The sequence below is a fragment of the Prosthecobacter debontii genome (genome assembly GCF_900167535.1).
GTDB classification, from domain to species: Bacteria; Verrucomicrobiota; Verrucomicrobiia; order Verrucomicrobiales; family Verrucomicrobiaceae; genus Prosthecobacter; species Prosthecobacter debontii.
The window spans coordinates 1-55580 of record NZ_FUYE01000024.1; the positions used below are offsets into that span (position 1 = coordinate 1).

Annotated in this window: 57 protein-coding genes; 23 read left to right on the forward strand and 34 right to left on the reverse strand. The window is 57.2% G+C overall.

Annotation, left to right across the window (positions count from 1 at the left end):
* Nucleotides 1-124 precede the first annotated feature (124 nt).
* Nucleotides 125-1300 carry a radical SAM/SPASM domain-containing protein gene (locus B5D61_RS23360; protein WP_078815841.1) on the reverse strand — a complete coding sequence of 392 codons (1176 nt, stop codon included), beginning with the start codon at nucleotides 1298-1300 and terminating at the stop codon, nucleotides 125-127.
* Between the two features lie 111 nt (nucleotides 1301-1411).
* Between B5D61_RS23360 and rarD the strand changes: the two genes are divergently transcribed.
* Nucleotides 1412-2287 carry an EamA family transporter RarD gene (rarD, locus tag B5D61_RS23365; protein WP_176159634.1) on the forward strand — a complete coding sequence of 292 codons (876 nt, stop codon included), beginning with the start codon at nucleotides 1412-1414 and terminating at the stop codon, nucleotides 2285-2287.
* A gap of 102 nt (nucleotides 2288-2389) precedes the next feature.
* Here rarD and B5D61_RS23370 read toward each other — a convergent pair whose 3' ends face one another.
* The gene (locus tag B5D61_RS23370) at nucleotides 2390-3154 is read right to left on the reverse strand and encodes a DUF3800 domain-containing protein (protein ID WP_078815843.1); all 765 of its coding nucleotides are present in this window, start codon (nucleotides 3152-3154) and stop codon (nucleotides 2390-2392) included.
* A gap of 53 nt (nucleotides 3155-3207) precedes the next feature.
* Nucleotides 3208-3654 (reverse strand): DUF2721 domain-containing protein, encoded by a 447-nt coding sequence (locus tag B5D61_RS23375; protein WP_078815844.1) that lies wholly within the window; start codon nucleotides 3652-3654, stop codon nucleotides 3208-3210.
* 115 nt (nucleotides 3655-3769) lie between these two features.
* On the opposite strand from B5D61_RS23375, the gene B5D61_RS23380 reads away from it, so the two are divergent.
* A complete protein-coding gene (locus tag B5D61_RS23380; protein WP_078815914.1) occupies nucleotides 3770-4528 on the forward strand; it encodes a glycerophosphodiester phosphodiesterase in 759 nt (252 codons plus the stop codon).
* A 12-nt stretch (nucleotides 4529-4540) separates the two neighbouring features.
* Here the strand turns inward: B5D61_RS23380 and B5D61_RS23385 are convergent, their stop codons facing one another.
* Nucleotides 4541-5686, reverse strand: a complete 1146-nt coding sequence (locus B5D61_RS23385) for a cysteine desulfurase family protein (protein ID WP_078815845.1) — start codon at nucleotides 5684-5686, stop codon at nucleotides 4541-4543.
* A gap of 115 nt (nucleotides 5687-5801) precedes the next feature.
* Between B5D61_RS23385 and B5D61_RS23390 the strand changes: the two genes are divergently transcribed.
* Together B5D61_RS23390 and B5D61_RS23395 are read left to right on the forward strand one after the other, a co-directional pair.
* Complete coding sequence (locus B5D61_RS23390) at nucleotides 5802-7244, forward strand: FAD-dependent oxidoreductase (RefSeq protein ID WP_078815916.1); 1443 nt, start codon at nucleotides 5802-5804, stop codon at nucleotides 7242-7244.
* 44 nt (nucleotides 7245-7288) lie between these two features.
* Nucleotides 7289-8734 carry an FAD-dependent oxidoreductase gene (locus tag B5D61_RS23395; protein WP_078815846.1) on the forward strand — a complete coding sequence of 482 codons (1446 nt, stop codon included), beginning with the start codon at nucleotides 7289-7291 and terminating at the stop codon, nucleotides 8732-8734.
* Between the two features lie 64 nt (nucleotides 8735-8798).
* Here B5D61_RS23395 and B5D61_RS23400 read toward each other — a convergent pair whose 3' ends face one another.
* From B5D61_RS23400 to B5D61_RS23410, 3 genes are all read right to left on the reverse strand, one after another.
* A complete protein-coding gene (locus B5D61_RS23400) occupies nucleotides 8799-9170 on the reverse strand; it encodes a VOC family protein (RefSeq protein ID WP_078815847.1) in 372 nt (123 codons plus the stop codon).
* 119 nt (nucleotides 9171-9289) lie between these two features.
* On the reverse strand, nucleotides 9290-10237 hold the full coding sequence (locus B5D61_RS23405; protein WP_139373458.1) for a helix-turn-helix transcriptional regulator: 948 nt from the start codon (nucleotides 10235-10237) through the stop codon (nucleotides 9290-9292).
* Nucleotides 10238-10442: 205 nt separating this feature from the next.
* Complete coding sequence (locus B5D61_RS23410) at nucleotides 10443-11780, reverse strand: DUF1552 domain-containing protein (protein ID WP_078815849.1); 1338 nt, start codon at nucleotides 11778-11780, stop codon at nucleotides 10443-10445.
* 160 nt (nucleotides 11781-11940) lie between these two features.
* Between B5D61_RS23410 and B5D61_RS23415 the strand changes: the two genes are divergently transcribed.
* Nucleotides 11941-14184: a heavy metal translocating P-type ATPase gene (locus tag B5D61_RS23415; RefSeq protein WP_078815850.1), complete on the forward strand. Its 2244-nt coding sequence runs from the start codon at nucleotides 11941-11943 to the stop codon at nucleotides 14182-14184.
* Nucleotides 14185-14209: 25 nt separating this feature from the next.
* Here the strand turns inward: B5D61_RS23415 and B5D61_RS23420 are convergent, their stop codons facing one another.
* Nucleotides 14210-15034 carry a metallophosphoesterase family protein gene (locus B5D61_RS23420; protein ID WP_078815851.1) on the reverse strand — a complete coding sequence of 275 codons (825 nt, stop codon included), beginning with the start codon at nucleotides 15032-15034 and terminating at the stop codon, nucleotides 14210-14212.
* Between the two features lie 4 nt (nucleotides 15035-15038).
* On the reverse strand, nucleotides 15039-15977 hold the full coding sequence (locus B5D61_RS23425) for a diacylglycerol/lipid kinase family protein (RefSeq protein ID WP_078815852.1): 939 nt from the start codon (nucleotides 15975-15977) through the stop codon (nucleotides 15039-15041).
* A 100-nt stretch (nucleotides 15978-16077) separates the two neighbouring features.
* On the opposite strand from B5D61_RS23425, the gene B5D61_RS23430 reads away from it, so the two are divergent.
* Complete coding sequence (locus B5D61_RS23430) at nucleotides 16078-16323, forward strand: type II toxin-antitoxin system HicB family antitoxin (RefSeq protein ID WP_139373459.1); 246 nt, start codon at nucleotides 16078-16080, stop codon at nucleotides 16321-16323.
* Here B5D61_RS23430 and B5D61_RS27115 read toward each other — a convergent pair.
* From B5D61_RS27115 to B5D61_RS23445, 3 genes are all read right to left on the reverse strand, one after another.
* On the reverse strand, nucleotides 16313-16531 hold the full coding sequence (locus B5D61_RS27115) for a type II toxin-antitoxin system HicA family toxin (RefSeq protein ID WP_078815854.1): 219 nt from the start codon (nucleotides 16529-16531) through the stop codon (nucleotides 16313-16315). The two genes, B5D61_RS23430 and B5D61_RS27115, sit on opposite strands and share 11 nt — an antisense overlap.
* A 115-nt stretch (nucleotides 16532-16646) precedes the next feature.
* Nucleotides 16647-17588 (reverse strand): quinolinate synthase NadA, encoded by a 942-nt coding sequence (gene nadA, locus B5D61_RS23440; RefSeq protein WP_078815918.1) that lies wholly within the window; start codon nucleotides 17586-17588, stop codon nucleotides 16647-16649.
* A gap of 75 nt (nucleotides 17589-17663) precedes the next feature.
* Nucleotides 17664-19802, reverse strand: coding sequence for a PEP-CTERM sorting domain-containing protein (locus B5D61_RS23445; RefSeq protein WP_078815855.1), 2139 nt, complete (start codon nucleotides 19800-19802; stop codon nucleotides 17664-17666).
* A 321-nt stretch (nucleotides 19803-20123) separates the two neighbouring features.
* Between B5D61_RS23445 and B5D61_RS23450 the strand changes: the two genes are divergently transcribed.
* Together B5D61_RS23450 and B5D61_RS23455 are read left to right on the forward strand one after the other, a co-directional pair.
* Nucleotides 20124-20441, forward strand: a complete 318-nt coding sequence (locus tag B5D61_RS23450; RefSeq protein ID WP_078815856.1) for a hypothetical protein — start codon at nucleotides 20124-20126, stop codon at nucleotides 20439-20441.
* Between the two features lie 12 nt (nucleotides 20442-20453).
* Complete coding sequence (locus B5D61_RS23455; RefSeq protein ID WP_078815857.1) at nucleotides 20454-20903, forward strand: hypothetical protein; 450 nt, start codon at nucleotides 20454-20456, stop codon at nucleotides 20901-20903.
* A gap of 74 nt (nucleotides 20904-20977) precedes the next feature.
* Here the strand turns inward: B5D61_RS23455 and B5D61_RS23460 are convergent, their stop codons facing one another.
* The 9 genes from B5D61_RS23460 to B5D61_RS23500 all read right to left on the reverse strand — a co-directional run bounded on the left by B5D61_RS23460 (nucleotide 20978) and on the right by B5D61_RS23500 (nucleotide 33081).
* Nucleotides 20978-23500, reverse strand: a complete 2523-nt coding sequence (locus B5D61_RS23460; protein ID WP_176159636.1) for an MFS transporter — start codon at nucleotides 23498-23500, stop codon at nucleotides 20978-20980.
* A 137-nt stretch (nucleotides 23501-23637) separates the two neighbouring features.
* A complete protein-coding gene (locus B5D61_RS23465) occupies nucleotides 23638-24315 on the reverse strand; it encodes an SGNH/GDSL hydrolase family protein (RefSeq protein WP_078815859.1) in 678 nt (225 codons plus the stop codon).
* Between the two features lie 90 nt (nucleotides 24316-24405).
* The gene (locus B5D61_RS23470; RefSeq protein ID WP_078815860.1) at nucleotides 24406-27039 is read right to left on the reverse strand and encodes a right-handed parallel beta-helix repeat-containing protein; all 2634 of its coding nucleotides are present in this window, start codon (nucleotides 27037-27039) and stop codon (nucleotides 24406-24408) included.
* A 42-nt stretch (nucleotides 27040-27081) separates the two neighbouring features.
* Entirely contained in the window at nucleotides 27082-28344 is a 1263-nt protein-coding gene (locus tag B5D61_RS23475) for an outer membrane protein assembly factor BamB family protein (RefSeq protein WP_078815919.1), read from the reverse strand.
* 49 nt (nucleotides 28345-28393) lie between these two features.
* Nucleotides 28394-29149 (reverse strand): alpha/beta fold hydrolase, encoded by a 756-nt coding sequence (locus B5D61_RS25925; protein ID WP_342753399.1) that lies wholly within the window; start codon nucleotides 29147-29149, stop codon nucleotides 28394-28396.
* On the reverse strand, nucleotides 29082-29843 hold the full coding sequence (locus B5D61_RS23485; RefSeq protein ID WP_078815862.1) for an ABC transporter permease: 762 nt from the start codon (nucleotides 29841-29843) through the stop codon (nucleotides 29082-29084). Before B5D61_RS23485 ends, B5D61_RS25925 begins: the two co-directional genes overlap by 68 nt.
* The gene (locus B5D61_RS23490) at nucleotides 29840-30634 is read right to left on the reverse strand and encodes an ABC transporter ATP-binding protein (RefSeq protein WP_078815863.1); all 795 of its coding nucleotides are present in this window, start codon (nucleotides 30632-30634) and stop codon (nucleotides 29840-29842) included. The genes B5D61_RS23485 and B5D61_RS23490 overlap by 4 nt, the downstream gene beginning before the upstream one ends.
* Before the next feature lie 9 nt (nucleotides 30635-30643).
* Complete coding sequence (locus B5D61_RS23495) at nucleotides 30644-31612, reverse strand: ABC transporter substrate-binding protein (protein ID WP_078815864.1); 969 nt, start codon at nucleotides 31610-31612, stop codon at nucleotides 30644-30646.
* A 38-nt stretch (nucleotides 31613-31650) separates the two neighbouring features.
* Nucleotides 31651-33081 (reverse strand): alginate export family protein, encoded by a 1431-nt coding sequence (locus tag B5D61_RS23500; protein ID WP_078815865.1) that lies wholly within the window; start codon nucleotides 33079-33081, stop codon nucleotides 31651-31653.
* 161 nt (nucleotides 33082-33242) lie between these two features.
* Between B5D61_RS23500 and miaB the strand changes: the two genes are divergently transcribed.
* Nucleotides 33243-34598 (forward strand): tRNA (N6-isopentenyl adenosine(37)-C2)-methylthiotransferase MiaB, encoded by a 1356-nt coding sequence (gene miaB / locus B5D61_RS23505; RefSeq protein WP_078815920.1) that lies wholly within the window; start codon nucleotides 33243-33245, stop codon nucleotides 34596-34598.
* Nucleotides 34599-34625: 27 nt separating this feature from the next.
* Here miaB and B5D61_RS27250 read toward each other — a convergent pair whose 3' ends face one another.
* From B5D61_RS27250 to B5D61_RS23560, 11 genes are all read right to left on the reverse strand, one after another.
* Nucleotides 34626-34967 (reverse strand): DUF4339 domain-containing protein, encoded by a 342-nt coding sequence (locus tag B5D61_RS27250; protein WP_078815866.1) that lies wholly within the window; start codon nucleotides 34965-34967, stop codon nucleotides 34626-34628.
* 71 nt (nucleotides 34968-35038) lie between these two features.
* Nucleotides 35039-35422 carry a VOC family protein gene (locus B5D61_RS23515; RefSeq protein ID WP_078815867.1) on the reverse strand — a complete coding sequence of 128 codons (384 nt, stop codon included), beginning with the start codon at nucleotides 35420-35422 and terminating at the stop codon, nucleotides 35039-35041.
* Nucleotides 35423-35836: 414 nt separating this feature from the next.
* Complete coding sequence (locus B5D61_RS23520) at nucleotides 35837-36385, reverse strand: GNAT family N-acetyltransferase (protein WP_176159637.1); 549 nt, start codon at nucleotides 36383-36385, stop codon at nucleotides 35837-35839.
* 112 nt (nucleotides 36386-36497) lie between these two features.
* Nucleotides 36498-37688, reverse strand: a complete 1191-nt coding sequence (gene sucC / locus B5D61_RS23525) for an ADP-forming succinate--CoA ligase subunit beta (RefSeq protein ID WP_078815869.1) — start codon at nucleotides 37686-37688, stop codon at nucleotides 36498-36500.
* Nucleotides 37689-37900: 212 nt separating this feature from the next.
* The gene (locus tag B5D61_RS23530; protein ID WP_078815870.1) at nucleotides 37901-39772 is read right to left on the reverse strand and encodes a YidC/Oxa1 family insertase periplasmic-domain containing protein; all 1872 of its coding nucleotides are present in this window, start codon (nucleotides 39770-39772) and stop codon (nucleotides 37901-37903) included.
* A 54-nt stretch (nucleotides 39773-39826) separates the two neighbouring features.
* Entirely contained in the window at nucleotides 39827-40174 is a 348-nt protein-coding gene (yidD, locus tag B5D61_RS23535) for a membrane protein insertion efficiency factor YidD (protein ID WP_078815871.1), read from the reverse strand.
* A complete protein-coding gene (gene rnpA / locus B5D61_RS23540; RefSeq protein ID WP_078815872.1) occupies nucleotides 40171-40536 on the reverse strand; it encodes a ribonuclease P protein component in 366 nt (121 codons plus the stop codon). The genes yidD and rnpA overlap by 4 nt, the downstream gene beginning before the upstream one ends.
* Before the next feature lie 19 nt (nucleotides 40537-40555).
* A complete protein-coding gene (gene rpmH / locus B5D61_RS23545) occupies nucleotides 40556-40738 on the reverse strand; it encodes a 50S ribosomal protein L34 (RefSeq protein WP_078815873.1) in 183 nt (60 codons plus the stop codon).
* A 146-nt stretch (nucleotides 40739-40884) separates the two neighbouring features.
* Nucleotides 40885-41295 (reverse strand): BamJ family beta-barrel-assembly machinery protein, encoded by a 411-nt coding sequence (gene bamJ / locus B5D61_RS23550; protein ID WP_425440081.1) that lies wholly within the window; start codon nucleotides 41293-41295, stop codon nucleotides 40885-40887.
* Nucleotides 41296-41359: 64 nt separating this feature from the next.
* Complete coding sequence (gene cdd / locus B5D61_RS23555) at nucleotides 41360-41743, reverse strand: cytidine deaminase (RefSeq protein WP_078815875.1); 384 nt, start codon at nucleotides 41741-41743, stop codon at nucleotides 41360-41362.
* A 100-nt stretch (nucleotides 41744-41843) separates the two neighbouring features.
* Nucleotides 41844-42518, reverse strand: a complete 675-nt coding sequence (locus B5D61_RS23560; protein ID WP_078815876.1) for a 3-keto-disaccharide hydrolase — start codon at nucleotides 42516-42518, stop codon at nucleotides 41844-41846.
* Between the two features lie 183 nt (nucleotides 42519-42701).
* Between B5D61_RS23560 and B5D61_RS23565 the strand changes: the two genes are divergently transcribed.
* From B5D61_RS23565 to B5D61_RS23600, 8 genes are all read left to right on the forward strand, one after another.
* Nucleotides 42702-42938, forward strand: coding sequence for a hypothetical protein (locus tag B5D61_RS23565; protein WP_139373463.1), 237 nt, complete (start codon nucleotides 42702-42704; stop codon nucleotides 42936-42938).
* A 15-nt stretch (nucleotides 42939-42953) separates the two neighbouring features.
* Nucleotides 42954-43160, forward strand: a complete 207-nt coding sequence (locus B5D61_RS23570; RefSeq protein ID WP_078815878.1) for a hypothetical protein — start codon at nucleotides 42954-42956, stop codon at nucleotides 43158-43160.
* Nucleotides 43161-43323: 163 nt separating this feature from the next.
* Nucleotides 43324-44028: a polysaccharide biosynthesis/export family protein gene (locus tag B5D61_RS23575; protein ID WP_078815879.1), complete on the forward strand. Its 705-nt coding sequence runs from the start codon at nucleotides 43324-43326 to the stop codon at nucleotides 44026-44028.
* 4 nt (nucleotides 44029-44032) lie between these two features.
* Nucleotides 44033-44512, forward strand: a complete 480-nt coding sequence (locus tag B5D61_RS23580; protein ID WP_078815880.1) for a DoxX family protein — start codon at nucleotides 44033-44035, stop codon at nucleotides 44510-44512.
* 18 nt (nucleotides 44513-44530) lie between these two features.
* A complete protein-coding gene (gene ruvC / locus B5D61_RS23585; RefSeq protein WP_078815881.1) occupies nucleotides 44531-45067 on the forward strand; it encodes a crossover junction endodeoxyribonuclease RuvC in 537 nt (178 codons plus the stop codon).
* Nucleotides 45068-45192: 125 nt separating this feature from the next.
* Nucleotides 45193-46242, forward strand: coding sequence for an N-acetyl-gamma-glutamyl-phosphate reductase (argC, locus tag B5D61_RS23590; protein ID WP_078815882.1), 1050 nt, complete (start codon nucleotides 45193-45195; stop codon nucleotides 46240-46242).
* A complete protein-coding gene (gene argJ / locus B5D61_RS23595; protein ID WP_078815883.1) occupies nucleotides 46239-47525 on the forward strand; it encodes a bifunctional glutamate N-acetyltransferase/amino-acid acetyltransferase ArgJ in 1287 nt (428 codons plus the stop codon). Before argC ends, argJ begins: the two co-directional genes overlap by 4 nt.
* Nucleotides 47526-47700: 175 nt before the next feature.
* The gene (locus B5D61_RS23600; RefSeq protein WP_078815884.1) at nucleotides 47701-48090 is read left to right on the forward strand and encodes a hypothetical protein; all 390 of its coding nucleotides are present in this window, start codon (nucleotides 47701-47703) and stop codon (nucleotides 48088-48090) included.
* A 158-nt stretch (nucleotides 48091-48248) separates the two neighbouring features.
* Here B5D61_RS23600 and B5D61_RS23605 read toward each other — a convergent pair whose 3' ends face one another.
* Nucleotides 48249-49349, reverse strand: coding sequence for a type IV pilus twitching motility protein PilT (locus B5D61_RS23605; RefSeq protein WP_078815885.1), 1101 nt, complete (start codon nucleotides 49347-49349; stop codon nucleotides 48249-48251).
* Nucleotides 49350-49425: 76 nt separating this feature from the next.
* Entirely contained in the window at nucleotides 49426-50478 is a 1053-nt protein-coding gene (locus B5D61_RS23610; RefSeq protein WP_078815886.1) for a type IV pilus twitching motility protein PilT, read from the reverse strand.
* Between the two features lie 164 nt (nucleotides 50479-50642).
* Here B5D61_RS23610 and B5D61_RS23615 point away from each other — a divergent pair, with 164 nt between their 5' ends.
* The 6 genes from B5D61_RS23615 to B5D61_RS27255 all read left to right on the forward strand — a co-directional run bounded on the left by B5D61_RS23615 (nucleotide 50643) and on the right by B5D61_RS27255 (nucleotide 55470).
* Complete coding sequence (locus tag B5D61_RS23615) at nucleotides 50643-51326, forward strand: TetR/AcrR family transcriptional regulator (RefSeq protein ID WP_078815887.1); 684 nt, start codon at nucleotides 50643-50645, stop codon at nucleotides 51324-51326.
* A 73-nt stretch (nucleotides 51327-51399) separates the two neighbouring features.
* The gene (locus tag B5D61_RS23620; RefSeq protein ID WP_078815888.1) at nucleotides 51400-51819 is read left to right on the forward strand and encodes a YciI family protein; all 420 of its coding nucleotides are present in this window, start codon (nucleotides 51400-51402) and stop codon (nucleotides 51817-51819) included.
* A gap of 6 nt (nucleotides 51820-51825) precedes the next feature.
* Nucleotides 51826-53130, forward strand: a complete 1305-nt coding sequence (locus B5D61_RS23625) for an RNA polymerase sigma factor (protein WP_078815889.1) — start codon at nucleotides 51826-51828, stop codon at nucleotides 53128-53130.
* A 62-nt stretch (nucleotides 53131-53192) separates the two neighbouring features.
* Nucleotides 53193-53732: an SRPBCC family protein gene (locus tag B5D61_RS23630; RefSeq protein ID WP_078815890.1), complete on the forward strand. Its 540-nt coding sequence runs from the start codon at nucleotides 53193-53195 to the stop codon at nucleotides 53730-53732.
* 83 nt (nucleotides 53733-53815) lie between these two features.
* Nucleotides 53816-54259, forward strand: a complete 444-nt coding sequence (locus B5D61_RS23635) for a VOC family protein (RefSeq protein ID WP_078815891.1) — start codon at nucleotides 53816-53818, stop codon at nucleotides 54257-54259.
* A gap of 239 nt (nucleotides 54260-54498) precedes the next feature.
* A complete protein-coding gene (locus B5D61_RS27255) occupies nucleotides 54499-55470 on the forward strand; it encodes an SRPBCC domain-containing protein (protein ID WP_176159638.1) in 972 nt (323 codons plus the stop codon).
* The last annotated feature ends 110 nt before the right edge of the window (nucleotides 55471-55580 follow it).

Here is a 55580-nt window from a genome sequence, read left to right on the forward strand (position 1 = left end):
GTCTGAACTTCGTTCGGCCATCTCTCGTGTCAGCGAGAGCGGTGTCGTCGAGGCAAGGCTGCCCTTGCCTCTCTGCCACCGCACTCCGGGACGCTCCGCGACTGAAGAAGCCCGCCCCCTTCCGTCACGCCGCCTGAGCCAGAGTCTCCTCCTCACGCAGATAACAGGAGGGATCAGGGGCCCAAAAGTCACCGGTCATTTGCAGGGCGCGCACGCGGAAGCCGCCACCACAGACGTTCAGCCAACGGCAGTTGGCGCATTTGCCCGTGAGATGCTCTTTGCGATTTCGCAGGGCATTCAAGGCGGGGTGATGACGGTTCGTCCAGATCTCGCTGAAAGGACGATCTTTGACATTGCCCAAGGTTAGGCTGTGCCAGAATTGATCCGGGTGCACGAAGCCTTGGGTATCGATGTTGCTGATGCCTGTGCCGGAGCTATTGGCGCCGCCGCCGTTCCAGTAAAGCAGTTCCAGTGCACGGGCCGCGCGGTCAGGATCTTCTTTGAGCAGGCGCATGTAGAGGTAGGGACCATCCACGGGCTGATCCACCGTGAGAACCTCACGCGGTTTGCCACTCGCCGCCCAGAGAGCCGTGCGGTCGAGAATCTTATCGATCGCTCGTCGGGTGTCTTCATGGGGCACCTCGATGAGATCTGCGCCACGACCGCTATACACGAGGTGATAGAAGCACACGCGCTCGATGTCTTCCCGCTCGATAAAGTCGAGGATGTTATCCAGATCATCGATGTTATGCCGGGACAGCGTGAGGCGGAGTCCCACTTTCTGTCCCACAGCTTTGCAGAGGCGGAAGGCGTTCACGGCTTTCTCAAAAGCGCCTGTGCGACCCCGGAAGTGATCATGCGTCTCACCCATGCCATCCAGAGAGATGCCCACATAGGAGAAGCCGATGTCCTTGATGCGCTGAGCTTTCTCGGGGGTGATGAGCGTGCCGTTGGTGGAGAGCGTGAGACGCAGGCCTTGACTCGTGGCGTATTCCGCCAGTTCGAAGAAGCGCGGATGGATCATCGGTTCCCCACCAGAGAGGAGAAGAGCAGGCACCTTGAACTGGGCGAGATCATCGACCACGCCTTGGCACTGTTCCCAATTCAGCTCACCTGGATAGTGCTTGGAATCGGAGTCCTGATAGCAGTGCACACACTTCAGATTGCAGCGGCGGGTGATGTTCCAGACCACAATCGGGCGACGCTCAGCAGCGCTGGTGGGGGCACCATGACCCCGACCGTAACGCAGGTGATCCATCGGCTGGGCAACATCGCAGTAGAGGCGGGTGAGATTGATCATGCGAGGAGAAAACGCCATCTCTTGGGGCTTTGCCCAGCGTATCTTGGGCACTCTTGGGCTGCGGTTGTGCTGATGATGGACCCATGCTTTAAAGGAGCCTCCAACCTCTTCATGTCCCGCCCTTCCTCTTCCGCTGTCTTGAGCGCCATCCTGGCCTTTGGCACCTGGGGCATCGTGCCGGTGTATTGGAAATGGATCGGTCACGTGGGGGCAGACATCGCGGTGGCTCAACGCGTGGTGTGGACCCTAGCCATGACTCTCCCCCTCCTTCTGATGCGGGGCGAATGGCAGAGCTGGTGGCGTGAGTTGAGGCAAGGTCGGGTGATCCGAACGCATGCCTTGGCGGCAGGGCTGCTGGGCGTCAACTGGGGCACCTTTGTCTGGTCCGCACTGCATGGGCATCTGGTGGAGTGCAGCTTGGGCTACTTCCTGAATCCGCTCCTAAATGTGTTGATCGGCTGTGTGTTGCTGGGGGAAAAACTCAGCCGTTGGCAGAAGGTGAGCATCGCCCTGGCGGGCTGTGGCGTCGGCGTGCAAATGGTGGCGGCTGGGCGTCCTCCCTGGATCGCGCTGGTGCTAGCCTTCACGTTTGGCTTTTACGGTCTGGTGCGGCGGCGCTCGGTGCAGGGACCGCTGGCGGGGCTCGCCACCGAGTCCATCTTGGCCTTACCCCTGGCCCTGCTGTTTCTCGTCTGGACTCAGTTCCAGGGGCGGGATGTCTTCGGTGATGGCGGTGCCCGTGATGTGTCTCTGGTCATGGGGCTGGGCGTTGTCACCACGGTTCCTTTACTCGGCTTCGCCCATGCCGCCCGTCATTTACCCTTCAGTTTGTTAGGCTTACTTCAGTTCCTAGCTCCTACCGGACAGTTTCTGCTGGGCGTGCTGGCCTATGGCGAGCCCTTGAGCCCACTCTCCCTGATCGCCTTTGGATTTATCTGGAGCGCCATCGCGGTCTTTTGCACAGACTTGCTGAGAAAGGCGAACTGAAAAATAGTTGTCATTCTTTTCCCCTCATTTATACTAAATCTGCGACGAGCGTGGACGCCCCACAGGCGACCCGGACCCTTTGGGTTCCTCGCCGCTCCTTTTTTATCTGGGAAGCTTGCTTAGCCATTGAATGACGTCATGCCAAGCTTCTTGGCCTTTGTAAATCAGCGGCTCTAGCAATTCTATGCCTGTATCGTCGATCGATTTTGGAGGAAGACCGACAATACGTTCCTCTTTTTTCCTAGCTTGATAAGTGCAAAGGTCGGCAAGTTGCAGAAGGCAACTTTGCTGCGAGTCGATGAAAAAGCCTTTTTCGATGATCCGATCTAGTTTCAGTTCACTGGATTCAGCTCTCAAAAGTCTTTGAAACCGTTCAATGTCGCCAACGACTTCTCGGTTCTCATCAGAGATCAAAATTCCTAACTCTGACTCTCCTTGTTCTTTGAGCCATTTGTTAATGACCTGAGACAGCAGGGGAAAAGCTACCAAATGAGGATTGATCGTGACCCCCTTCCCAAAGGCCTCTTCCAGCCAACGCTGGTAACGTTTTTTGGTAATCGCTCGATAGATAAACTTTAACCCATGGGTATTTGCGATTCGCAGCCAATTGTCTCGCAGGGCAATCCTAGATGTGACAGACACCTCTTTAAAGTATCCTGAGCCTTGGCGTACATCGCCTGCATGAATCTCGAATTTCTCAGGCCTTGGTGAAGGTATATATTTGTCCAAAGCCGCTTCGAGGTCTGTTTCAACCAGTTGCCATTTACCTTCAGGCACTATTAAAGCTCCGAGCACAAAGACGGGCTGTTGGGGATCTGCAAGATTTTTCCCAGTATTGCCACTCTCATCGAGATAAATCAGATTCATCTTTAAAGAAGATATATCTTACAGCAGTCATTTGCCGATGATTAAAATAGATTTTATTTCATCTCATGCACATGCTCGGGGATCTCTAACCACAGGGCCTTGAGGGAGAGATTGATATCGCGGATGAAAAGAACCAAGGAGGCGATGAGGCTGGCAAGACAAAGACTGAAAACGATGGCGATGGAAGTCGCCACGGGCAACAGCAGGAGCGAGCCGATGAAGAGATCAATGATAAGCACCGCAGCCAGCAGCACACTGATGCCTGAGAGGGCAATGGCGGCCCGCATGATGCGCGCTCGGCGGGCTAAGATCTGCAACTCCTGAGTGAGGCGAAGATCACGCGGCTCACCCGCTCTCAGCTCACGAGCAAGGTGACGTGAGCGATCAATGATCCGACCGAAACGATTGGTCATGCTCAGCAGCAGCAGGCCAATGCCTGAGATGAGAATGACGGGGCCAATGGAAAGCTGCAAGGTGGGGATGAGATCAGGGAGGGTCATGGGGAGCGTGACAGATAAGTTTCCTGCAGAAACTTACGTCCAGAAAGCAATCATCGCTCCGAAGCGTAGTGTCGAATTCATGAAGTTGTCTTTTTTCTCACTTGCCGTTCTTGCCATGTCTCTCAGTGCTCAAGCCGTGGAAATCGTGGCCCATCGGGGTTTTTCCTCTCGTGCGCCAGAAAACACGGTGGCGTCCTTCAATCTGGCCTGGGAACAAGGCGCAGATGCCTGCGAGCTGGACCTCTATCTGACCGCCGATGGCGAGATCGCTGTGCTGCATGATGCCGATACGAAGCGCACCACCAAGGTCTCTAAGATCGTCAAAGACAGCACCATGGCCGACCTGCAAACGCTGGATGCAGGCAGCTTCAAATCCAAAGCCTATGCCGGTGAAAAAATCCCAACGCTGAAGGAGGCCCTAGCCACCATGCCCATCGGCAAAAAGCGATTCCTGCTGGAGGTGAAATGTGGCCCTGAAGTGGTGCCCGTTTTGGCCAAGCAACTCGCGCTGTGGAAGCTACGCGCTCCTCAACTTTGCATCATTGCCTTCGATCGTCAGGTGGCCCAGGAGTGCAAGAAGGCCATGCCCTGGATCAAAGTGTATCGCCTCTCCTCCGAGAAGGAAAACAAGCAACCCGTGGACCTCACCCAACTCATTGCTGACACCAAGGCGGATGGCCTCGACGGTCTAGATCTGGGCCTGAAGTGGAAGTGGAGCGAGGCGATGGTGAAGGAGATCAAAGATGCCGGTCTTGAGCTGCATGTCTGGACCGTAAACCGCGCCGGTGATGCGCGCCGTCTCGCCGAACTGGGCGTGGATGGCATCACCACGGATGATCCCGTGATGGTGCGTGAGGCGATTGAGAAGAAGTAAACAGGCTTCACCTCACTGCGGTCGGCCACCGGCATCCAGCTCATGGCCGACTTCGATGAAGGCTTCTGTGAGCGCCTGCCAGTCCTCGGCGGAGGTGTCCCAGCCGCTGCTGATGCGCACGACCCGTTTCAGCTCTTCCCAGGACGCGCCGAGCGCCTGGACAATGACCGAGGAGCCTTCCTTACCTGAACTGCAGGCCGAGCCTGTGGAGATGGCAAAACCACGCCGGGTGAGGCGTGTGAGCCACTTCAGATTGTCATGCCGAGGCATCACCATGAGTGCGGTGTTCCAGAGTCGTGGAGCCTCTTCAGAGATGACGCGTAGGCCTGGAAAGGCGGCTTTCATCTGGAGCAGAAAAGCATCGCGAAAACCGGCCTGTTGCACACTGGCGCCGGGTTGTTGTTCCGACACCGCTTCCAGGGCAGCGACCATCGCCGCGATGGCGGGATAGTTCTCGGTGCCTGCCCGGCGATTGTTTTCCTGCGGCCCGCCATGTAGAAGCGGGAAGCTTTCCTCCTCATGCGCCATGACGAGGAACCCGACACCTTTCGGGCCGCCAAATTTATGAGCGCTGCCCGTGAGGTAAGCGCAGGTGCCCAGTTCTTCAGCCGCCAGTTTGCCCAGCCACTGGGTGGCATCGGTATGGAAGCTCACCCCGGCTTCACGACACACCCCTCGCAGAGCCTGCCAGGGCTGGAGAACCCCACTCTCATTGCTGGCGGTGATGACAGAGACTAAAGCGGGAGCCTCGCGTTGAACAATCGCGGCGAGTGCCTCGGGCTGAACCACCCCATGGGCATCCACCGGGATCTCGATCACCCGCCCACGTCCCAGCCAAGCACGCGCGGCTTCCCGCACACTCGGGTGCTCGATGGCGGAGATGGCCACGCAGGCATCCGGAGGTAAACAACGCGCAAGTCCTGAAAACAGGGTGTTATTCGCCTCACTGGCCCCCGAGGTGAAGAGCACTCGCTCCGGCTCCACACCGATGAGGTCCGCCAGTTGCTCCCGTGCGGCCTCCAGGGCCTGACTTGTCAGCCCCGCTTCGCGGTAAAGGCTGGAGGCATTGTGCCAATGATGCTCGCTCGCCTGAAGCCAGGCCTGACGCGCGGCTGGATGCAGAGGAGTGGTGGCGTTATGGTCGAAGTAAGCAGGCACAGGAAAGGAGGTGAAATGACGCTCGACACCTCACCGAGGTGAAGCACAAAATGCGACTCGATACCAAGAAGCGCAACAGATGGCCTTTCAACGGCGTTTTCCTCTGTTCTTCACCATGGCTCATGATCTGACTTCTCCCCCTGATGTGAAACGCCGTCATTTTCTCCGCACGGCCTTTTCTGGCGCGGCTCTCAGCCCGATCCTGGGTGCGGCCGCCGAGACTGGGAAACCCGGCCCGCAAACGGCAACGGGTGAGTATGTGGAGGCCGCCCGCAGTGTGCCTGTCATGGATGACGTGGACGTCATCGTCTGCGGTGCCGGTCCAGCCGGAGTCACCGCCGCGATTGTCGCCGCCCGTGCAGGAGCCCGCGTGCGCTTGTTTGAAGTCCATGGCTGCCTCGGTGGCGTGTGGACGGCGGGGCTGCTGAGTTATGTGCTGGATGCGAACAAGCCCGGCTTTAACCAAGAGCTGATGACGCGGCTGAAAGAGCGCTCCTCCCTCATTCAAAATGGCGCGGGAAATTACTTTTATGATCCCGAGGAGATGAAGCTGCTGCTGGAGGAAATGTGCCTGGAGGCGGGTGTGAAGATTCAGTTTTTCGCCCGTGTCGTCGCAGCGCATAGCGATGATCAAAAACGCCTGCACACCATCGTGACCGAATCGAAAAGCGGACGGCAAGCCTGGCGGGCTCGGGTGTTCATTGACTCCACAGGGGATGGCGATGTGGGCGCCCTGGCGGGCTGCTCCTGGGAAGTAGGCGAGAGCAAGGAGTGCCCCTGCCAACCCATGACGATGATGGCCATGGTCATCGCTCCCGAGGCGGATGCTCTGCGCCCTTTTGCCTCTCACTACCATAGCCAACCCGGTTGGCGTAAGGAGCCCGTGGAAAACCTGCGTCTGGAACTGGCCCGTGTCGGTTTGAAAGCCAGCTACGGCGTGCCCTCCCTGTTTCATGTGCGGGAGCGCCTCTTCAATCTCATGATTAACCATGAGTATGGCATCCTCGCCTATGATACGGACGCCGTCACGGAAGCCACGCTGCGTGCCAGAGCCGAGATCCATCGGGTCGTGCGTGGTCTGCGCTCGCTAGGAGGTGCCTGGGATGGCCTGCAACTCGTCGCCACCGCTGAGCAGATCGGCATTCGCGATGGTCGTCGCATTCGCGGACGTTACATGCTGACCAAGGAGGATTTGATCGAAGGTCGCAAGCAACCCGATGCGGTCACTCGCTCCACCTTCAACGTGGACATCCACGCCACCAGCAAGGTGATGAACGAAAAGCATGGCTATCACAATGCAGGCGTGAAGACCTTGCCCTATGACATCCCTCTGCGCGCGATGATCGCTAAAGATGTGGATGGCCTCATGATGGCGGGGCGTTGCATCAGCGGCGACTTTATCTCTCATGCCAGCTATCGTGTCACGGGCAATGCCGTGGGCATGGGCGAAGGTGCGGGCGTGGTGGCTGCCATTGCCGCCCAGACGAAGCGACTCCCTCAAGAAGTGCCCTGGGAAGAAGGATTGAGCCAACTCAAGAAGCTTAACCTGCGAGCCTAGCGCCTAACCCTTTTTACTTTCATTCCTCTAAACTAAATCCTTTTATGAATACCGATGTCTCTTCGACCGAACTGAAACGTCGCGCCTTCCTTCGCGCCGCCCTCTCGGGTGCAGTCATGCCAGCGGGGCTGACCTTAGCCGCCGATGACGCCGCGGCCCCCACAGCCGCCAAGCCAGGTGTGTTTCACGAGGCTGCTCAGGATCTGCCCCTGGTGGAAGATGCGGATGTCATCGTCTGTGGCGCAGGCCCTGCGGGAGTCACAGCGGCGATTACGGCCGCACGCGCCGGAGCTCGGGTGCGGCTGTTCGAGTGGCGTGGCTGCTTAGGCGGGGTGTGGACAGCGGGCTTGCTGGGTTACTTCCTGGACTTCAACAAACCTGGCTTTGCCAAAGAGCTGCGGGATAAGCTGGATGAGCGCGGCGCACGGGCCAACTCCACGAGCACGTCACGCTTTTGTTATGACCCGGAAGCGCTGAAGGTCTTGCTGGAGGATCTGTGTGTCGAAGCCGGAGTGAAGTTTCAGCTTCACACCCGAGTCGCCGCTGCTTTCAAAGAAGGCCAGAAGCTGACCACCATCGTCACGGAATCCAAAAGTGGTCGCCAAGCCTGGAGTGCCCCCGTTTTCATTGATACCACCGGTGATGGAGATCTCGGCGCTCAGGCCGGATGCTCCTTTGAAATCGGTGAGGCTAAGGAATGCCCCTGCCAGCCAATGTCGCTCAATGCCCTCCTCATGGTGAAGGATGTGGAGAAGCTGCGCGAATTCGTTCGCTTCGGGGTTCCTCTGCCGGGCGAGAATAAAGACAGCGAAAAGAAGAAGCGCATCAAGGACGCGCTGGTTCAAGCTGGGCACTTCCCTTCCTACGCTGGAGCCACGCTCTGGCATGTGCATGGCAATCTGGTCTTTGCCATGTTTAACCATGAGTATGGCATCAAACCTTGGGACGCGGCGGAGATCACCGCAGCCACTGTGCGTGCGCGCTCAGAAATGCAAAAGATGGTCGCCGGACTGCGTGGACTGGGTGGCCCCTGGGATGGAATTCAGATCGTGGCGACTGCGGAGCAGATCGGCGTGCGCGATGGCCGCCGCATCACGGGTCGTTACACCATGAACAAAGACGACCTCATCCAAGGAGCCCGCTACGATGATGGCGTCACCCGAGCCACCTTCGGTGTGGATATCCATGCCACCAGTGCCGATCACAATCGCACCGCGGCCATCCATGCCACCGACATCAAGGTCAAAGCCTACGACATCCCCCTGCGGGCCATGATCGCCAAAGATGTGGATGGTCTCATGATGGCTGGGCGCTGCATCAGTGGCGACTTCATCGCTCATGCCAGCTATCGTGTCACCGGCAATGCCGTCGGCATGGGCGAAGCAGCGGGTGTCGTGGCCGCCCTTGCCGCCACCTCCAAACGCCTTCCTCATGAGGTGGATTGGTCCGAAGGAGTCGCCAAACTCGCAGCCATGGGGCAGCGGGTCTAATGACACACAGATAAGTGATGCGGTCCTGAAACCGCATCACTTGCCCAGTTCGCTGCCGTTTAGGTTACACCATGCTGTGTAGGCCCACGGCATTGCCTTCGGTGTCCTCAATGATGCCAATGAAACCGTGAGGAGGGATGGCGAAGCGCTCGCGGATGATCTTGCCCCCTGCGGCAGTGACGCGGGAAAGCACGCCATCCAGATCTCCTTCGACATTCAGATAAACCAACGTGCCCGTCTGGCCGGGCTGGCAGCCTTCCATCTTGGTGAGAGCACCGCCGATGCCCTTCATGTTATCATAGGGGAAGATGGCCATTTCACAGCAATCCATGCCAGCATCCTGGAGCTTGTCCTGGAGGATGGTTTCATAAAAGCTGCGGGCGCGAGCCAGATCGGTGACGTAAATTTCAAACCAGTTGATAGCGTTCGTTTTCATGGTGGGTGTGGATTCAGTTTGGGGTCGTGCCTGTGTCTTGAACAGGACGTGGGAATCCTAGCCAACCCTGCTGACAACCCTATGTCAGGAGTGATTTCGGCCTGCTGAAAAAATGTGCATCAGGCCTCGTGACGGCTGGCGATGTGCAGGGCCATGTCCCGCATCTGCTGCCGTAGCTCCGGCGGATGCAGCACCTCGACATGTCTGCCAAAGCTCATCAGCCATCCTACCAGCCATTCCTGCGAATAAGCCAGCATCTCCATACGCACGCGGCCATCCGGCAGCACCTCTTCCTTGACGTCGGGACAAGACATCTCGCGCCGCACACGATCAAGGCTCTCAGGTGCAAAACAGACCGTTGTGGGTAGCACCGCATGCTCATTGAGTGAGCTTTCGAGGAAGGCTTTCACTGAGAAGTTCTCATGGCCCATGAAGCGCTCGGTGAGCACTTCCCAGCGCACCATGCGATCCAGACGAAAATCTCGAAACTCCTGACGCAATCGGCAGAAGGCGATGAGGTGCCATTCACGGGCGTAAAACATCATGCCCAGAGGCTCGATGATGCGGCTGGTGATCACGCCTTTACTACCTGCATTGTAGGCCATGGAAACACAGCGCCGATGCGCCACCGCCTGCTGGAGAGGCATGAGGGAGCGATGATTGTCCTCCTTGCTGCGTGGGTTGAGCCACACACCCACAGCATGCTTCAGGCGATTGAGTTGATCCTGACGTTCCTTGGGCAGCACCGCCCGGACCTTGAGTAAGGCGGAGCGTAATGCGCCACGCAGCGTGTCATCGGCAATCTGCTCGGTGACCTCACCACTCATGAACAATGCGGCAGCTTCCTGCTCAGTAAACATCACCGGCGGCATGTGATAACCCCGCATGAGGCTGTAACCCACCCCTGCCTCGGCCACGATGGGAACTCCGGCCTCACCCAAAGCCGCCAGATCTCGATACACCGTGCGCATGCTCATCTCAAAATGCGCGGCAATCTGCTCCGCCGTGATGACCCGATGACTCTGCAGCAGCAGAATCATGCCTGTGAGACGATCAATGCGGTTCATGGGAAAGAGGGAGTGCCAAGCTGGCAACAAGTCGCCATTCCTCAAGCAATGGATTCAATAAGTGACACCCTCAGTATATGACGGACCTTATTACATTACTTGAGATGACCTCATCACTTGCCAGCGATAGCGATGCCCCCGTCAAACAAAACAGCCTGCCAAACGCACGCTTGGCAGGCTGTTGGTTAGGCTAAAGGATAAGGAATTAAGCCAGATCGGAGAGCGGATTGTCGGCATCACCGAAGTGACTGGTCTTCACGCCCATACGGTCCATGAGAGCCAGGTGCAGACGGCAGAGCTTGCGGTTCTCGTCCTTGCTGTAATCGAAGTAACGGCCCCCACGCAGGGTGCCACCACCGCCACCGGCCAGCACCAGCGGAAGCTGGGTGGAGTCGTGGGCATTGCCGTCAAAGAGACTGGAGGTGAGGACGATCATGCTGTTATCCAGCAGGGAGCGTTCACCTTCGTTGGTGGCTTCCATTTTCTGGAGGGCTTCGGACCACACCTTGACCATGTATTCGTTGCCTTTTTGATAGGCGGCTAGGCGCTCGGCGTCGTTGGCATGGTGGGAGAGCTCGTGCTGACCGCCCTTGATGCCCAGGAAGCCGAAGTTCATGCCAGAAAGATCATTGGTCAGCATGTTGGTCACCACACGGGTCCGATCCATCTGGAAAGCCAGCACCATGATGTCCAGCATGAGTTTCACATGCTCCTCCTGCTGAGCCGGGATGCCTGAGGCGGGGCGAGCGAGCCAAGGCGTCTTCACGCTAGGTTGCCAGCCACGGGTGGAGGCTTCCGCCGTGCTGAGTTTCTCAGCCCGGGCGATGCGCTGTTCGAGTTCACGCACGGAGGTGAGATATTCGTCCAGCTTCTGACCATCGCGACGGCTCAGCTTGCCACGCAGGCTGCTAGCGTCTTGCATCACCAGGTCCAGCACGCTCTTGTCACGGGCACGCTTGCTACCGTCGTCAAAGAGCTGATCGAAGGCCTGCTGTGGATAGATTTCCTTGGGAGCTGGCGTGGTGGGGCTGCTCCAGGAGAGATAGGCGGAGTAAAGGGAGGTGTAGCCGCTGTCGGTGCTGTATTTCGGTCCCTCGGTGCCGATGGCCAGGCTGGCCACGGGGGTGTTTTGCCCCACCTTGGCGGCGATGATCTGGTCCATGGTGAGGCCCACTTCCACATCCGTGGTGGTTTGCTTCACCTTCAGACCGGAGAGGATGTTCATCTTCGGATAGTGACCGCCCGGGCCCGCTACGGTGGAGGGGTTCCAGAGGCCTTTGAAGACCATCACCTTGTTTTTCACCGGCTCCAGGGGCTTCAGAGTCTGGAGAAATTCGATCCCGCCAGGGCCATTGGAGGCCCCCCAGTGGTGCGGGTTTACCCCGTTCCCGAAAAAGCAGATCCCCAGGCGTCGTGGGGCCTGTGGAGTGCCTTTGACGACCGGTGCGCCAAAGGAGGAGACGGACTCAAACCACGGCAGGCCGAGCATGATGCCTGCACCACGCAGGAACTGACGGCGGGAGAACTGGGAAGAACTTTTCATGGGGGGTCTAACTACCTACGTCGAAGGTAGGCGCAAAATTTCGGCCAAAAGGCAGCAGAGAGACGCAATCTTTCACCTCGGCAAGGCCGAAGTGATTTCAGAGGATGAATTCCCAAGATGTGGCATGCAACCCTCTCGGTCACACGTATGCTTGAGCCATATGGTTTTCCCGACATCTGAGACTGAGGCTGGGGCTGGTTGGACGGAGGCACTGGCAGACTTCCTGTTGGAGCAACAAGGGGTCGAGGCCATCCGGCTGAACCCCGAAGAGCGCAGTGTGCAGCTCGCGACGCTCGGTCAGGTGGATTCTGCACTGCTGCAAGCTCAGCTCAATGAACTGCTGAAGGCTCTGGATGAGGAGATGCTCCTGGCCGCAAAGTCCGCCTCCGTCAGCGGCCTCACCCTGACACGCGAAGGGGACGGCCTGACCCTGCGAAAACCGAGCTGCATCACCGCCCCGAAATTCTGGAAATGGCGCGACTTTGAATGGCCGGAGCCGGAGGAAATCGAGCGCCAAAGTGCCGAAGAATGGAAGGCGATGGCGGTGCAGGCAGCCATCTGCTTCGTCGCCCTGGTGGCGGGTTATGTGGCGGAGAAGCTCGGCGTTCCAGGCGTTGTGGCGAAAGGCCTCTTTAGCATTGCACTGATCAGCGGCGGCTGGGATGCGGCCAAAGATGCGTGGGAAAACCTGCGGGAAAAGCGGCTGGATGTGCATTTCCTCATGCTCGCCGTGGCCGCAGGGGCGGTGGCGGTGGATGCCTGGGAGGAGGGAGCCCTGCTGCTCTTCCTGTTCTCCACCTCCGGCGCTCTGGAGCACTACGTGCTGCACCGCACGCACCGGGAGATCAATGCGCTGACCAAGGCCGCGCCCAAGCTGGCGCGTGTGGTCTTTCCCGATGGCCGCACGGAAGAACGAGCCGTCTCCATGCTGCACGTGGGAGACACGGTGCAGGTGCGGCCTGCGGAGCTGTTCCCTGTGGATGGCACGGTGACCCAGGGGGAAACCGCAGCAGATGAATCCACGCTGACCGGAGAGTCCCTGCCGATCGATAAAAAAGTGGGCACCCAGGTCTTCGGCGGCACGCTGAATCTGTGGGGCCTCGTTCAGGCGCGGGTGGATCGCCCCGCCACTCAGAGTGCCCTGGCCAAGATCATCGGCCTCATTCAGACCGCGCAGCATCTGAGAGCTCCGAGCCAACGCTTTACGGATCGGTTTGGCACCAACTACACCCTGCTCACGCTAGGCACGGTGGCGGTGATGTTCTTCATCTGGTGGTTGGTCCTGGGGATCGCTCCCTTTGAAAACACCGAGGCCTCCAACTCCGCATTCTATCGCTCCATGACCCTGCTGGTCGTGATGAGTCCCTGCGCCCTCGTCTTGTCCATTCCCTCCGCCATCCTCGCCGCCATCGCCTGGGGGGCTCGGCGCGGCATTCTCTTCCGAGGCGGCGCGGCCATTGAAAAACTGGCCGAGGTGGATGCCATCGCCATGGATAAAACCGGCACGCTCACTGAAGGCAACCTGCGGGTCGCTCAGGTGGAAAGCTTCCCACCTGGGAAAGAATCCGACGTGCTGCGCCTCTGTGTCACGCTCGATGCCAACTCGAACCACCCCATCGCCCACGCCATCACCCGCCATGCACGCGAGCAAGGCATCGAACCTGGCAAGCTGCTGGAGTTTCAGTCCATCCCTGGTCAGGGTTTACGCGGCCTAACCGAGGGTGGTATCACCTATGTGGGACGGCGGGAACTGATGAACCAGGGCGACTTTTCCCGCTGGCTCAAAGACGTGCCCGACGCACCGCTCGGCTTCTCCGAAGTGTGGGTGCTGAATGCGAACGCCATGGGCAGGATCCTGCTGAAGGATGAGATCCGCCAGGGTAGCAAGGCTGTGCTGAAGAAGCTGGCGGAAGAAGGTGTGCGCACCGTCATGCTAACGGGAGATCGCCGAGCCGCAGCGGTGCAGGTGGCCGAGGAACTCGGCGTGGCGGACGTTCGCGCAGGCCTGCACCCAGAGGACAAGGTCAAAGCCATCCGTGAAATGACCCAGCAAGGCATGAAGGTGGCCATGGTCGGCGACGGAGTGAACGATGCCCCCAGCCTCGCCGCCTCCTATGTCAGCCTCGCTATGGGAGCCCGTGGGAGCGATGCCGCCCTGGAACAAGCCGACATCGTGCTGATGCAGGATAAGATCGAGAAACTCCTCTCGGCCCGGCACATCAGTCATCGAGCACGCCAGATCATCCGGCAAAATCTCGCCATCTCACTCGGAGCCGTGATCATCATGGCCATCGCCTCCCTGTTTGGCATCGTCCCCCTCACCCTCGGGGTGCTCACGCATGAGGGGAGCACCGTGGTCGTCTGCCTGAACAGCCTCAGACTCCTATTTGTGAAAGAAGGGTGAGATCACCATGCCTCCCCTACCCGGCTCACTGGCTTTCCTGCCAATGTCGGCGCTCCACGTCGGAGTGGAAGCGCCACTGACGTCCCGGAACGAAGTCGGCACCGTCCCAGCCCCAGGCCTGCACGGTCAGCGTCTGCGCATCCCCTTCGATGACATGGAAGCCATTGGGTTCCCCCTTGCGTCGGTGTGAGGTCGCTGTGGAAACGGAGGACAGCACGCAGTCTCGGGCTTGGCTGCCACCGCTCAATGGCAGCGCCTGGACGTAACTGACATGGAAATGACCGGCCAGCACCAAGTCCACTCCCGCTAGATTCACCGCCTGGGAAAACTCCCGCTGTCGCCCGATGAGGTGACGACGCCTCCCCTGGGGTGGAGCAGCGGGGGGATGGTGGACCACAAGAACACGTAAAGCCGATGTCTCTGCCGTCATTCCCAGCTTCACCAGACGCGCCATCTGATGATGCGAGAGGCGACCTCGAGACCAATCTGGGTGCCAGCCTGCCACCCGTGCGGAATTGGTCCCAACGATGAACAATCCTGGCTGAGTCCAGACCGGCTCGAGGTCGGCCTGCACGAGGCGGCGAAAACGGCTCCAAGGCCGACGAAAGCGCTCCCATACGACCCACCAGCGCGGCACATCGTGATTTCCTGGCACGACGAGTTGAGGCAGCGGCAGGCTGTCCAAGAAACGCTTCGCTTCTTGAAACTCGCGGCTCAACCCATGCTGCGTGAGATCTCCACTCACGACGAGGACATCCGCTTCCACTTTCAAGATCGCAGCACGGAGTTGCTCCGGCAACACGGGATCCACCGCCCCAAAATGAAGGTCTGAGATATGCACGAGCCGCATCGTTTTACTCCTCTGCGGATGTTTCAGTCAGCAACCGTGGTGCAATGACGCGCAGCGCTTTCGGCACCAGCTTGATCCGAAAAGGCACGGCGATCTTTTTGATCTCCCCGTCCATCATCACCGGCACACGACGTTTCCGCGTCACCCGCACTTCGAGATCGGTCGCATGGATCGATTGGAGTTCCTTGTCTTGTTTCCATCGCCCCTGCACCCACGCAAAAAATGAGCGCATCAGGCCTACCTGGGAGCTATGCGTGGACACATAGACGGTGAAATACCCGGCATTCAAACTTCGACGTTTGGGAATGATGCCGAACAAGTCTTCATAGTCATTGTTCGCCATCAGGGCGATGCGGGTACGATACCGCAGCACTTGCTCTCCTTCTTGGAGACAGAGATACAGAGGGGGAAAAGTGGCCACACTGCTGAGCGCCGTCCAAAAAGTGCGGATGGATTTAACGATCCAACTGCCATGATACTCCTCCTTTGCCATGGCCAGGGCCGGATAAAACCCCATCACCACCATGCAAAGATAGAGCTCCCCAGCGACATCCAGTAAATCCGTCTCCGTGACAGGAGCGGTCACGAGCGCTGCGGCGGCTTCTTTCAGATCCAGAGGCATGCCGACGTCCCGTGCGGCGAGATTGAACGTGCCCAGGGGGAGCAGGCCCAGAGGCTTGGCGTGCCTGGCGAAAGCATTCGCTGCTGCCGCCACGGTGCCATCCCCTCCCCCGACGACAACGGCATCTGCCGTGCCATCACGAGCTTTCTCCAGGGTCGCCTTGAGCTGCTTTCCCGTCACCGTGTGGAACTCGACCTCACAGCCCATCCCCTCCAACACTTGCCGGAGATCAGCTTCCACCGACTCCACGCCTAACCGGCGTAGGGTTCCAGATTCCCGATTGAGAATGATGCTGAACTTGCGACGAGGGGGCGAATCCATCCAAACATCATACGAGGCTGCTCCAGAAAGTGGTCGTGGCGACAGGAGGTTCACATCACTGGTGATTGCGAATCCTCGAACTGAATGTATAATTCGCCTCGTGGATAACCTGTTCAAATACCAGAAGATGGCGCTCAAGCTCGCTCAGGTCGTTGATCTTGGGCCCGAGGGGCATGCTGCAAAAATCCCCGGGTTCAAAGGTTTACTCGCCGTTGGGAAGAGCAAAAAAGAAGCTCTGACGGAGTTGGAATCCGCCCTTGCTGACTGGGTAAATCTTGCCCTTAAACGTGGACTTGGATTACCTACGCTTGCTTCAGCTCAGGAAAAAAGTGCCGTTAAAGTCTAAGCCATTCCTCACGCGAGATTTCCGCCTGATCGAGAATCATCTTGAGTAGGTTGACGCCGATATCTCCACCTCCATGTGGATTGGGGATAGTTAGTTGAATATCTCCCTTCACCATGTGCTGATGCCGACCACCAGCAACTGGCCCTTTCCAACCCAACGCACGTAGTCGTTTGATCAGCTGAGGGCGGGAGACTGGGGTTAGCTTCATAGGCACCGCATAGGCACCGCATAGGCACACCTACGTCACGATGTCGACCAAGCATCGCACTTTAATCGGATAGAGATCTATTAATCCATATCCGATTCACTTCAGATATTCAGCCTCACTTACTCAGCTCCAGCATGCGCAGGATCGGCTTCTCAGCACGAGCGCGGATGTCTTCCGGCATGTTCACCTGGGGACTGAGGTCGCGCAGGGCGTCGTGCAGCTTCTGCAGCGTGTTCAGCTTCATGTAGCGGCAGTCGGCACAGGCACAGTGGCCGGTGGGCCCCGGGATAAAACGCTTGTTAGGCACTTCCCGCTCCAGGCGATGCAGCATGCCACTCTCCGTCACGATGATGAAGGTGCCAGCATCACTGTCCCGGCAGTAGTTCACCATCTTTTCCGTGGAGCAGACCTCATCGGCCAACACACGCACGGCATAGGTGCACTCAGGGTGAGCCACCACTTTGGCATCCGGATATTGATCCTTAATGCCCTGCACGCTGTCGCGAGTGAACTCGACATGCACGTAGCAGGCCCCTTTCCAGAGGTCCATTTTACGGCCGGTCTGCTCCATCACCCAGCTACCGAGGTTCTGGTCAGGCACGAAGAGAATGGGCCGATCCTTCGGCGCGGCATTGACGATCTTTACCGCGTTACCACTGGTGCAGATGCAGTCACTCAGGGCCTTCACGTGGGCGCTGCAGTTGATGTAAGCGATGACGTAGTAGTTCTTGTCGGCATTCGCTTTCAAGAAGGCCTCCAACTGCGGACCGGGGCAGCTTTGCTCCAAGGAGCAGCCGGCATTCGCATCCGGTAAGATGACAGTCTTGGTCGGGTTGACGATCTTCGCCGTCTCCGCCATGAAATGCACCCCGCAAAAGGCGATCACATCGGCATCGGTGTCTTTGGCATGGTAGGCGAGGCCCAAGGAGTCTCCCACGAAATCAGCAATCTCTTGGATGTCTTTGCTCTGGTAGTTATGAGCAAGGATGACGGCATTCCGCTCCTTTTTGAGGCGGAGAATTTCAGAAACCAGGGTGGGGGTGGCGACAGCGACCATGCTCATGATATAGCGGAGACTGCCCCGGGCTCAAGGGGAACCTGCGCTCCCTTTCCCCTTCGGAAACGGCCTCGGCTACCCGCGGCGGCGCACACGCATCCCACCCACCAGCCCGAGTGCCAGCAGCAGGCACCGAGAAGGTTCTGGCACGACGACCACCAGCCCATAGTCGGCAAAGTAATCGTAGTTCCAAGACCAAGCCGGATTCAGCAAAGAGACATCGGGCAGGCTAAAAATCTGATCCGTGGTGAGTGAGCCGATGGAGAGACTGGCGAAGTCGAGCAGATGGAATGCATCCCCGTAGGAGATGATGTAGTCACCCACAGGGCTGTATTGGATTGTGCCGGGAGCAGATACCGTGAGCGTGCCGCTGAGATCGAGATGGTCGTGATCCCCGACCGTCTCCAGTTGGCTGGCAAAGACAGTCAGCATGTCCTCCACAGGGGTGGTCCCCAAATTAAACGTGGGGCCAGCGACCTGAAGAATAAGGGATGCCCCAGATTCCAAGGTCACATTGCCCGTGACGCTCAGCGTGCCGATCTGGCTGCTAAAGCTAGGGGCCGTGCTGCCCGTTCCAGGCTCCAGCAGGCCACCATTGCGCACCGTGACCGATCCCGTGATCAGCCCCGAGCCGCCCAAACGTGCGCCGCTTTTCACGTCTGTGCTGGAGAAAAACTCATCTGTATTCACCAACAAAGTGCCACGTTGGATCTCCGCCACCCCCGCGCTGACGGTGCCCGTGGCCGCTTGAGCCACCCGTCCACCTGCGCCGATGATGACGGTGCCTGTCGGAGTCGCTTCATAGAAATTCAGGCTCCCACCCGAGGTCGCGCTATTGATGATCTGATTGACCAGCCACCCTTGATCGCCTGCCACGAGGATATCCCCGGTAAAGGTGGCACTGCCGCCCGTTTCTGAGACCAGATTCAGGGCCCGGTAATCATTTTCCAGGGTCGTAATGTTGCTCTCAAAAACCGCGTCATAGCTCGTCCCGTTATGGTTGATCTGGCCAATGCTGACAATGTCACGAGCCGGCGTGGCGGCGGTGCTTTCTCCATCGGCGATTTCGATCGGCCCTTTGAAGGTCAGATCACCGCGCAGGAGAAAGGCCGAGTTGTTGTTCAGGGCGGTGGTCGTGCCAGTCACTTCCTGGTTTAGACTAACCTTCTTCACATTTTCCCAAGCCACGCCCGATTCATTTCCTTTCGAGACAACGATCTCAGTATCCAAACGGGCATAGACAAGCCCCCCGAATGTCATGCTTTCTCCGTCAAACACCAACTGCTGATTCCTCTGGCCGATGAGCCACAAGGCGCGCTGACTGGCGGTGTGGTTCGCAGCACCTGACATATCCCCGGTAAAGACAAGCTGCCGCTGAGCAGTGCCCGCATTGATCAGCAGGTTATAGCTCGTGGATGTGGGAAGAACGAGATCGTAACCGATGCGGTCACCCTGCACGATACTGGTGGAGGTGAGATCCCATGTGATGCTGCCTGCAGCGCCGAACGTGATGGTCTTATCCCCTGGCCCCAAGCTATCGGCATACTTCTGTAGCAGATAGCCTGAGCGCATCTCGATATCCCCGGTGAAGGTATTGTGACTTTGAAAGGCAATGTGCCCCGCATTCGAGGTGGAGTTGCTGCTGATCGTCAGCTTACCCGAGCCGCTAATCACTCCGGTGAAAAGAAGACGCCGCAGGCGATTGGCGTAAGGGGATGTAATGCTGCCCGTGCCGCCCGTTCTTGTCAGTGTCAAATCACTGGCCAATTCAATGTCGGCGCCGAACAAAAAGCTTCGAGGCGTATTGTCTGTTGGAGAAGTCGGCTCAGCATCCGTAAGCATCGCGATATTCAGCGTGGGCATGGTAGCACCGTCGGCCACAAAGATCAGCTTGGACCCCGCAGTGCCAGCGTTCATCAGAGCCTTTTCCGTGGTGCCATAGTCAGCCTTATCAATGGTGAGTTGATTGATGTAATAAGTGCCATCCAGGGTCAATGAATCCGCATTGAGATCGTTGCTGCTGAAACGCACCTTCGCCGGAGATACGGATAGGCTGCTAGGCACTCCCGCCGTCCAGTTGGCGGGATTGGCCCATGAATTATCCTCACTGCCCGTCCAGATGGTTTGCGCATTCAAGACACCTGCACACCCCAGGCAAGCAAGGGCAAGTGAAGGGCGCAGGGCAGCGCACCATCTAGGAATGGCGTGGCTCATAAGAGATTGTGGGGGAGAAGTTGGGGGGATTGCGCTCGCCTCAAAAAGCGGGCGTTGGATATCCACATGATGCATGTGCCATGCCATCGCTAAGCCCTTAAACTGTTCTATTGGTTAGGCTTGTGCCAGACTCCGATATTATTGTGCAATTTTAGCTTCCTCGGCCCCTTGGGCTATGCCCCATTCAGGTCCGATGAACTGGTTTTATGAGTCCCGTCACCTTCCCACCCCATGGAGTGAATCGACGCTGGGAAAACAAAAATCAGCCTTCCTGCGGTCTAGTCTTGCCATCTGATTCGCTTTTTGAGACGAAGATAGTGTATGAGCGAAGTCCAACCCTATCCTCTGACTCACTTTACCCTTCAGGACGGCGTCGTCGAAAGCAGCGCTGATCAGACTCTGGTGGATGCCTTTGCCGCCGATTTCCAGGGGCTGCGTCACTTTGGTGCCAAAATCGGCGAAGCCCTCAATCTTGGGGATCCCTGGTCCGGCATCCTGCAAGAGAGCGATCTGACCCTGGGCTACGCCTACTCCGGCCAGGGAACAGGGCCGAAAGATCCTGGTGCAGGAGCCCTGATCGGCACCCAAGCCCTGCTGATGGAACTCCTCACCGATATCACCCACCCTACTGAGGCCTAAACCGAGACGACCATGGCTGCCAACATTACCCCCTCTCTCCGTGCTGCACTGGAACGCCTGAAACATGGCGGTGCCGTCAATGGAATCCTGCTCGGCTGGCGTCGTCAGGTCCTGCTGAATCTCCTCCCCTTCGAGGACTTCCGTGCCGAGCGTCTGCTTCAAAGCGTCTTCGATGCCCAAGCCCATTTTTCCAGCAATGGGGATCGCTGGGTGGAGACTTATTGGTTCGGTTACGATACCTGCCACGTCCTGGTTTGCCAGCATCAGGAGTGCACGCTGGTCATCCTCCACTCCCGCGCCGAGGAGGTGGACTTCCTCCGTCATGCCGCCGAAACCTTCCTGGAGGACAGCCAACTCCTGCTCAATTCCATCCTGCATCCTCAGCCCGGCAGTGGAGACGAGACGCAACCTCTCGAAGAGGAGAGCGGCAGCCAGACCAACTTCATTGGCCGCGTGATGTGATAGCATCCGAGTGTGGATGATCTTGGAAGACCGATCTGCGATCGTTCCAAGATCAAGCTCTCATGCGCCAGTCCTCAAGCCGTCGGGGACTTCTCCGTGGGTGGGCGGGGCATTAAAAAACCACGTTCGTCCAGGGTGATACCCGCCAGAAGAATCGGGCCTTCGTTTTTCGGGGTTAGCATGCGGATCTCCAGGCCGTCGGCTTTGATCGTCGCCGCATAGCCGGGCAGCAGCCTGCCATAGGTGCCAGGCTGAATGCCAAGCTGGAGGCCTTTTTCATTTTCAGGCATTTCAGGATCAGGCACACAGGTGGCCAGCAAGGCCCCGGTGGCCTCATGCAGCAGCCCTCGATAAATGGTCGTGTTTTCGGACGCAGGAACCGTCACATCCGCCCACAGCATGGCGTATTTGCCCAGCCGTTTCCACTCAGGAATCGCGTCCAGCCGTGCCTCCAAGTCAGCTCCGCCAATCGCGATGACGGTGGCCTCCGCTGTGCCTGCCAGATTTTCAGGATCCATCACCACCCGCAAGCGATCCTTCATCTCGGCATAGGCCTGGAGCGTGCGGTGAATCACGCTCCCCGCGGGTGCTAAGCATAGCAAGGTATCGCCAGCGCGTGCCCACTCCGCCTCCATCAGGCGCAGAGCATTGGCCGTGATTTGTTGGGCCTCTTCATCATCAGCGGCCTGGAATTCCCGGCGGTTCATCAGGGCTTCGGCACTCAGCGCCATCATTTGGGCTTTCACCGCCTCCGGTGTGGCCTGCTTGGCGGGGATCGGATGTCCGAAATAAACCGTGATCGGGTAGCGCAGTTTCTTCGGCCATTTCTTGAAGAACAGGCCTCCTTCGAAGGAGAAGATACTGCCATACAGCCCATCCATATACACCGGCACCACCTGTGCATCCCCCTGACGTGCCATGAGCTCAAAGCCCTTGCGCAGGTCATTCAGCATGCCGTGGCGGGTGATCTGCCCCTCAGGGAACATGCAGATGATACGCCCTTCTTTGAGTGACGCCGCGACGGTGCGGATGGCATCCTTCGCCCGTGTGGGGGAAATGGGCACCGTGCCGCAAATCTCCACGAACCATTTCATCGCCGGCACATTGTAGAGCGCATCCCACATCACGAAGCGCACCTGCCGGGTGCAGGAGGCTCCCATGATGAAGGCGTCCACATAACTCACGTGATTGGGCAGCAGCATCGTGCCGCCGTCCTTCGGCACCCGTTCATGGTGCACTGACTTGACCTTGTAGATCGTGCGAACAATGGCCAGCGCGATGAAGCGCAGCAAATAGTGCGGCAGGAGCTGAACGATATAGACCGTAGCCACCACCATGAGCACGCCGAGCACCCAAAACTGACCTTGAAAACCCAATCCGCAGGCTTTCAGCACCGCGAGCACCAGCACCGCCACCACACCGGCAAGGCTGTCCATCAGATTCATCGAGGCCAGCACGCGCCCGCGTTTTTCTTCATCCGCCGTATCCTGAATGAAGGTCTGGATCGGCACCATGTAGCAGCCGCCCGCAAACCCAATCAGCACCAGAGCCCACTCAAATTGCGCGGAATCCACTGGCATCAATCCCGTCCAGAATAGTGACGCAGCCAAAGCCAGAGCCCCGATGGGAATCATGCCGAGTTGCAAGCTGCGACGGTTCACCCAGGAAATGAACAAACTGCCGACCACCGTCCCGATGCCCACCATCAGCGTCATTTTTGACGATGCGCTGGCCGCGCCGCCATGAAGTTGATCTGGATGCAAGGCTAAGCCGATATCCACAAACATCGCCGCCACCATGCTGGCCACGAACCAATAGGTCGAGTTACCCAGAAAGGCGCGCCGCATGGGCGGGTGAGAGAGACTCTCTTTCAGATGCGTAAAGTGCTCCCACCACAGGGAATGACGATATTTGACCTCCGGGTGCGCGGGTGTTTTCTGAATGTAAAAGCCAGCGATCAACGCCACCATAGCGACTCCAAATAACCACCAAATTGGCTCGGCAGCAGCCAGCCAGGCATTGCCATGCGTCTCAAAAAGCGAATCGAACCAAGCCCCGCCCGCACCTAAGCCAGCCAGGATGCCGACCATGGTCACCATCTGGAGCCATCCGGCCACCAAACCCAAGCGGCGAGATCCCACCACCTCCTTCAGAATCCCCATCTTGCCAGGGCTATAAAAGGTGGACTGAACCGCCAAAAGGAAGAAGGCCCCCAGCGCGAGGATGATGCTCAAATCCCCCAGGGCTAAATGAAAACACAAGCCCGCCATCAGCAAAATCAGCGACTGAGCCACAAGCATGGCCAGGATGACAGAACGCTTCGAATAACGATCCGCGAAATACCCAGAAAGCGGCGCAAACAGGATGAAGGGCAGCAGGATCATCGCGCCGAGCCACACCCCGATATTGCTTCCTAAGGTGCCAGCCGCCACCTTTGGCGCCAAGCCCACCAGCATCATTTTCAGCAGGTTGTCATTGAAGGCATTGAGCATCGTTGTCCCCAAAACCAGTGCGATAGAAACCCAGGCCCGGGTGGGCAGTCGGGGCAGCTTGTCGAGCGCGTCAGTATTGGAAACAGAGACTTGAGAATCAGGCATGGGAGATGAATGCGCGGAGAGTGCCATCCCATGCGCAAAAGTCGCGGAGAAAAGATCAACAAAGGCAAAAGGAAGGCCAAAAACCTTCTCTTTTTACGCCTCTGCCAAGGAGGTTGGATCGATTCAGGCTGGCGGGCTCATTTCACCGCCTTTAGAATCGCTTCGGCGATCCCTTGCATGCCCTTATCGCCTGGATGATTGGCCACTCCTGCATGCTTGTAAGGACGCTCAGCACGCCCGTAGTTGGACTCGTCTTTGCTGAGGGCACTGATGTCCACGAAGGTAGCCCCCGCTTCTGCGGCACATTGCTTTAACACTTCGTCCTTGGCCGCATTCGCCCAGAAGCAACTGCGCACGATAATCGTGGGATTTTGCGGTCCCTTGAGATGCTTCAGTAGATCGGTGAGGGCTGTCTTGAAGGCTGCCTTGCTTTCGTCGCTCTTCAAGGCAGGCACATTTTCGCCGATGGCCAGGATGATGAGATCGGCCTTGAAGTCGAGATTGGCTGCCAATTTACCGCCCACATCATACCCTACGTGATTGCGCTCGAAGTCGGCAATGTTGTTCACTGACACCTCGGGGGCCTTGCCCTGTTTGTCGGTCAGCCCTGCGGTGACCAGATGAACGTAATCCTTCGCTTCCGCCGTCGCCGCCATGCCCCAGTTACCATGCCAATCGAGGTCTGCCTTCGGACCGTGCTTGGTGATGCTGTTACCCAAGAAGAGTACTTTGGCATAAGCCTGCGAAGGTTTCGCCTCTTGAGCGAAGAGACCGGAAGCCAAGGCGAGAAAGGAAAGAATAAGACGGCGAGTCATGGGAGGAAATCTGCGGCTAGTGAGCAGTGGAAACCAAACGTGATGTCTCACCGACTTCTTGAGGTTTTACTTCCACTGAGCTCATTCTTTTTACTCCGCTTTCAGAACCAAATCATCGAGCCAGAAAGCCACCTTCTCCGTCGCTGTGCTGACAAAGCCGAGCCAAGCGAGCTCATTCCATGTTGCCTCACAGGTGAGCCCCTCAAAGCTCTGTGTCGGCTGTCCTTCCGGGGTGATTTTCAGATCCCACTTCCCCTTCGCCTGGCTCCCCAGATGCGCGCGAATCTCGATCTTAGCCCAGGTGTTCTCAGGGAAAGACACGCTCTGCTTACCACGACGTTCCGTGATCTTGCCGTTTTCAAAGGTCAAACCGGGACCGTTGGGATAAGGATTCCCTGGGCCACGACACTCCATGAAAAACTTGGCCCCCTTTTCCATCCTCACTTGGAAGGAGAGCTTCAGCACCCCCTCTTTAAATCCAGGCTTCAGAACATAGTGTGGATCCCAGGTCGGGTCGAGCCCTGGAGCATCGGTCAGCTTGAGGCTCCGTTTGCCACTCGCCGCCTGATCATCCACCACATAGATGCTGTCGCCTTTGTTTTGCCAGCGCACCTCTTGCAGCGGCAGGATGGGAAAGCTGAGACCCATGTTTTCAAAGTCTTCATTCACTTCATAAGGCGGTCTTGGCCAAGGTTCCGATTGCTGCCAAAACTTGGGAAAGCTCAGAGAAGTCGCCAGCTTGCGCCACTGGCTCTTCTCGTCACCCCGCACGCCGGATTGCTTCACGTCTCCAGAGATGAAGCCCATCTTCAGAGCCGGACTGTCTTTCTTCAGGCGGAAGTCTCGCTTGGCTACATCTTCAAAGAGGGGGTCCGCCACCACGCTGCCTTCATCATGCCCTGTCTTCGCCTGCCAACCAGCCAAGTCGGTGTCGATGAACTGCACCGGCAGACCCGCTGTGTTCCAGTAGATGTTATTGCGCATCTCATAGGTGCCGGTTTCCCAGTTATACCAGGTGCCATTGAGCAGCACGGGCTGGTCGTAAATCACGATGTTGTTCTCATAAGCGAAGGAAGCGTGCTTCTCGGGACGGCTTCGCTGGATCTGGGCTTTTTTGCCATACGCAAAGATGTTTTGGCTGATCTGATTCCACTTCCCATAGTGCTGGTGAAAGGTGGACTCACTGGTGTCATGCACCACGTTATGCATCATGGTCACGCCCGTGCTGCCTTCGTCCGTGTAGAGACCCCAGCCACCATAACGATAGCTGCCGACATCATGCACATGGTTGTGATTGATGGTGGTGCCCTCACTGCGACCGAGCCCGTAGAAACCGCCCATGTCACTGAGCACGCCCCAGCCGAGGTGATGAATATGGTTGTAATCAAAACGATTCCGTTTGGTCGGGCTATGCTTATAGCCCCATACCCAGCCTGCGCTGATGCCGGTGTAAAAGAGATCCCCGATGTCGCAATGCGTCACTTCACAATCGGCCGCATGGGCCAGGAAGACCCCGCAAGCACTGGGAAAAAGGCGCCCCCCCTCATGAATGATGCAGTCATCCACAATGATGTGATGGGTCAGGGTCTGATCATCCGGCATCTTGATATCGCCAATGCGCACACCACCTCCGCCGAGATCGTGCAGGTAACTGTGTCGGAGTTCGCTGTCTGCACAAGCCGTGCGGAACCAGACGGCATAACCACCTGTGTGTTTAACCTCACAATTCAGGAAACGGATGTTCTGACAGCGCTCCAGTTCGATCGCAGCACCGACATTAGCCGCAGCCTGCCCGTCATGATGCCCGGAAGGGCCGTAGAGAAACTGAGTGTGTGAAAACGTGATCCCATCAAACGCGACATGCTGCACGCCATCGCAGGTCAAAAGCTTTTCAGTCACCGGTGCCACGACCACCGCCTGGGTCATGTCCTCTCCAGGGAGAGGATGATAAAGCAGCTCTCCGGAGCGCGCTAGAAACCACTCGCCCGGAGCATCCAGCGCCGCCCTGAAGTTCTCCACATACCAGCGCTGATCAGGTTCAAATTCCACGAAAGGATAACGGGCAGCACCGACAATCCGAATCGCCCGCGCACTGTCATTGAGCGTCTGGATGCGACATTGTCCCACAGTCCAGGTTTGCATCACCGTCAGCAGCACATCTTTTCGCTCCGCCTCAGGAATGGCCTTGAGCACCGCATAATCGGCAGGCCGAGCCACGAAGGCCTCAAAGCTGGGCCGCTTGAGATCAGGAAACATATCCGTCGCCGCTTGAGACTTGGCATTGAAGTAACCACCCACAGCTCCCGGGCGATTGTCCACCGCATTGGGAGTGCGCGCACGCACCGCCCGACGACCATTGATCCAGAGTTGCTCGAAGTAACCCTCCTTCACCTGCGCTTTCCACAAGCCATCCGGGGTTTTCTCCCAGCCTGAAATGTGTTTTCCACCGGTGAAGTTCACTTTAGCACCCGGGGCTGTGGCATAAACCGTGGGACCGAGCGGCAAACCGCTATCCACAGCCTCCAGCTTCAGCGGTTCGTTCAGGAAATAATCCCCAGCGCCGAACTCGACACGAATCGTCCCCTTTTCGCCACTCTGGCGCAACTCACGCACTCGATCACGGACCGCCTGTGGAGTCCCCATCTTTCCGCCTGGGGTCACCTGAACTACAGTATCGGCAAAGACGGTCGAAACGAGAAAACACAGAACTAAGGGCAAACGCATGCAGGCGTGTAGCGCCGGGCACGCAGACTGGCAAGCGGGAGACTACTTCTGCGCACCAATGCACCACAAATGCTTATGACCACGGATAAAAATCTGGCCGTCGCTCATCGCCATGGAGCCAATGACTTTTTCTCCGAGTGCATTCGTAGCCAGCAACTCAAACTTCGGACTGGCCCGGAAAACAAAGGCATCTCCCCCTTGGTTGACCGCATAGCACAAGCCATCGCCTGTGAGCACGAGTGAGGACCAGTTTTGCCCTGTCGGCCCCGGCCCTTTCAATCGTTCGCTCCAGACCATCTGACCCGTCTTCAGGTCCCGGCACTCCGCGATGCCGCCATCACTCAGGATGTAGTGATACCCCTCATGCAGCACTCCCGAGCCAATGCGTTGGCTAACCTTCGGCAGATGCCACACCCGGTGAGTCTCCGTGACATCGCCACTGCCGCCTGCCTTCACCCCCACGCCCATGCCCCCATAGCCGCCGAAGCTGACCACCAGTCCATCGGCATACAGAGGCGAATTGTAAACCAACGCGTTCAACCCGGCGCAAGTCCACAATTCCTTGCCCGTCATGGGATCGAAGGCACAGACTCGACCGGGATAGCTCATCAACAATTCATGATGTTCACCGACCCGACGCAAAAGCGGATCCGCCCAGGAGCCTAACCACTTTTTATTTCCTTCCTCCCCAGAGGCTCCTCCCGGCTCATCATGTTGCCAAAGTGTTTTGCCTGTCGCTTTATCAAAGGCATAGAGCGTGGTCTTTGCGCCGGGACCGAAGTTTAAAAACACACGGTCCCCGGCCAAGACGGGCGAGGTGCCATTGCCCCAAATGTGATGCTGTTTGCCCAGATCGGTGCGCTTCCAGATTTCCCTGCCCTGCATGTCATAGCAGAAGACGCCTGCAGAGGCGAAAAACACCACCACCCTTTGACCATCTGTGGCTGGAGAAGCCGAGCAATAAGGGTTCGTCGCATGGGTGAGCTCTGGCTCCCGATAGATCGTGCCCGCCTCCCAGAGTTGCTTTCCCGTTGTCCGATCCAGACATAGGAGCAGACGTTGCCCCGTTTTTTCGACCGCTTGGGTGATGAAGACTTGGTCGCCCCAGACCACCGGGGTGGAATTTCCCCGATCTGGCAGTTCCGCATTCCATTGGACATTCTCCGTGGTGCTCCAGGTGAGAGGAAACCCACTTTCCTTGGTTTGCCCATCCCCTTCGCTCCCTCGCCACATCGGCCAGTTGCCCGCAGACAACGGCGAGACGATAGACAGCAGGCCCAAAGAAAGCAGAAGGGTGGTCTTCATGATGCACGAACCATCGTCAAAAACAGCCCCCTTCTTGCAACGGGAGATTTCAATGGTTGTTTCCTCCATGCCGCTCAATCAAGAGAGGCAAAATTTCCAATCGACGCGTGATAGCCATCAGATGATCCCCTCCGGGTATGAGGTGCTGAATGATCTGCCGACGAATCGGAAAGACAGAATCACGATCCCCATGGATGCTCACCCGATCAGGATGCTCAATCAGTCCATCCCAGTTCGCTGCGTGAGAACAAGCCCAACGCACAAAAACAGGATCTGACTCACGGAACATGCTCACAGCCAGCTTACGGGCCTCACTCATTCCCGGCACAGAGCACGCACACCGCTGCAACCACAGCCAAGGCAGATGCGGTCCTAGAAAAGACAAGTGGCTAAGCAGCGGACGCAGATGAACTCGCTGAGTGCAGGAGGAAATCAGAGTGATTTTAGAAATCGACACCCTTTTGGAAACCTCACAGGCTAACATGCCACCCAGAGATACTCCAATCAGGCTGTCACCCGACTGGATATTCTGAGTTTCAATCAAATGCTGCGCATAATCTGCAAAGCTCCATCGAAGGCTCGATGGACGAGAATACTCCACCCGATTCGTTAGGAAGGGGAATTCATAACCGGTATAAAGTGCGGAAGTCGCCCCAAGCCCTGTTAGAAGATGAACGGTCACACAACTGTGATAACTCGCTTCTCTAGCGAGGCAAGCCGAAGCCGCCTCATCGAGATCACACCAACCCCCAACGCTTACGCAGAAACGCTTCCCAAGGGCTGAAGAGAATCTTATCCGCCGCAAAGCCGACGATGAGAATTACCAACATGATGGCAGCGACCTGATCCATGGCCTGGAGTTCACGACCGTAGTGCAGCAAGTGGCCAAGGCCAAAACCCGTGAGCACGGTTACATAAATCTCTGCCGCCATAAGGGAGCGCCAAGCGAAGGCCCAGCCCTGCTTCATACCTGAGACAAGGTGAGGAAGGCTGGCTGGCAGCAACACATGCCAGAGCAGATGCAGCCCCCCCGAGCCCATGGTGGAGGCGGCACGGCGGTAGATCGGCGGGATCTGGCGGATGCCATGATCCGTGGCTAGTAAGACGGCCCAAAGGGTGCCCATGATGACAATGAAAAGCATGGCGCTTTCCGTTTGCCCAAACCACAGCAGAGCCAGCGGCACCCAGCACACGCTTGGCAGTGTTTGCAGGCCTAGCGCTAAGACGCCCAGTGTATCTGCGGCAAAGCGGAAACGCGCGGTCAACAGCCCCAGTGGAATGCCCACGGTAAGACCAATGAGATAGCCGATGATGAGACGCTGCATGGTGACCCAACCCGCGGAGAACAAGGAACCGTCCTTGATGGCCGTGAGCAGATAGTCTCCGATGGCCAGAGGCGACGGGACCAGCACAGGAGACCACCATCCCGCACGGGAACAAGCCTCCCAGATGAGGACAACCACAGTAAAGAATGCCAGGGAACGGAGAGCGCGGATCATGCGGAGGCGGTAAGTTTTTTCAGTTCGTCAGTGATGGTGCGGGCGAGCTGGGCCACAGCCACATCGTTGATGTCTCGTGGACGCGGTAGGTCCACCTTGAACTCGGTGCGGATCCGTCCCGGCCGAGGGGTAAAGAGCAGCACGCGATCCCCCAAGCAGACAGCCTCGCGCACGTTGTGCGTGACGAAGATGACGGTCTTGCGGCGCTTTTGTTGGATCCCTTGGAGATCTGCGTAGAGCTGCTCACGCGTCATCGCATCCAGTGCAGCAAAGGGTTCGTCCATCAGTAACACCTGGGGATTCGGAGCCAGGGCACGGGCCAAAGCCACGCGCTGTTTCATGCCACCGGAGAGCTCATGGATGTTCGCCTGCGCAAAGTTTTCCAAGCCCACCAGCTTCAGGTAAAACATGGCCAACTCTCGACGATCATCATTCGTTAGGCCGGGCTTCAATTTCAAACCGAAAAGCACATTCCCCATGACGTCCAGCCAAGGGAAAAGCGCATGCTCCTGAAACATGACCATGCGCTGGCGGCCAGGCCCATCGATAGAATGCCCGTCCGTCTGGAGCGTGCCTTCGGTCGGCTTTTCCAAACCGGCAATCAAGTTCAGCAGTGTGCTTTTGCCGCAGCCGCTGGCCCCGAGAAAGCAGACGAACTCGCCATCCTCGACTTGAAGGTTGATGTCTTCCAAGGCACTCACCGTCTGGCGTGCCCCGCGAAACAGCTTGGAAACACTCTGGATGCTCAGCTTCGCAGTGCTGGAGTGGTTTAATTCGTCAGCGATTGTCATGAGGCGGGATTAAAGTTGAGGAAGCAAGGCATCGAGTGCGGGGATGTCTTTGAGGAAGCCTGCTTTTTGGGCAGCCACCACCATCGCATCCAAGCCCTCACGGCCCACGTCTGTCGTGAGCACCACGCGTGGCAGCGACTGATCCAGGAGTTCCTCGCTGGGGGCTTTCGTGGTCAGTTCCTTCAATTCGGACTTGATGAGCTCACGAGCCTCCTTCGGATTCTTTTGAATCCACTCCGTCAGCTCGGCGTGAGCGGCGACGAGTTTTTTGGCCAGTGCAGGGCGCTCTTTCACAAAGGCCGTGCTGGAGGCCAGAATCGTCGCGAAGGTGCCTTTGTCTTCAACGAAGATTTTACCCCCCGCTTCCAGTTCAAGGCGGCTGACCCACGGCTCCACGGTCCAGACGGCATCGATGTCCCCCTTGATGAAAAGAGCGAGCTGATCCGGATTCTGAGTCGGTAGAACGGACGCTTCCCCCCCTGTGGCGGTGACCTTGATGCCGTTGTCAGACAGCCAAGCACGGAGTTGCACGTCCTGGGTATTGCCCAGTTGCGGTGTGGCAATGCGTTTGCCTTTGAAATCCGCAGGTGTGTGGATGTTCGCAGCCGGACGGACGACCAGCGCACTGCCGCCATTGGCGGCACCAGCCAGCACACGCACCTCCTGCCCTTTAGACTTAGCATAGGCATTCAGCACCGGACTAGGACCGATGTAGGTCACATCCAATGACCCCGCAAAGATGGCCTCTGTGGCGGAAGGACCGGCATTGTAAACATACCACTCCACAGGCACGCCTAGGCGCTCTTCATACCACCCCTTGCCCTGGCGACTCAGCGCATGAGCCACCAACCCCTGGATGTGGGTGATGTTCGGAAAATGGCCAAAGCGCAAAGGGGCATTGGCATCGACGGGTTTCTTACCGCAAGCGGCTAGGCCAGCAGCGCTGAGAGTGGCGGTGATGAAATTTCTGCGATTCATAGAATAGGAGGGTTGAGTTGATGTTAATGAACTTTCGGTTAGAAAGCTTTGACGCTGATTTCTAGATAAGCGAAGTCGGTATCCTGCGGACGGCCCCGGTTGCTGGTAAAGTCACCGGCGGTGAAATGCGCGTAACCTAGGATAGCTTCCATTTTGGGCGTGACCTGCCAGCGGATGCGGCCATCAAATTCATGCCCGATCATGCTGCCGCTGTTGCCTGAGTTATCCCGCAGGTTCCCTGCGGAAAAACGATCCGTATCACTGGCCAGCCAGTAGAAGCTGTAGCCCAGGTCCATACGCACTTTTTTGCTCGGTGTCAGTTCCAGGCGGACCTTCGGGGTGCTGATGTTTTCATAGACGATGTAGTCGTTAGCCGACCAAGGACGACCGAACCCGAAGAAGCGTTCGAAGCGGTTATCTTCATTGTCTGTCGGATCTTCATCCCCACTGGCATACCCATAGAAGAGACTGAGACGAGGCTTCCAATCATGCTTGAAGGTGTAGCCCACTTCCACCGTGCCACCGTAGGCTTCCATATCCTGCGAGCCATTTTTCCCAAACTGGTAAACCATGTTGAAATCGTAATCGAAACCGCTTTTCCCAAAGCTGCCATAACCACGCAGACCGGGAGAATGCACGAGGCGCTCCTGCACATTGTCATAGGGTTTCTGATTCAGTGCCAGATAGTATGGCTCCAGCGTGATGATGTCTGACCAACGCCGCCAGTGACCAATCACAGCATACATCCACTGCTCCTTCACGGGCCGGTCCCAGCCATACAAGAGGCGCTGCATGGGCTGCACCGCCAGCAGGTCGATCTGCCAATCGTTGGCCTCCTGTCCTAACGTTCCGTGAAAGCCCTGAAAGGTATTGGCAGTGTTGCGCCACTGATTATTACCGATCAAGCGACGGTCCAGAAACTCGAAGTTATGAATCCCGTAACGAAGACTCACCGGGCGTTTGTTGCCCAAGGCATCCACGCCTAACAAATCATCGAAATAAAGCTCGGCATAGGCGCGGATGATTTGAAACTCGTTCACATCCCGGTTATCCCGTGGGTAGTCACTGTTATAGCGACGCGAGTCCTGCATCTCCACCGCAAAGCGGAAGGGGTCCAGAATATCATGCACGGCCAGATAGGCGCGAGTGCGATGCAACAACGGCTGATCGATTTGAGCATTCGCACGGCGAAGATCATCGTCGCGGTATTCGTAGCGAAAACGATAATCCAAACCGATGTCTAACCAGTCGGCATTTTTCAAAACCTCCCACCCTGAATCTGGAGCATGGCTGGCATATCTGGGTAAGTCCGGATCACGAGTCGTGCTGTAGCTTTTGGGAGCACGGTAATAACTGTCTTTTGCCGTTTCCGCACCATAGCCCGGGCTGGCGAAAGCAAATCCGATAACCAACAAAGTGACGGAGTTTTTCCAGGGCTTGATGAGCCTGTGAATGGGTGAGGGGGGCATAATCAAAATGGACCGCAGGGATCCAGCGCACCACGGCGTGGTGAGTCTGTCTCGATCTCGATTATTCCTACCTTTTCAAAATACACTCGTCAAGTAGGAATTAAAATCCGTCGTCTCACAATGTTGTTTTCCCTTTGAAAACAGCTATGTTCATCCCCCCCATGCCCAAAGTTTACATCAAGACCTATGGCTGCCAGATGAACGAGCGCGATACCGAGCAGGTATCTCAGATGTTCGTCGAGCGCGGCTACACCATGACTGGCCGCGACGAGGATGCGGACGTGGTACTGATCAATACCTGCTCCGTGCGGGATCAAGCCGAGCAAAAGGCGCTGGGTAAAATGGGCATGGTGCGCCGTCGCCGTGTGCCCTTGGTCACAGGTTTCATGGGCTGCATGGCGCAGAGCCGCGGCACGGAGTTGCTGGATAAAGCCAAGGTGGATCTCGTGGTCGGCACGCAGAAGTATCACCGTGTGGTGGAGTATGTGGACGAAATCATCCGCGCCAAGGAAACTCAGCTCATGGATGATGAGCGCTTCTCCATCGTGGATATCGAGGAAGAGGCCGCTAGCCAAAACGCCATCCGCGACCACAGCCTGAAAGAAAAGCAGGGCTCCGCTTTTGTCAGCATCATGCAGGGCTGCAACATGAAGTGCACCTTTTGCATCGTACCTTACACCCGAGGTGGTGAGCGAGGCCGCCCCATTGCCGATATCGTCGAAGAAGTGCGCCGCTTGGCAGATCGTGGCGTCAAAGAAGTCACCTTGTTAGGCCAGATCGTGAACTTGTATGGCCGTCACGAGTTTCCGGCGGTGGATGGCAAGAGTCCTTTCGTTCAACTCCTGGAATCCGTGCATGAAGTCCCCGGCATCCAGCGCATCCGCTTCACCAGTCCGCACCCGATTGGCTACAAAAAGGATCTCATCGAAGCCTTCACTTATCTGCCCAAGCTGGCCGAACACGTGCACCTGCCCGTGCAGAGTGGTAGCGATGCCATCCTGAAAAAGATGCATCGCCCCTACTCGACCGCTAAGTTCATTGATCTTGTCAGCCGCATTCGTGCGGCCCGTCCTGGCATTGCGGTCACGACCGACGTCATCGTGGGCTTCCCTGGCGAAACCGAGGAGCACTATCAGGAGACACGAGCCATGTTTGAAGAACTGAAGTTCGAAAACGCCTTCGTCTTCCGCTACTCCAAGCGCCGTGGCACCCCGGCTGCCGAGATGGATGAGAGCCTCCAACTCAGTGAGCAGGTCAAAGAACAACGCAATCAAGACCTCCTCGCCGTGGTGAACAAACACGCCTGGACGAAGTATGAAGAACTCGTGGGTCAAGATGTGGAGGTTCTCTGCGAAGGCCCCAGCAAGACCAACGAAACTCGTCTGATGGGCCGCACGCGCACGAATAAGATTGTGGTGTTCGATGGCAATCCACAGCGTCACACGGGCGAGATCTTCAACGTCCACATCAGCCACTACGAGAACTTCACGCTCTACGGGGATATCGTGACGCAGTAGTTGAACTGAAACCTCACGCGGAGTTCTCTACCCTTTCTTTTTGCCCCAGTTAAACAGCTTGGCAAAAAAGCTTCCTCCTGAGGAATTGACTCCGGCACCCGGGGCCTTGGGGGTCAGGCCACGGGTTTCGGGCCCCCGACCTTCCCTTGGAGACGCAGCCGGGGATGAAGTGACCTTACCCTTAGGCTCGCTCGTCCCTTTCCACCACGCAGGCGCAAGAGTCTCCACCTCTTGCCATTCCTCGGTTCCTGAGTCAGACCTCCACACGAGGGTCCGAGGTCCGATGCGCCCCTTCTTCACCCATGCACGCAACGTGGCCTCATCATGAGGTCCATCAGCGAGGCCATCGTTATTAAAATACCACGTCATTCTGAGCGGCACTTAACGAGAAACTGACGCACTCGCAAGTGAAGTGCAGTTCGCGCATCGGAGCCTGACATTCAATCGTGCCCCGGTTTACGCTTGTGAATGCAGATGGAATTTCCATCAGGATCTGAGATCAGCGCCATATGGCACACGGGGGACTCATAAGGCCCAAAGTAGGGTTCCACGCCCTTCTCTTTCAACCACTTCAGAGATTGCTCAAAATCTTCCACCTCCAGGGCCACACCGCCCCCGTCCTTGCTTGGCTTCCACATTTCTCCGCCGATCGTGATGGCCAGCGTATGAGGGCCGACTTCATATTCCACCCAAGAAGGAGCCTTTCCCTCCTCGGCAAAGGTCGAAGCCGGTTTCAAATGGAGCACGTTTTCATAAAACGCCCGCGCCCGATCCATATCTGTGACGCTATAACCTGTGAAAGCAAATTCAGTGACTTTAAGCATGGTCCTAAGGAGGATTGAGATTCGACAGAGATCGCACCTGCCTTTCGCTTTGAGGGTTCGGGATTTTCGGGCTGGTTCGATTTAGCGTTGATTCGACAGATAAACAGAACTGGCTAGGCAAGCCAAGGAACAGATCAGGAGACCGCCCCTTATCCAAGTTGGCCAAGAAAAAGACGAGGCTAAATGCTGAATCAGGAGCGCACAGGGGAGTAGCACAACCGTCCCTAAAGTAACCCAGCTGAAGGATTCGCGGGAAAATTGGGTGGCAATCGTCCAGCCGATCCACCCCAATAGGGCAACCAACCAGCCCCAGAACCACACTGATGAAAGTGACCGGGCTCCTGACACCTGGTTTCGGTCTTCTTTAAGGATCTGGTCCAGCATGATTCTACCGTAAAATGGCTCCCGACTTTCTCAAGCACTCGCAAGGACGGAAGTCGGGATTAGCGTTCTCTGTAGGGCCTCATTCACGCGGATCTGATAACGCATCTCGCGCAGGCAGACGTCTCCATCCGTCTCTTCCTTCAGCATGCCATCGGGACGGAATCCCAGGGCTTCATAGAATTGGCGGGCGGGTAGATTTTCCACCAGGACCCAAAGCGTGATACGTTCGAAGCCCTGTGCCGACGCCAAAGCGAGGCTCGCCTCCACCAAGGCACGCCCCAGTCCGCGCCGTTTTTGTTCAGGAGCCAGATAGATGGAGGTGATCTCACCTGCATCTTCGCTGTCCTGATCACGAGAAGGCGTTAGGTGACAGAATCCGACCACTTCGGACCGGGTTGTAGCGACAAGCAAGTCGCTGTCGTCCTGCTCACAAGCGCCCTTCCAGATCTGCTCCCGCTTCTCGACACTGAAGCGATTCAAATATCCTTCGGGTAAAATCCCCTGATAAGCGGCTCTCCATGCGGAGACATGGATCTCGGCGATGCTCCTGGCATCCGACGTGGTGGCTGAACGGATCATTGAAGCCATAGACAACCTCGAAAGCCTATTTGGCGAAAATTAATGAACAAAAAAGCTCCGAGGTTTTCCTCGGAGCTCTTCTTGATCATTCGACTCGTGCGATGCGCATTTATTATGCCGCTTGAGCGACTGCTGCCACGATCTTCTGGGCAGCATCGGTGAGGCCGTCAGCGCTCGTAATGGCGAGGCCGCTCTCAGCGAGGGTTTTCTTACCGGCTTCCACGTTGTTGCCTTCCAGACGAACCACCAGGGGAATGGTCAGAGACACTTCCTGAGCAGCGGCAATGATGCCCGTGGCGATGATGTTGCAGTCCATGATGCCACCGAAGATGTTCACCAGGATGCCCTTCACATTCGGGTCGCCCAAGATGATCTTGAAGGCAGCGGTCACTTGCTCTTTGGAGGCACCACCACCCACGTCGAGGAAGTTGGCAGGCTCACCCCCGTGCAGCTTGATGATGTCCATGGTGGACATGGCCAGACCGGCACCGTTCACGAGGCAGGCGATGTTGCCATCCAGACCGATGTAGTTAAGACCAAACTCGCTGGCAGCCACTTCACGAGGATCTTCCTCCGTGGTGTCGCGCATGGCGACGACGTCTTTCTGACGATACAACGCGTTGTCGTCGAAGTTGAACTTAGCATCGAGAGCCACCACTTGATTGTCGGTGGTGATGGCCAGCGGGTTCACTTCCACGAGGGAGCAATCGCTCTTCAGATACAGGTTCCACAGAGCGGTGAAGAGCTTCACAGCTTGGTTGGCCAGAGGGCCTTTCAGACCGAGAGAAGCCGCCACCTTACGGGCCTGATAAGCCTGAAGGCCGATGGTGGGGTGAACGAACTCCTTGGTGATCTTTTCGGGAGTCTTCTCCGCCACTTCTTCGATGTTCATGCCGCCTTCGGTGCTGGCGATCAGGGCGTGACCGCTGCTACCACGATCAAACAGGATGGCGAAGTAATATTCCTTGGAGATGTCCACGGCTTTAGCGACGAGGACTTTGCTGACCAACTTCCCTTCTGGACCAGTCTGATGGGTGACCAGGGTTTGGCCCAGCATCTTGCCTGCGATGTCTTGGGCTTCTGCAGCGGTGTTGATCACATGTACGCCACCTTTGAAACCGTTCTTGAAAGTGCCTTTGCCACGACCACCCGCGTGGACCTGAGCCTTCACCACCAAGCCTGCCCCACCCAGTTCTTCCGCGATCTTTCCAGCCTCTTCGGCCGTAGCGGCGACTTTTCCAGGAGGCGTCGCAACGCCGAATTTTTCAAACAGTTCCTTGGCCTGGTATTCGTGGATGTTCATGGAGCGAGATGATGGGGGAAAAGCTACGCGTCCCACGTTGGGACGGGCGAGCATAGGAGGCTGAGCCGGGTGGTCAAGCTATGCCAGGATATTTTTCCACGGTTATTCCCAGGCTGGCTCGGCGCGCAGACATGAAAAACCCCTCTCCACGGCCAGGACTAAACCTGCATCCACAGAGAGGGGGAGATTTTCAAGGTCTGCCACTCAGACGCCTAGCCACCCAGCTTGGGATTCTTCGGCTTAGGCTTCTTGTCCTTATGCTGCGGGTTCATGGGATTGAAGAAGGGATTTTGAGGAGCGTCCTTGGACTTGGGTTCCACTTTTTCCAGGGTCGGCTCCTTCATGTAGAGCTTCATGATTCGGCTCTGGAAGATGGCGAACAAGTTCTGGGTGGACCAGTAGAGGGACAGCGCGGCAGCGAAGTTATAGGAAATGAAGAGGAAGAAGAAGGGCATGATGGACATCATGATCTTCTGGCTCTTTTCCACGGACGGCGGCTGAGGTGTCAGCTTCATCTGCAGGATCATGGTGACACCCATGATCAGGGGCAGCGGGTTCAGATCGAAGTCCGTGCCCATAATCGGCAGAGAGAAGGGGAAATTGAAGGTGTAGATGGTGTCCGAAATGGACAGATCCTTCACCCACAGCCAGCTCTGACCACGCAGTTCAGCCGCGTTTTGAAGCACGCCGTAAAAGGCGAAGAAAATGGGGATCTGCATCAACATGGGCAGACAGCCACCCACCGGATTGACCCCATAGTCCTTATACAGCTTCATGACTTCCGTCTGCTGCTTGGTTGGGTCGTCCTTATACTTCTCCTGCAGCTCTTTCATCTTCGGAGCCAACAGGCCCATGCGCTTCATGGAATACTGAGCCTTCGACTGGAGCGGCCACAGCACGGTGCGGATCACCAGCGTCAGAAGGATGATGGCCACGCCCCAGTTACCACTGATGTCGTGCATCCAGCGCATGATGTTGTTCAGCAACTTACTGATCGGGCTGAACATGCCGTAAAACATGATAAAATCCCGCTGACCGCCCAGCTTGTTCAGGCGGTTGTATTCCTTGGGCCCGATGTAGATCTCATAGTTCTCGGTGGTGCTGGCACCTGGAGCCAAATCCACAGGAGGCAGGCTCATAGCGGCCTCAATGGCGTAGTCATGCTTGGCCGACTCTTCATGAGCAAACTTATCGCCTCCGTGATCGACCAAGAAACGGGTGGACCAGACCTTGCCGGGCTTGTCACCCCCTTCGGTCGTGCGGCTAATGATCGTCGAATAGAAGCGGCTCATCACCCCCGCATAACGCAGGCGGGCATAGCTGGAACGATACTCCGTCTTCTCCTCTGAGAACCAACCGCCTGCGAAGGAGTGGGTGTCTTTGTGCCCGGCATCCCCAGAGTCGTTCCAGAAGAAACTGGGCTTCAGCACCTCATCGGGGCGCACACTCCTGGCGGCACCGGTGTAGAGATAATACTCTTCCGATTTATGCTGAGCGGTGCCGGTATTGGTCAGCGTCAGGGTCAGGGCCAGGAGATGCTCATCGGATTTCTCACCTTCGGTGACCCGATAGGCTTTACGGATGGTGATGCCATCGGCAGAGACACCTTCAAAGGTGATGCCTTTGTCACTTTTCTCAATGACCTTGTAGCTCACGGTATCCAGCCCCGTGGCCTCGCGGCGGAGAGCACCAATGGGCTCCAAAGTTTTACGACCCGCTTCGTTCAAAGAGATCTTATCCCCTGCGCCCAGGTCTGCCTTCGCAATACCCGCGCCTTTGGTGGTGAAGTGATAAGTCACACTGCCCACCGTGATGCTGTGTTTTTCCTCGGGCAGTCCGGCCGTCGCCGCAGCGACAGCATCTGGAGTCGCCGCATTCATCGTCGGCGTCGTGATGGCAGCACCATCTGTCCCTGCGGTAGGCACACCGGGCGTCGCAGGCTGCACCTGTGTGACGGCAGGCTTGTTGGCCTCTTCGCGAGCACGCTCAGCGGCCAGGGCCTGCTGGTTCTTGGTCATGAACCAGTAATTGGCGGCCATTCCTAGGCCGCAGAGGGTAACGATGATCCAGGCTTTGCGATCCATGTAGTTTCGAGAAATGAGAGCTGAGAGAGAAGGAAGAAAGAGGGAGGCGGGAGATCACTCTTCAGGCGTTAGGCGCGAAGAAGCTGCGGCCGAGGCGGAAGCAGGCGGCGAGTCTGAACTCTGGACGCCTTCGTGTCTGTGGCAAGAACAGGTTCCTTTTGTAATGGAACCTCGCGGCGGCACCGGGTCATGCCCTTGGCCACCCCAGGGATTACAGCGGAGGATGCGCCAAGTGCCCATGGCACTGCCTTTGAAAAAGCCGTGAGTTTCCACAGCCTGAAGAAAATACTCCGAGCATGTCGGAGTGAATCGGCAGCCTGAACCAGGACCACCGAGGGCATGAATGACGGGAGAAATGACGCGCTGATAACCACGGATGAGGATGCGGACGAGCCATTTCATGGAGCGGACGGCGCAGGTTTCAACAAAAGACCCTGACGCTTTGCCAGACGGAGCCAATCTTGCTCCATGTCCGCAAATGCCGCATCAGCGGCACGCCAACGGGCAATCGTCACGAACTTCCATCCCGGAGCGATCTTCGCCCGATGCGCCCGGATGATCTCACGGAGTTGCCTGCGGACGCGGTTTCGGACGACAGCCTTCCCGACCTTCCGGCTTGTTACCAAGCCAAACTGAAAATCAGAGACTGTGGGGTCTTGCAGCACCGCCAGGACAAAAAAGCGGCCCGCCTGACTGCTCCCCCGCTCCTTGATCCTCGCGAAATCACGGGATTCCTTCAGATGAAGGCGGGAGGGAAGACGCATGGGGCGGGCCTAGCCTGCATTAGGCGTGCTGCTGCACGTGGCGCTTGTAGTGGACTTCAACGCCAACGGGCATGAGGCGCTTGCGACCACGAGCGCGGCGGCGACGAAGGATGTCGCGGCCATTTTCAGTCTTCATGCGGGCACGGAAGCCGAACTGGCGTTTCCGGGTGCGCTTGGATGCTTGATAAGTCCTCTTGGGCATATTCGTAGGGGTGCTAAAACGTCTTTTTCCTTTCGCAGCAGGCCTGGCACATCGTCAAAAACAGCCCAGCCCCAGCAACAGGGGGCGCGATTCTACGCAGACTCTTGGGCTTGTCAAATACGTGCTGAAAGCGAGTGCAATGTTCCTCAGCGGACTTTGATCAGTTCCACGTCAAAGATAAGGGCCTCGTTCGGGCCGATGTCGCGTCCAGCACCACGGGGACCGTAGGCCAGCTTGGAGGGGAGATACAGACGATGCTTGCTGCCTTCCTTCATGAGCTGCACACCTTCGGTCCAGCCTGCAATGACGCGGTTCAGAGGAAACTCGATGGGTTCGCCACGCTTGTAGGAGCTGTCGAAGACTTTGCCATCGATCAGAGTGCCTTCGTAGTGAACCAGCACGGTGTCGGTGGCTTTCGGGCTTTTCCCCGTACCTTCGGTGATCACTTTATATTGCAGACCGCTGGCGGTCACGATCACGCCTTCTTTCTTGGCGTTATCTTCCAGAAACTTTTCTCCTTTAGCGAGAGCGATGTCAGACATGGTGGTCAGTTGGATTGAGGTTGGATTAAAAAGGGAGGTGAGTTTAGCTCCCAAACCACGTCACGCAACCCTGCCCTCCTCACAAACCGAACGCCTCGGGCAACAACTCCGCCATCGTCTTCGTCACAGGTTGGCCATTGTGTAAATAAGTGACCGGCGTCTGCCCGTCAGGAAGGGAAAACTCGGCAATCACCTGTCGGCAGGCACCACAGGGGGGAAACTCATGGCCTAGGCACACCACACTTAATTGAGCGATCTTCATCCCCGCGCCTTCTGCCGCGACGGCTTGAAAGATGGTATTTCTCTCCGCACACACCGTCAGGCCGTAGCTGGCGTTTTCCACATTGCATCCCAGGTAAATCCCTCCGTTCACCGTCTCCAACGCACACCCCACGTGGTATTTAGAATAGGGAGCATATGCTTTCTCAGCAGCCGCGTGAGCTTGGGGCAAGAGGTCTGGCATGGGCAGGACTATGACACAAAAAAGCGGAGACCGGTAGCAAGACCTGTCTCCGCGGGATGAATCGAAATCTCAGGGAGAGATCACTCCCCTCCTCCGCTGTTTACAGCGTCTTAAATTTCACTTCTTTCCACTGCACCTTGTAGGGGCCGGTGCCTTTCTTGATGCCGTGCACCTGGAAGCCGATGTAGCCTTCAGGGTCATTGGGTTGAGTGAAGTCAGCCGTTTTCACACCGTTCACAAAACTCTGGTAGTGGTCACCCTGCACCACGATGCGGTAGTGATTCCACTCTCCTTTTTTAAAGGCGGCCTTGGCTTCGTCCGTGCGGACAGCTTCCGTCTGAGTCAGGATGCTCCACCAGGTGCCGCGGCGAGCCTCATCGTAGAAGTCACCAGCCGTGCCGTTGATGGCGATCTCGCACTGAGGACCAAAGAGGCGGCCATCAGGAAGAGGCTTGCCGTTCTTACTTCCTTCGGGAGCAGGATCCCCTTCTTTCGCCAAGTGGCTGCGCACCTGGACACCGGAGTTCAGTTCATCATCCACCTTCACTTCAAATTGCAGTTCGAAATCTTTGAAGGGGCCTTTCGCCAGGAACGTATTGCCACTGCCTTCCACCGTGGTGCCGGTGAGAATGCCGTCTTTCACTTCATAAGTCGCCTGACCACTCACCACCTGGGCATCACCCAAGCCGTCTTTGAACCAATGCTGCCAGCCATCTTCGGCGTGCACGGAGAGGGAGAAAGTGGCCAGGAGGGAAAAAAGGATTGTCTTTTTCATGGGCGAAAAACAACGCCCGCCGAGCCGAAATCCATCTCCAAAGTGCCAAAAACACCATTTATTTAACTTATCTTAATAAAAAACGCGGATTTTAATGGGGTTAAAACCCAAAAATAACCCAGTTCCAACTTGAACAATCAAGTTGGATCGGTTTTAATGGCATTATATCCGGGTTTTTATCCCATGGCTCGTCCTTCAAACAGCTTCGATTCGGTCTCGATGACCATCGCAGTCACTCCCCAGATCAAAATGTATCTGGAGGATCTGACCCTCGATGGCACATACGGGAGCAGTCCAGCTGAGGCCGCGAGGCTCCTGATCAGCCAGGCGATAGAATCGAAGATCAAAGATGGGCTTCTGACTCGGAGGAAGTTCATGATTCAAGATGGCGATGTCGTGGCTCTGCCCCTTCCCGCCTAACCTCATTCCACACCCATGACGACGCAACACGATCTTCAGTCCTCCGAAACGCAGATGTTCACCACGCTGATGAGCCTGGAAATGACCGACCGCGATCGCAGTCCACGCGGTGGGTGGAAATCCGACACCCGGCTGGAAGTGCTGGCCCACGAAATCGTCCGCTACATGCCCGAACTCGCTCAGTTGCTGGTGCAGGATGGGAAGCGCAAACTGGCCGCCTGATCCTTACCGCCCTTCGTTTTCCCCATCCTCCCCCGGACATGAGGCCAACGTCATTGACGTTGGCCTTGTCATTTCCAGACACGGCGTGCATGTGTTCGGGGGGGATCGTTGATCGCTTCGACTTTCGATCCCCGCACACCGGAACCTCGCCTCTCATTTATCCATGGCCCTTCCCCTTTCCCACCTGACGCTGCCACTCTTGGCCGCTGCCGTTTGCCTTTCTTCATGTGCCACGGTCAAGCGCCTCACGCCGGATCTCCCCAAGATCCCGATGCCGTCTCTGCCCAAGTTCTCCACCTTGAAAAAAGTGACCCGTATTCTTCCGGGCATGCCTGATCACGACAAGGTGAACGATGAAGACCCGCAAATGCCCTTCAATGCCCGAGGCACCCTGGGCTATGGCCACTCCCTGCGTGTGCATGTGTATGAAGGCACACGCTCCACCAAACGCGTCTATAATGGCGTGGTCATGGTGGATGCCAAAGGCGTGGTCGATTTTGGCGATAAAATCGGCCGCACCCAGATCGGCGGTGCGCAGCTACCCAAAGCCGTGGAAGCCATCGCCGCAACCTTCCGGGTGGGCCTTCGCCTGAATCGCCCGCTGACCGTTCACATTCTTTCGGTGGAGGATGTGCCGGTGGTCTCCATCACCGGGGATGTGATCAAGGATGAATTCATCCCAGCCTGGGATGGCATGACCATTCAGCAGGCCGTCACCGTCGCCGGGGGCCGTAAGCTGGGCTCCACCAACCGTGGGGTTTACGTCATCCGGGAAGGAAATCGCCGCTTTTACTCCAGCCTCGAGGCAGCCACGGAGAAGACCGAACCCGAACCTGGAGACATCATTCACCTTTCCCCCGATTTTTAATTTCATGATCGAGCAAATCGGCGGCAACCCAGCCGCAAATCAAATCCCCATTGGCAATCTCTTCAAGAGCATCTCGATCCTTCGCATCGGCGCCGGAGTTCTGCTGCTCAGCCGCCACGGCTGGGTAGCCGCGCATGAAGCCTATGAGTTTCTCTGGGAGGAAAAGACCTGGAATTGGGTCAAAGCCTTCTCAGATGCAGGCCTGCCCATGCCCACGCTCCTAGCCCCTGCCGTGGCGATTACCATTGCGGCCGTCGCTGTGAGCTGGTGCCTAGGCTTCCTTACCCGCCTCTTTTCCGTCATCATGATGCCTGTGTTGATCGGCGTCATCATCAAAGGCACCTCAGCCGAGACAGAGATCGCCTGGCTTTATCTGCTCATTGCCTTCACGCTGCTCCTCTTCGGCTCAGGTGCCGTCTCCATCGACAAACTCTTCCGCCTGGGAGAGAACTGGGGACACTCTAAACCCAAGAAACGCTGGTAAAATCCCGGCCACTCCCGCATGCCGCCCTCCCCCTCCACCGCTCCAATCACCGAGCGAGTGCTCGCCATCGACCCCGCCCTGCGCAACACAGGCTGGGCGGTGCTGGAACAAACAGGACGCGACATCAAGCCACTCGCCTACGGGGTGATCTCGAATGCTCCCAAGCTGCTCCACTCTGGCTGCCTGGTGGCCATCCGAGAGCAACTCCAGGACGCCATTCGCCAGTATGCTCCGACGGTGTGTGCGATCGAGACCACCATTTATGTGCAGAGTTACAAGACCGCCATCGTGCTCGGCACCGCTCGCGCGGCCTGCCTCATCGCAGCCGCTGAGCACGGCATACCCATTTATGAGTATGCCCCGAAGGAGGTGAAACAGGCGGCCGTCGGCCGTGGGGCCGCGCAGAAAGATCAGGTGGCCTTCATGATCCGCAGCATGCTCCGGCTGCGTGAGACACCACCCGCCGATGCAGCGGATGCCTTAGCTGTAGGCATCGCCCACTTTCAGAACGCCAACGCAGGGGCCGCGCTCGCCCGCGAAGCCCGCCGGGTATAAACCGCGCTTACCCAGCACTTCTCCTGGTTTTAGTGAGCCTGACATTTTGACGGCCACGGAACTCCATCATTTTAAATCTGATCTTGCGGGAAAGAGGGGAGGCTCCATACTTCGCCTCTCCCGTGATGTCTCAGAAAGTTAAAGTCGCTGTCCTTGGAGCAAGTGGTTATTCCGGAATAGAACTGCTCCGGTTGTTACTGCGCCATCCTCATGCCGAACTCGTGGCCGTGACCTCGCGCACACTCGCTGGCAAAACCTTATCTGCGGAGTTTCCACGGTTTCGTAAAGTAGGCATCGCCGATCGCCTGACCTTTAGCAATCCTGATGCGGCCGCGCTGAAAGAAGCCGGCGCTGAAATCGCCTTTCTCGCCCTGCCCCATGGTGTGTCCGTGGAATACGCCAAGCCTCTGCTGGAGCTCGGCATCAAAGTCATCGACCTGAGTGCGGACTTCCGTCTGCGCAGTGCCGAGGTTTACAAGGAATTTTATGCGCATGAGCATCCCGCACCGGAATTGCTGAGCGAGGCCGTCTATGCCCTGCCAGAAATCCGGGCGGATGAAATCCAGAAAGCACGTCTCATCGCCTGCCCTGGCTGTTATCCCACCAGCATTTTACTGCCTCTCATTCCTCTTCTGAAGGCTGGCCTGTTGAGCGCAGACCCACTCGCTGTGTCCAGCATGAGCGGTGCTAGTGGTGCTGGCCGGAATGCCAACGTGTCCCTGCTTTTCTGCGAAGTGCAAAATAGCCTGCGCAGCTACAGCGTGCCTCAGCATCGTCACCTGAGCGAAATCGGGCAGGAGCTAGCCATCGCCGCAGGTCGTGAAGTGAAGCTGTCGTTTGTGCCCCATCTGGTGCCCGTGTATGCAGGCATCTGCACCACCACCTTTGCCTCCCTGGCCCCTGGCGTGACGCTGGAGCAGGTGGAGGCTGCTTTACAGCAAGCTTATGCCGACCAGCCCTTCGTGCGTCTGCTCGGCCGCAATCAATCCCCGGACACCAAGCATGTCATGGGCACGAATTTCATCGATATCGGTTGGGCGTTGGATCAGCGTGCAGGCCGTCTCATCCTCATGAGTGCTGAAGATAACATCGGCAAAGGCGCCTCAAGCCAGGCGATCCAGAATTTCAACCTTGTCTGCGGCTTTGATCCTGCTGCCGGGCTCCAGAGCGTATGATTGCTGACCTTGATCCATCTCGCGAACCCCGCGTTTCCTTTAAAGTCATCGAAGGCGGCGTCACCGCAGCCCACGGTTATCGTGCCGGGGCCATCTCCTGCGGCATCAAAAACCCTGACGTGAAACGTCTGGATTTGATGCTGATCGTCTCTGACACCCCCACCGTCACCGACGCTGTTTTCACCACGAATAAAGTGCGTGCCGCCTGCGTGCGTGTCTCCCAGCAGCACATCCGCGATGGCGACATCCGCGCCATCATCGCCAACAGTGGTAACGCCAACGCCTGCACCGGCCCGCAGGGCATCCAGGATGCCAAAGCCATGTGCAAAGCCACTGCGGAGGCCCTGGGCATCCGCATGCGTCAGGTGCAGGTCTGCTCCACCGGCATCATCGGCATGACCATGCCCATTCAGCGCATCACCCCACGCGTGGGTGAACTGGCAGCCGCCCTTTCCGAAACCGGCTCAGAAGACGCCTCCCGCGCCATCATGACCAGCGATACGAAGCCAAAGAGCTACGCCATCGAAGTCCCTTGCGGTGAAGGCAGCTTCCGCATCGGTGGCATCGCCAAAGGTGCCGGCATGATCTGCCCGAACATGGCCACCATGCTATGCTTCATCACCACCGACGCGAAGATCGCTCAGGATGAACTGAAGCGCGCCGTGCGCTGCGCCGTGGATCAATCGTTCAACTGCATCACCATCGATGGTGATACGAGCACGAATGACACCGTCATCGTGATGAGCAATGGCCAGGCGGATGCGCCTGAGATCAAGAAAGGCAGCGAAGAAGCGCAGACCTTCCGTCGCGCCCTGCACAAGGTCATGCTCGAGCTGGCCAAAATGATCGTCAGCGATGGCGAGCGCGTCACCAAGTTCGTCGAAATCCGCGTGCGCAATGCCCGCACTCAAGCTGATGCCAAAAAGGCCGCTGAAGCCGTGGCCAAGTCCATGCTGGTGAAATGCTCCTGGCACGGTAGTGACCCCAACTGGGGTCGTGTGATCCATGCGGTCGGCTACTCTGGAGCCCGCTTGCGGGAGGAACTCATCGACATTTACTTCGGCGGATTGATTGCCTGCAAAGGCGGACTGACCACCAATACCCCCATGACTGAGCTAGAGAAGGTGGTGAAAGAGCCCCGCTTCTCCGTCACCATCGACCTCAATCAAGGCAGCGCCAATCACACGGTCTACACCAGTGACCTGTCTGAGGAGTATGTGGACTTCAACGCCAGCGAATACTCCGCCGCCGTGCACGCCCGCCGTCAGAAGGGACTGGCGTGAAAGTGACTTCGTAGTGGTTTTTACTTGGAGAGGCGTCATCTCGATGGCACCTCGGGCCATGGACAGTGCTTGCCGACATGGGAAGCGTTGGAACTATGTGACCCAGCCCCATGCGTGACAATCCTTTGCGCTTGGCAGGGCCATGATGATTATCTAAACCATGCCATCTCATCCGATGCCTGTCCTTTCACACCGTGCTTTTTACTCGGCCATCGGCGTGCCGATGCTGATCCTTGCGGTGGGCTGGGCCTGGCTTTGGTCGCTGCGTTTTGTGAATGAGTTGGAGCCGCAGGGCTTGAAGTTGGAGTGGCGCTATGGCGGCTCCGGCTCGGTGCCATCCCTGGCGGTTTGGTTGAAGGAGCCAGGTGGTTCCCGGCGGATCGAGCCGATCCTCCTGGGAGGGTTGAGTCATCCGCGAGTTCGGTTTGAAGACCGTAATGGCGATGGCCAAAAGGACATCGTTTTCAGCAATGATGCCGACCCGGAAGGTCAGACTGTGCTCTTCTTTCCAGCTACCGAAACGGAAATCGCGAGACTGATCCCGATGCAGGTGGCCAGGCCTTGAGAAGGAGCGCGGACTTCAGTCCGCAGCAGGTCGATTGCTCGTGATGTCTTGAGCTTTTCCCTGAGAGCAATTCTCAACGGCGTTCTGAGCAAACCCCACAGGACCCATGAGATGCCTAACTAAGTTAAGTTAGGCCAGTCTCTTCCACGCTGAGTTCATCACTTACGGCGTGCTGCGATTTCGCGGTCACGTTTGATCTTCTCATACCCCACCTTGATGAATTCGATGTCGCGGGCATGAGCGCGGCAGTCTTCCATCGTGATGAAATCATAACTCAGCAGGTGCAGGAGGCTATCATCAATGGTGTGCATGCCATCCCGCCCGCCGATTTGGATCAAGCTGGCAAGCTGCTGCAGACGTTGATCTCGAATGCAACTGGAGATGGCAGAGTTCATCAGCATTACCTCTGTCGCCATCACGCGTCCTTCACCATCTGGGCGGCGGATCAGGTGCTGGCTGATGATTCCCCGAAGGCAGTGGCTGAGCTGAGAAGCCACGTAGTCCTGTTGCTCCTTGGGGAAACTATCGAGGATACGCGTAATCGTGCTCGGCACATCCATGGTATGCAGGGTGCTGATGACGAGGTGGCCGGTCTCTGCGGCGGTCAATGCCGTGCGGATCGTCTCCAGATCTCGCAACTCACTCACGGTGATCACGTTCACATCCTGACGCAGAGCGCTCTTCATCGCACGGGCGAACTCATGAGTATCAAACCCCACCTGCCGCTGGCGGATGAGGCTCTGACCATGCTTAAATACAAACTCGATCGGATCTTCAATCGTCACGATATTGCAGGAGCGCTCACGTGCGATGGTCTGAGTCATGCTGCACAAGGTGGTGGTTTTACCACTGTTGCTGACGCCAGTGACGAGGATCAAGCCGTCCTTGAATTGGCACATGCCCTGCACATTCGGGCCATGGCCTAGATGGGGCAGTTCTGGGATGCTATCGGGGATGTAACGGAAGTTCCCTTCGATCTTGCCCATGGCAAAACAGGCATTGCCACGAAAGCGCCCGAGATTTTCCACCTCGATGGCGAAGTCCAGCTCCCACTCTTCTTCCAACTTCGCACGCTGGGTATCCTTCAAACTGCCCAGCATCAGTTCACGAACATCCAAGGCATCGAAGATTTCATCCGTCACAGGAGTCATTCGCCCGTGCAGACGCATGGTCGGAGGAGCCCCTGGAGAAAGATGGAGATCGGATGCACCGGCCTGCATGGCCATGGCAAGGTATTCAATGAGATCGTATTGACGCATGGGATAACTAAAAATTCTTCAACAATGCAAACAGCCGGGTTTCTTTTGTCCAGCCTTCGTTCAGCAGCGGAACGGCCTAGGTGATGCCGCGTGCGGCGCGTTTGAACTCCGTTTCGTTGCCGCTAGCCAGGATGGCTTCAGCCTCGGTGATCAGTCCCGCTTCATAAGCGAGCACAATGTTTGTCAGGAAGGTGATACAGTTCGGATCATTACCGCGCTGCATGTAATTGCGGATGTGATCCGTCTCATGTCGGGCGATCCAGGGACGCACCGCCCCTCCGTTTTCCAAATGCTCCACCAGGAGATGCACACCCCCATCCATACGGGGAATAAGTTTCTGACAGAGCGCACCAATGAGCTGCTGAGACAACAGATGCAAACCCAGCCCCGCCTGATCTGGCGGGAAAAGATGCGCGATACGATCGATCGCATCCACGACGCTGTCACTGTGCACCGAGGCCAACACAAGATGCCCGGTTTCACTGGCCTGGAGTGTGATCAACGCGGTCTCCAGATCGCGAATTTCCCCCACCATGATCACATCCGGTGCCTGCCGCATCGCTCCACGAACGCCACGGGCATAGCTGAGGGTATCTCGCCCCACATCCCGCTGGGTGAACATGGAGACTTTATTCGTGTAGATGAACTCCACCGGATCTTCGATGGTCACGATGTGACGCGCCATGTTCTCATTCATCCACTGGAGCAGACCTGCCATCGTCGTGCTCTTGCCCATGCCTGTTGGTCCCGTGATCAGGATCAGACCTCGCGTGCGTTGAGCCCATTTCGTCAGCAGCCAATCAGGCACCCCCAAAGTGGATAACACGGGCAGGTCGGTGCGGATACGACGCATCACCGCTCCCAGCCTGCCCAGAGCCTTATGCAAATTCACGCGATAACGTGTGCGACTGGCGGAAACGAGGCCCGAATCGCGATCCGTTTCGCCATCTGGACTCACACCACAAGCCAGCCAGAGCCCCGCCAATTGCGTCAACTCCAGAGGCTCCTCACCGACCAGCATGATCTGCTCTCGGATCTTCATGCGGGGAATCTCCCCTTCCATCAAAAACACGTCACTGGCCTGATGTTCATCTGCGGATTGGAGAATATCGTCTAAGGAGAGCGGCATAGAGATTATTCATAAAATCAGTATCTGGTGATTTGTCGAGGCAGATGTTCCGTCACATCGGCAACTTTCTGCGAAAACCTCCGGTAAAAGCCACCCTCCAAAAGGGTGAACAAAAAGACACTTGCCAAAAATCTGTCCTTTGAGTTAGATACCAACTGGTTTGTATGTCACAAAAACCCAAACACACCCGTAATCCCGCTGAAACTCGGCAAAAGCTGCTTGGGGCGACCTTGCACCTGATGCTCCGCCAGGGATATGCCGCCACGACCGTGGATCAAATTTGCGCTGAGGCCGCGCTTACCAAAGGCAGCTTTTTTCACTACTTTGAAAGCAAAGAGGCCATCGCCAAAGCCGCTGTCGATGCCTTCGCGCAGATGGGGACGGATATGTATTCCCCCGCCTGGCAGGACGCGAGCCAGGATCCTCTGGAGCAACTTCACCACCTGCTGGACATCATGATCACGTTCAACCAGCGGCCGGATCAACCCTGCGTCTGCATGGTCGGCATGATGTCCCAGGAGCTCGCCGCGGTGAATGACGACATGCGCACGGCTTGCCAGGGGCATCTGCAAGATTGGGCGGACCGGGTGACTCTGATGCTGACGGCGGCCAAGAAGATCCATCGGGTGAAGGTGGATTTCGATCCCGATCAGGTCGCTTGGTTTCTCAATAGCCTCTGGCAGGGCTCCATGCTTATCGGGAAGACCCGCAGCTCTCCCGAGATGATCATCGCCAACATCGAACTCGCTCGCGGCTACGTCATGAGCCTCTTCGAAAACCCGCCACGTTCAGCGATGGCGAAGACCCTCGCGAAAAAAAAATCAAAACCTGTGTCCTCGCTGTCCTGAGCCCACTCGCTGGTTCGTCATCTCTTTGAACACGCGCCTCAAAACCGCTGGTCCCTCACCCTCGATTCGCCGTATGAACACCCCACCTCCAGTTCCACATCCAGGTCATCTCCTCCTCTTCCGCACCACCGGATGGCAGCAGAATCTCTCTCCCGATGAAATGCAGCAGATCATGACCAAAACCATGGCGTGGTTTGAGCGCTTGAGTGAGCAAGGTAAGTTCAAAGCCGGGCAGCCTCTCTTTGAAGAAGGTAAGATCATCTCCGGGAAAAAGGGCAGCCAGGTGGCTGATGGGCCATTTGCCGAGTCGAAGGAAACCATCGCCGGGTATCTCTGGCTGGCAGTGGATACGCTGGATGAAGCCGTCCGCATCGCTCAAGAGTGGCCGATGCTGGAGTGCGGCTGCACCCTGGAAGTGCGCCCTGTGGCCCCCGAGTGCCCGAGCTTCAAACGCATCCGGGAAGAGCAGAATCAAAACGCCCTCGCCGCCTAACTTAGGATGAGAAAACCACCGCCAGCCTCACCCACGGACGGCTCTCAGGTGCATCACCTGACCGAGCACCTCTTCCGCCATGAAGCGGGGCGGTTGGTTTCCATCCTCACCGGCATCTTTGGCATCCATCGTCTCCAACTGGCGGAGGATGTCGTGCAGGAGGCCTTGGCACGTGCCTTACAGACTTGGCCGTTTTATGGCATCCCTGCCAATCCCGCCGCCTGGCTGATGCAGACCGCTCGCCATCTCGCCTTGGACATCATCCGCAGGGAGAGCAGCTTCATCGAGAAACAACCGCGCATCATCGAGTTCATCGAACAACGGATGGCGGAAGACACTTCAACGAGTGAGCCGCGCTTCGATGAAGAGATCAAGGATGATCGACTGAGGCTGATGTTCGCCTGCTGCCACCCGGTGCTTCCCCAAGAAGCCCAGACGGCTCTAGCTCTCAAAGTTCTTTGCGGTTTCAGCCCTCTGGAGATCGCTCATGCCTTCCTGACCAGCGAGGCGGCGGTGGCCAAACGACTCACCCGAGCTCGTCAGCGGCTACAGGAGGAGAATGTGGTCTTCGAGATTCCTTCAGGGGTCGAACTCCCCTCCAGGCTCGATGCGGTGCTCCAGATCATTTACCTGCTTTTTAACGAAGGCTACAAGGCCTCCAGTGGTGATTGCCTGATCCGCGAGGAACTCTGCACGGAGGCCATCCGCCTAGCTACCCTGCTGGCCGAACATCCCGCCGGAAATCAACCCCGCACCCATGCCCTGCTCGCCCTGATGCTGCTCAATGGTGCACGTCTGGCCGCCAGACTGGATGAGGCGGGTCAAATTTTACGCCTGAATGAACAGGACCGCCGACGCTGGGACGCCGAAATGATCCAGCGGGGTGTTTTACATCTCGGCCACTCCGCGCGTGGAGATCAGGCCAGCGAATATCACCTCCAGGCGGCCATTGCCGCGTGCCATTCGTTGGCTCCCGATGCCGCTTCCACCGACTGGCCACGCATCCTGCGGCTCTATGATCATCTGCTTCAGCTCAATAACTCTCCGGTCATCGCTTTAAACCGAGCCGTGGCCCTGGCCCGGGTCAACGGTCCCGAACAAGGCATCGCCGCAGTCGAGTCCATTCTCGATCGCCAACCGCTCGACTCGTATCATCTCTTCCACGCCGTGCTGGGTGAGCTGGAGGCACAGAGGCAGGAGTTTCAATCCGCCGTCACTCATTTACGCCAAGCGCTGCAACTCGCGCAGATGGCGTCCGAGCGAATGCTCTTGAGCCAGCGCATTCGCGACATGGAAGAGCAGCTCACTTGACCCACCTCCGCTCATTCAGATCTCCCCACCACTCCCTTCACCTCCATCCTCATCCCACTCCTATGTTCAAGAAAATCCTCATCGTTCTGGCTCTCGCCATCATCGCTCTCGTCGTCGTCATCCAGCGCCAGCCGGATGAATTCACCGTGACCCGCTCGACCGTCATGGACGCCTCTCCCCAAGCTGTTTATGAACAGGTCAATGATCTCCATCAATGGCAGGACTGGTCTCCCTGGGCCAAGCTCGATCCGCAAGCGACCGCCACCTTCACAGGCCCTGCCACGGGTGAAGGCTCCTCCTTCGCCTGGTCAGGCAACAACGAGGTCGGCGAAGGCAAACAAACGATTGTGGAAAGTCGGCCCGGTGAACTCGTGCGGTTCAAACTGGAGTTCATCCGCCCTTTTGCAGGAACCAATGACGTGGACTTCACCTTCAAGCCCGAAGGCACCGGCACGCGTGTGACCTGGACCATGTCCGGCAAGGCCAACTTCATCAGCAAGACCATGGGCCTTGTCATGGATTGCGACAAGATGTGCGGCGACTTCTTTGTGCAGGGTTTAGCCAATCTCAAAGCCATCGTCGAGACCGCCCCCAAAGCCTGATCACACGCGGCCGACGTGTGAGGTTCGATTTCTTTGCTCATTCATTATCCCCCTCCCTTTCACGACTTAACCTCCATCCACCTATGAACGCACCCCTCATTCAGCCTTACCTCTTTTTCAGCGGTCGCTGTGAAGAAGCCCTGGAATTTTACACCCATGCCATCGGCGCAAAGATCGACATGGTGATGCATTTCAAAGATGCCCCTGAGCCACCTCCCCCCGACATGCTCGCCCCAGGCTTTGAAAGCAAGGTCATGCACGCCTCTTTCCAGGTGGGCGACTCCATCATCATGGCCTCCGACGGTTGCGGTGAAACGGAAAACTTCAGCGGGTTTTCCCTTTCCCTGGCGGTGGCGACGGAAGAGGAGGCAGATGCCAAATTCAATGCCTTGGCCGAAGGAGGCCAAGTGACCATGCCTTTGGGCAAAACCTTCTGGTCACCTCGGTTTGGCATGCTGAAAGACAAGTTTGGCATCGGCTGGATGGTGAATGTCGTCCAGGAATGTGGTGGCGCTCCGACCGCGTAATCCCAACGCTTTCCCCGAACTACCGAAGCTGCTCGGCATGATCAGACTCCTCGGTCATGCCGACCTGCCCATAGGGACTTCCCCCAGGGCCCTGCGAAAAAGGGCAATACTGAAACTCTCGAAACCGCCACTTGGCGATTCGGCACTCTGCCCCTTTATTATCGGTGTCACTGTCACGGACTCGCCATTATCCCGCTGAGCTTCATCGCTCCGTGGGTTCATCTCACGTCCCACTTCGCATGTCTGTCCTCACCTCCGATCTCACTGCTGGCTCGGCCACGGAAATCGTCACCTCGCGCTTCCTCAATCATCCGCGCGACTTGGTGTATGAGGCCTTTCATCATCCCGATCACCTCATGCACTGGTGGGGGCCGACGGGGTTCACGAATACCTTTCACGAGTTTGACCCCGTGCCCGGTGGAGCCTGGCGCTTCACCATGCATTCACCGGCAGGCGTGGATTATTTCAATGCCTCGGACTTCGTCGAGCTGGCCAGGCCGGAGCGCATCGTCTTCGTGCATCTCCAGCCCGTGCACTTTTTTCAGATGACCCTGCTCTTCACGGAAGAAGGCACCGGCACACGCGTCACTTGGCGGATGTGCTTTGAAGATGAGCAGGAGGTCGTCAAACTGGGGAAATTCATCCACGCGGCTAACGAGCAGAACATGGACCGCCTCCAAAGACACCTCCAGAGCATGCCCTCCATGCCAGAGACGTTCCGCACCTTCATGATCAGCCGGAATCTGAAAGCCTCGCGCCAGCGGGTTTTCGAAGCCTGGACGAATGCCAGCCAGCTCAGTCAATGGTGGGGACCTCATGCCTACACCAATCCTGAATGCCGACTCGACTTCCGCCCTGGTGGAGCCTGGAACATCGTCATGCAGAGCCCCGATGAGGTGCGCTTTCCGATCTCAGGCCGCTTCCAAGAAATCATCCTGGGAGAGAAAATCGTCACCACCCTGGACTGCTCCGCACATCCGCCCGAATGGCAGGACATGATCAAGCCTAACCGATCCGAGGATGAAACGAACCCGGCAGGGGAAATCCGCCAGACGGTCATCTTCACAGGGAATGAGCAACGTACCACCCTCACGGTCAGACTCACCTTTGAAAGCGTGGAGATCTACCATGCCTTCATTCGGACCGGCATTCATGACGGGTGGAACGAAAGCCTGGAGAGCCTCGCCGGTCTGCTGGAGCGAGGCGACTGATTTTTTTCATAAAAATGATCGGGAGCTGTCCAACGCAGCCCCGCTCGTTCGTCAAGACGATGAAGCCTGGCACATCCTGCCTGCTTCAGATGAGCCCTACTTTACCCACT

Excerpts from the sequence above, each read along its gene's own strand:
- B5D61_RS23360 (WP_078815841.1), bottom strand. The coding sequence starts at position 1,300 with ATGATCAATCTCACCCGCCTCTACTGCGATGTTGCCCAGCCGATGGAT.
- rarD (WP_176159634.1), top strand. The coding sequence starts at position 1,412 with ATGTCCCGCCCTTCCTCTTCCGCTGTCTTGAGCGCCATCCTGGCCTTT.
- B5D61_RS23370 (WP_078815843.1), bottom strand. The coding sequence starts at position 3,154 with ATGAATCTGATTTATCTCGATGAGAGTGGCAATACTGGGAAAAATCTT.
- B5D61_RS23375 (WP_078815844.1), bottom strand. The coding sequence starts at position 3,654 with ATGACCCTCCCTGATCTCATCCCCACCTTGCAGCTTTCCATTGGCCCC.
- B5D61_RS23380 (WP_078815914.1), top strand. The coding sequence starts at position 3,770 with ATGTCTCTCAGTGCTCAAGCCGTGGAAATCGTGGCCCATCGGGGTTTT.
- B5D61_RS23390 (WP_078815916.1), top strand. The coding sequence starts at position 5,802 with ATGGCTCATGATCTGACTTCTCCCCCTGATGTGAAACGCCGTCATTTT.
- B5D61_RS23395 (WP_078815846.1), top strand. The coding sequence starts at position 7,289 with ATGAATACCGATGTCTCTTCGACCGAACTGAAACGTCGCGCCTTCCTT.
- B5D61_RS23400 (WP_078815847.1), bottom strand. The coding sequence starts at position 9,170 with ATGAAAACGAACGCTATCAACTGGTTTGAAATTTACGTCACCGATCTG.
- B5D61_RS23405 (WP_139373458.1), bottom strand. The coding sequence starts at position 10,237 with ATGAACCGCATTGATCGTCTCACAGGCATGATTCTGCTGCTGCAGAGT.
- B5D61_RS23410 (WP_078815849.1), bottom strand. The coding sequence starts at position 11,780 with ATGAAAAGTTCTTCCCAGTTCTCCCGCCGTCAGTTCCTGCGTGGTGCA.
- B5D61_RS23415 (WP_078815850.1), top strand. The coding sequence starts at position 11,941 with ATGGTTTTCCCGACATCTGAGACTGAGGCTGGGGCTGGTTGGACGGAG.
- B5D61_RS23420 (WP_078815851.1), bottom strand. The coding sequence starts at position 15,034 with ATGCGGCTCGTGCATATCTCAGACCTTCATTTTGGGGCGGTGGATCCC.
- B5D61_RS23425 (WP_078815852.1), bottom strand. The coding sequence starts at position 15,977 with ATGGATTCGCCCCCTCGTCGCAAGTTCAGCATCATTCTCAATCGGGAA.
- B5D61_RS27115 (WP_078815854.1), bottom strand. The coding sequence starts at position 16,531 with ATGAAGCTAACCCCAGTCTCCCGCCCTCAGCTGATCAAACGACTACGT.
- nadA (WP_078815918.1), bottom strand. The coding sequence starts at position 17,588 with ATGGTCGCTGTCGCCACCCCCACCCTGGTTTCTGAAATTCTCCGCCTC.
- B5D61_RS23445 (WP_078815855.1), bottom strand. The coding sequence starts at position 19,802 with ATGAGCCACGCCATTCCTAGATGGTGCGCTGCCCTGCGCCCTTCACTT.
- B5D61_RS23450 (WP_078815856.1), top strand. The coding sequence starts at position 20,124 with ATGAGCGAAGTCCAACCCTATCCTCTGACTCACTTTACCCTTCAGGAC.
- B5D61_RS23455 (WP_078815857.1), top strand. The coding sequence starts at position 20,454 with ATGGCTGCCAACATTACCCCCTCTCTCCGTGCTGCACTGGAACGCCTG.
- B5D61_RS23460 (WP_176159636.1), bottom strand. The coding sequence starts at position 23,500 with ATGCCTGATTCTCAAGTCTCTGTTTCCAATACTGACGCGCTCGACAAG.
- B5D61_RS23465 (WP_078815859.1), bottom strand. The coding sequence starts at position 24,315 with ATGACTCGCCGTCTTATTCTTTCCTTTCTCGCCTTGGCTTCCGGTCTC.
- B5D61_RS23470 (WP_078815860.1), bottom strand. The coding sequence starts at position 27,039 with ATGCGTTTGCCCTTAGTTCTGTGTTTTCTCGTTTCGACCGTCTTTGCC.
- B5D61_RS23475 (WP_078815919.1), bottom strand. The coding sequence starts at position 28,344 with ATGAAGACCACCCTTCTGCTTTCTTTGGGCCTGCTGTCTATCGTCTCG.
- B5D61_RS23485 (WP_078815862.1), bottom strand. The coding sequence starts at position 29,843 with ATGATCCGCGCTCTCCGTTCCCTGGCATTCTTTACTGTGGTTGTCCTC.
- B5D61_RS23490 (WP_078815863.1), bottom strand. The coding sequence starts at position 30,634 with ATGACAATCGCTGACGAATTAAACCACTCCAGCACTGCGAAGCTGAGC.
- B5D61_RS23495 (WP_078815864.1), bottom strand. The coding sequence starts at position 31,612 with ATGAATCGCAGAAATTTCATCACCGCCACTCTCAGCGCTGCTGGCCTA.
- B5D61_RS23500 (WP_078815865.1), bottom strand. The coding sequence starts at position 33,081 with ATGCCCCCCTCACCCATTCACAGGCTCATCAAGCCCTGGAAAAACTCC.
- miaB (WP_078815920.1), top strand. The coding sequence starts at position 33,243 with ATGCCCAAAGTTTACATCAAGACCTATGGCTGCCAGATGAACGAGCGC.
- B5D61_RS27250 (WP_078815866.1), bottom strand. The coding sequence starts at position 34,967 with ATGACGTGGTATTTTAATAACGATGGCCTCGCTGATGGACCTCATGAT.
- B5D61_RS23515 (WP_078815867.1), bottom strand. The coding sequence starts at position 35,422 with ATGCTTAAAGTCACTGAATTTGCTTTCACAGGTTATAGCGTCACAGAT.
- B5D61_RS23520 (WP_176159637.1), bottom strand. The coding sequence starts at position 36,385 with ATGATCCGTTCAGCCACCACGTCGGATGCCAGGAGCATCGCCGAGATC.
- sucC (WP_078815869.1), bottom strand. The coding sequence starts at position 37,688 with ATGAACATCCACGAATACCAGGCCAAGGAACTGTTTGAAAAATTCGGC.
- B5D61_RS23530 (WP_078815870.1), bottom strand. The coding sequence starts at position 39,772 with ATGGATCGCAAAGCCTGGATCATCGTTACCCTCTGCGGCCTAGGAATG.
- yidD (WP_078815871.1), bottom strand. The coding sequence starts at position 40,174 with ATGAAATGGCTCGTCCGCATCCTCATCCGTGGTTATCAGCGCGTCATT.
- rnpA (WP_078815872.1), bottom strand. The coding sequence starts at position 40,536 with ATGCGTCTTCCCTCCCGCCTTCATCTGAAGGAATCCCGTGATTTCGCG.
- rpmH (WP_078815873.1), bottom strand. The coding sequence starts at position 40,738 with ATGCCCAAGAGGACTTATCAAGCATCCAAGCGCACCCGGAAACGCCAG.
- cdd (WP_078815875.1), bottom strand. The coding sequence starts at position 41,743 with ATGCCAGACCTCTTGCCCCAAGCTCACGCGGCTGCTGAGAAAGCATAT.
- B5D61_RS23560 (WP_078815876.1), bottom strand. The coding sequence starts at position 42,518 with ATGAAAAAGACAATCCTTTTTTCCCTCCTGGCCACTTTCTCCCTCTCC.
- B5D61_RS23565 (WP_139373463.1), top strand. The coding sequence starts at position 42,702 with ATGGCTCGTCCTTCAAACAGCTTCGATTCGGTCTCGATGACCATCGCA.
- B5D61_RS23570 (WP_078815878.1), top strand. The coding sequence starts at position 42,954 with ATGACGACGCAACACGATCTTCAGTCCTCCGAAACGCAGATGTTCACC.
- B5D61_RS23575 (WP_078815879.1), top strand. The coding sequence starts at position 43,324 with ATGGCCCTTCCCCTTTCCCACCTGACGCTGCCACTCTTGGCCGCTGCC.
- B5D61_RS23580 (WP_078815880.1), top strand. The coding sequence starts at position 44,033 with ATGATCGAGCAAATCGGCGGCAACCCAGCCGCAAATCAAATCCCCATT.
- ruvC (WP_078815881.1), top strand. The coding sequence starts at position 44,531 with ATGCCGCCCTCCCCCTCCACCGCTCCAATCACCGAGCGAGTGCTCGCC.
- argC (WP_078815882.1), top strand. The coding sequence starts at position 45,193 with ATGTCTCAGAAAGTTAAAGTCGCTGTCCTTGGAGCAAGTGGTTATTCC.
- argJ (WP_078815883.1), top strand. The coding sequence starts at position 46,239 with ATGATTGCTGACCTTGATCCATCTCGCGAACCCCGCGTTTCCTTTAAA.
- B5D61_RS23600 (WP_078815884.1), top strand. The coding sequence starts at position 47,701 with ATGCCTGTCCTTTCACACCGTGCTTTTTACTCGGCCATCGGCGTGCCG.
- B5D61_RS23605 (WP_078815885.1), bottom strand. The coding sequence starts at position 49,349 with ATGCGTCAATACGATCTCATTGAATACCTTGCCATGGCCATGCAGGCC.
- B5D61_RS23610 (WP_078815886.1), bottom strand. The coding sequence starts at position 50,478 with ATGCCGCTCTCCTTAGACGATATTCTCCAATCCGCAGATGAACATCAG.
- B5D61_RS23615 (WP_078815887.1), top strand. The coding sequence starts at position 50,643 with ATGTCACAAAAACCCAAACACACCCGTAATCCCGCTGAAACTCGGCAA.
- B5D61_RS23620 (WP_078815888.1), top strand. The coding sequence starts at position 51,400 with ATGAACACCCCACCTCCAGTTCCACATCCAGGTCATCTCCTCCTCTTC.
- B5D61_RS23625 (WP_078815889.1), top strand. The coding sequence starts at position 51,826 with ATGAGAAAACCACCGCCAGCCTCACCCACGGACGGCTCTCAGGTGCAT.
- B5D61_RS23630 (WP_078815890.1), top strand. The coding sequence starts at position 53,193 with ATGTTCAAGAAAATCCTCATCGTTCTGGCTCTCGCCATCATCGCTCTC.
- B5D61_RS23635 (WP_078815891.1), top strand. The coding sequence starts at position 53,816 with ATGAACGCACCCCTCATTCAGCCTTACCTCTTTTTCAGCGGTCGCTGT.
- B5D61_RS27255 (WP_176159638.1), top strand. The coding sequence starts at position 54,499 with ATGTCTGTCCTCACCTCCGATCTCACTGCTGGCTCGGCCACGGAAATC.